Origin of the sequence: Sulfurirhabdus autotrophica, from assembly GCF_004346685.1 — a bacterium.
Lineage (GTDB): Bacteria > Pseudomonadota > Gammaproteobacteria > Burkholderiales > SMCO01 > Sulfurirhabdus > Sulfurirhabdus autotrophica.
Map to the genome: position 1 here is coordinate 634,387 of NZ_SMCO01000001.1, position 57,671 is coordinate 692,057.

Here is a 57,671-nt window from a genome sequence, read left to right on the forward strand (position 1 = left end):
TAGCCGCATGCCTTAGGCGAACGACCCACCTTGGCAGCAATCGGGATGTAGTGGTAGATATCCTGCATCGTGATCGCTGAACCAACAGGAATATGCGTGCCGTAACGGAAGCCACGCAACGCTGCCGCATCAGAACCTGCAGACCAGCGCATAGCGTCAGCTATCAGGTCGTGCGAGGAACCTTCCACCACGCCAGCCATGTCTTCGTCCATGAAGTTGGAACGATGCAGGGCCACGTTGGAGTAAGCGACAACCTCATCAATTGGACGCAGCAAAGTAGTGGTATTGCCACCCACGGTTACAGCCTGACCAGGCACAAAAGTGCCCATTACAAAAGGTGTCCGCACTTGCTTGACCTTGGCAGCCACAAAACGGTTTTCACGAATGGTGTCAATGATAATGTGAGGCGTCCATGTCCATGTGACCTTGCCGTCACCTGGCATGGTATGTCCGGCGCTCACCTGAAAATGCATTTCGCCTAGCATAGTACCGTCCTGACCTTCTTCCACAATGAGGGTGCCAGTGGGGGTTATGATCGGCTGAAGGGTTTTCTCATGCATATCCGAATTCAAGATCAAGTCAACACCAGGGTACGTCTCAGCCAGAGCAATATCACGGCCCATTTCAAGCTCCGAGATCAACACAACCAGATCGACCTGCTCAGCACTTCGCAACTGATTGATATAACATGGCAATTCAACCTTCCCATCATTAAATAAATAGCCGGCGGTGACCGTAGGTGAAATGGCCGCGATAGCCCGAGCTGTAGTGAAACCAATAACACCTACTTTGACGCCATTCACCGTTTTAACCATATAGGGCGGGAGAACTCGTTTGAGAGGAACACCTGACGCATTTTTTACACCGCAGACAGCAGTACTATCGGTCTGGTTAGTGTAATAGAGGTTTGCCGCCATAGCGTTCCAGTTTGCGAGCGGGGCTGTCGTACTGTTTCCCTTAAAGGTTGCTTCAAAGCGCGCTGGGCCGTATAGGAAATCCCAGTTACCAGGCGCATGCGCGTCAACGCCGAGCATGTTGACAACGTCGATCAAAGCTTGGCCTTTTGTGAACAATGCTTCGGCAGAACCCTGAACAGTATCACCGGTATTGAAGTAGAGAGTCTTTCCAAGATTCTCTTGGCGGATTTGTTGAATGACTGTGGCCATTCGAGCCAGCCCGCCTTCCATGTGCCCGGGAGTGGAATCACTGCGGACATTGGCGCGTGGAACAAGGTGACCATGAATGTCACCACTATGGATAAAAACGACTTCACCGCTTCCGGCATAAGTTTGCGAGCCAATGCTAAAGCTGGCCGAAATGGCACAAGCCATTGCAAGATATTTGAGCTTCATATTCTTTAATCCTCTTGATGGTAGGAAGTAACTGCATTTATTGAGTTAGATATTTGACCGCCGAGCCACGCCTATCAAGCCTATCAGGCCTGACCCTAGCAGCCATGCGGCCGCAGGAACAGGGACAGCGGAAACGCTGGGGCTGAAGGTGATGTGGGCAGTTGCATGCTGTGTCATGCCTAACGAGGGGTCCTGATCAATGCAGCAATCATCCACTACAGCAGTGATACTGTAGGCCTGTCCGGGGGTGAATCCACTGATGCTGTAACTCGCAATTACGGAATACATGCCAGAGTCTGTGGCCCAATCGTTCGAGTCGAAATTATTGGCCCATTGTGTTGCAGAGGAAGAAAACATTACCTTGGAAGCATCTACTATGCCCTGATAGCTTAGTATGGGAGCATTGTTACCGCTTACGCTAGCGCCACTGAAGCTGATGGAGAGATTTGGGCTGGTTGAGAGGGCATTCCAGAATCCGACCGCGCCTGGCCCACTAACGTCACCATTCCATTGCTCGCCGTAAGCGCTCATATATTCATCAATCTTGATCTGAAAATTGCCAAGACCATCGCTTGAATACAGCGAAACATCAAGCGGTTTGTTATCGAGCATAGTGCTGCTGATATTATTTGCCAGCACACTTTGGGAACCCAATGCAAGAAGCACCACTAGCATGCCCCCCGGGATTTTTATTAGTCTCATTATGACCTCCAATTTATATTTTAAGACTGGCTCCCGGGTTACAATCCGGAAGTCCAGCAATTTCGTTTCCGCAATTTGTGATCTGATGCAGTCATCCCGACTCATTGTCAAATAGATGACCTCACCAATACCATCTTTAGCAAAATATGTGCCCAGAAGTGTTTTGAAAAACACAATTGTATTAAATAAAAAAACGTCATAAATAGAATGGGTTGGCGTTATCGTTTTTTGTAAACAAACTGATAAAAATATTGCCCCGCTTATTTTGATCGAGGATCGGGTAGGAATGCTGGCGAAAAAAGGGATTCTTTGCCCGAAAAGTAATTTTTTAAAATAAAAAATTGTTGGAACGTCATAATTTGAGGTGGTTATATTGTCAAAAATGCGACAAGTAGATTGTTTCTATAATGTTTTTAAACTTCATCTGCAAGCCTGGAAGTTTTTTTGATTAGCTTTACCAATACGTGGCACAAAGATACCGTCAGGTGCTTTCCAGTTTTGTTTGCCGACGCAGAAGTTAATCAGCACGCAGTGTATAAGTTCGTCGGTAGATCAATGCAGCCATGATCCTGTGCATTGTGCGGGTTCAACACCTGAAGTGTGTAAGTCAATAAGGAAACCCATTGAATGAAATACCAGCCAAATACAGACACCATCCAGCCTTGTCCATAGGGCAATTCAATTACAGTTTGGAGCTTGCCAAATAAATTAAAGATTAAGATCACCTTGTCGCTAAATATATTAAGCACCATAAAATCCCAAAACTCTTATGAATTTCTAGTGACGCGTATGCTCAGGGGGCGACGATATGACTGCAACCATCCAAATTCCTATCGCTGGATACAAATCCATCTACAGCGTTGCTGATGTTGATCGTGCCATGGAAGACTCTTCTGCTTCTAAAAACGATTCACTCAAATCACTTTATGAAAAAATGATTCGCTCTGGTGGCATGCGCTACATCATCAAGCCCTCATCTACCGAAGGTATTGATTCGCTCTATGAAAGCTCACCGAACTTCACGGAAGTGATCGACAACTTCAAAAAACATATGTCCTTGGCGATTTCGGGTAACGAGCCCATGCAGATCACCCCTATTCTTCTGCTCGGTGAACCAGGCTTGGGTAAGACGTATTTTGCAAAATCCGTCGCAAAAATTCTTGGCACTGGCTTCGAATTTATCTCCATGAGTTCGCTTACAGCTGGCTGGGTATTGTCAGGCGCATCTTCACAATGGACCAATGCCAAACCGGGAAAAGTAGCCCAATCTTTAGTCAATGGTGAATATGCAAACCCACTGATAACGTTGGATGAAGTAGACAAAGCCGGGGGCGATTCCCGCTATGACCCGATGGGCGCTCTTTACAGTCTGTTAGAGCAAGACACAGCCAAACATTTTAAAGATGAATTCATTGAAGTTTCAGTTGATGCAAGCCACATTCTCTGGATTGCTACTGCAAACGATGAAAGCAGCATCCCCGAACCCATACTTAACCGGATGAATGTCTATACAATTGAGCGTCCGGATTATGAAGGCTCGCTAAAAATTGCCCTCGCTGTTTATCAAGACATACTGAACGACCACAATTGGGGGTTTCCTACTGAGCCTGCTCAGAACGTGTTGGAAAAATTGGCTTCAATAGCCCCCCGAGATATGCGCAAGCTGCTCATCGACGCGTTCGGCAATGCCAAGCTTGCAAATCGCGATAAGTTGCAACCTGAAGATTTACACACAGAAAAGCTGGGGAAAGGAAAAAACAGGATTGGGTTTTAAGATTTTTTAAACAGCTTAAAATCTATTATTGTGACCTTGTAACATTCTGAATAACGCATTACTCAATAAACACCACGCACTTTATGCCCTGATGTTAAAATGGTCTATTATCAATTTAACATGTCGTCAACATTCCTCTGCCAATCACTGCACACAAGACAATCAGTGTACCGCCTTGCTGCTTCACAAGTTTCACGACATGAGAAATTAAAAAAAAATTTCCACATATCAATGAGATTCCGTTCACTTTTTCCCTATTTCTGGTTATTAACCCTAGTCTGGCATTCGCTCGTTGCCGCAGCCCCCATTTCAGTGGCGTTGGAGAGTGACGCTGCAATTGGCTTATATACCAGTTTCTTAAAAGATCAGACCTCTCAACTCAAGTTGACAGATGCAGAAGCAATTTACAAGTCCGGGAAATTCTTGCAGAGTCAAAGTCCCTTCCTTAACTTTGGCATTGGTTCAAAACCCGTTTGGATCCACTTTTCCGTCGATAACCCAACCGGCGTACCTGTAACAAAAAGATTGTCGATTGAGACTGCATGGCTTGATAGTATTGATATCTATGTAAAGCACCAAGGTATCAATGTCGCTGAATATCACCTTGGTGATAGCAAACCGTTCGCACTGCGCCCCCTCAACAGCCGCTTTTTCACCCTTGATCAGCGATTCAATACGGGCGTAAGCGACGTCTTCCTGAGAATCGAAACGCCAGATCCCATGGTTGTTCCAATCTATCTGATGAACCCAAAAATGGCGCAACACCAGGAAATAGAGCAAGGTTATAGCTACGGCATCATCTATGGTTTCCTGTTTGCTTTAATTGCTTACAACATGACACTTTTCATTGGCTTAAGGAGCTCACGCTTCTTTTTTTACTCCCTCTATCTGACGATGTTCATGGCAATGAACATTGCCTACACTAGCCACGGTTATCAATGGATCTGGCCCCTGTCTGTAAAATGGCAGCTTTGGGCACCTCCCGTACTGATGTATTTTTATTCACTAAGTGGACTGCTGTTTGCCATTCGCTTTCTGGATACAAAAGACAATTCCCCCCGAATTTACAATGCAGTCTTGTGGTATAGCGCCGTATTCGGAGTCTGGCTTGCCGCCGCAATCATGATGGATAGTCAGCTCTATGCCCTGCTCAGTGCATTTACTTTTATGTCCCTGTTCACCATCATCATGCTGTTTCTGGGTGGCGTTTCAGTCTACTCGGGTCATAAACCAGCTCGCTATTTTCTATTAGCCGCCATTGCCGCCATGGTAGGCGCCGTACTGACAACGCTCTCCACCTGGGGCTTTATACCTCTCAACAACTGGACATTCCGTGCAGTTGAAATAGGCATGCTAATTGATGCGACACTCCTTGCACTGGCCCTGGCCTACCAATTTCGCGTTGGTCAGGAGGAAAAAATTCGTGCAGAGCAACTTGCACAGTTGGATCCACTTACGGGTTTGAACAATCGGCGTGCATTTTACGATAAAACCGCGCCACTCTGGAGTATGACGCTACGCAATGGACGTAGCCCCTCCGTCATTTTGCTCGATATCGACTTGTTCAAGGAAATCAATGACAATTATGGCCATCCACATGGGGACAAAGTTCTGGTCGTAATTTCCAATTTGCTTAAAAAATTAATCAGACAAGCTGACGTACTGGCCAGATGGGGTGGCGAGGAGTTTATTATCTACCTGCCTGAAACAAGCCCTCAAGAAGCAACAACGCTTGCAGAAAGATTGCGATCTGAAATTTCAAACATCCGTGTTCCACACTCAACAGGTGAAACAGCGGTAACAGCTAGTTTCGGCGTTGCCCCAAGAAACACTCAACATGCCACACTGGATTCCCTCATAGCCACCGCGGATGACTTCCTTTATCATTCCAAGCAACAAGGCCGGAATCGTGTGACCTGCAGTTCAGTTAGTCAATAATCAGAAAACACCATTTAAAAAGTCACTCAGCAGGACAACCCCAGCCACAGCGTTGCTTCCACCTCCAACCAATGACAGGAACAAAAGCATGATAAAACTGAAACTGCACTGGCAAATTCTCATTGCTCTTTTACTCGCTGTCATTGCAGGTTCATTAACAGGGACAACGACTGAACTGTTTGGTGTGCGGTTTTATGCAATGTTTGATTTCATCGGCACGCTTTTCCTGAATGCTTTGAAAATGCTGATTGTGCCACTAGTGGTGTCATCTATCATCGTTGGCATAGCCGGCATTGGGTCAGGTAGCGCATTCAGCAAGTTGGGCCTGAAAACCCTGCTGTATTACGTAACCACCAGCCTGTTTGCCATTCTTGTGGGACTTATCATTGTAAACATGGTGGCACCTGGCATTGTAGATGGTGAACCAGCAAAAAATCTGATCGGCTTATCGGAAAACACCAGTGACGTAGTAGCCAAAGTAGAAGGGAAAGGCACGGGTGATCTGGTTGGGGTTTTCCTGCGGATGGTACCAACCAACGTTGTCGCTGCTGCCGCAGATGGTCAGATGCTCGGTTTGATTTTCTTTAGCCTGCTGTTTGGTTTCTTCATGACCAAGATCGAAGAAGACAATGCGGAAAATATGTACACCTTTTGGCAAAGCATCTTTCAGGTAATGATGAAAATTACTGACTGGGTGATGCTATTTGCTCCTATTGGTGTTTTTGGATTGGTCGCCAAGGTGGTAGCCAGCACAGGATTTGCTGCTTTTGTCCCGTTGGCATGGTTCTTTTTGAGCGTGATGGCGGGGCTACTGGTACACTTTCTGGTGGTACTGCCACTGCTGCTCTATTTTGTCGGACGGGTAAATCCACTCAACCATTTTCGCGCCATGGCCCCTGCTTTACTCACCGCTTTTTCAACGAGTTCTTCTGCAGCCACCCTGCCGCTTACCATGGAATGCGTAGAAAAAAATGCAGGCGTTTCTAACCGGACCAGCAGCTTTGTATTGCCACTTGGTGCCACTGTTAATATGGATGGTACGGCTTTATACGAATGTGTAGCCGCCATGTTCATCGCCCAGGCTTATGGGGTTGAACTAGGGTTTGTGCAGCAATTTACCATTGTGCTGATGGCCTTGGTGACTTCTATTGGTGTGGCAGCCATTCCTTCCGCTAGCCTGGTAGCCATTGCCATCATTCTGGCCGCTGTCGGTTTACCGGTTGAAGCCATCGGCCTGATTCTCGCTGTCGACCGCATACTGGATATGTGCCGTACTTCGGTCAATGTATTCAGCGATTCCTGTGGTGCAGTAATCATTGCTCGCATAACTGGAGAAAAAGGCGTGCTTGGGGAGCCGCCCCTGAATCAAAATTAGTTTCACTATATCGAAAAAACCGTGCATTCATAAAAGGCCGTTAGATTTTCTGCCTTGTATGTATGCGATTATTACTAACTTAACTTGAAATGACCTACCGTATCCCTGACAGAAGAAACCACTCCATTCATTTCTTGTGCCTTTTCAGCAACATTATCCGCTATCGCAAGTGAAGATTCTGCTTTAGCGGAAAGACGCTCAATATGTTGCGCAATTTCGCTTGCAGCATGCTTCTGCTCACTTAATACGTTTGAAACATCTGCTACAACCAAACCAACCTCTGCGGCTTTCGCAGCAACAGAATCAATTGCTTCGCCTGCGTGCGATGCAGCTGCAGCACCCTCTTGTGCTTTAGAAACAGCCGAAGCAATTCCATCAAGAACGATAGACTTGCTGTCCTGTATTTCCTGCATGGTAGTACCTATTTCCTCAGTAGCTTTGTGCGTGTGCGTTCAGCCAGCTTTCTAACCTCATCCGCCACAACAGCAAAGCCCCTGCCCTGGCCGCCTCAATCGCCGCATTCAGAGCAAGCAAGTTAGTTTGTTCCGCAATTTCTCTAATAACCAAAGCAGCTTGCCCCGCGTTTTCAGCTTTGGACCCTAACAATTCCACCAGCTGAGCAGTGGATCCGATGACTTTGGATATGTCGTTAATCATAGAAACAGTTTTGCCAACCACATCCCTGGCAGACTGGGTAAGCTCGCAAGAACTTTGCGACAAGGTGTTCGCATCATTTGCGAGATCACTCATATGTGCAATGGAGAAAGTCAATTCCTCAATGGCAGCAGCCATCGAAGAGGCATTCTCATGTTGATCTCCTGCGCTTTGTCGGCACATTCCATTCAATACTTTAAAAAAACTTTTAAAACAATCTAAAATCAAGTGAATGACACTAAAGATAGAACTACGCACCGGAAAATCCCGGTAATATCGATTTGCACTATTCATAGATTGAAAAGTTGGGAACCCATACTCATTTACCAGCGATAAAGTAAAACAATGGTTGCCCTCTCAACGGCCTTACACAACATAAAAACTATAAATAAGTACTATTTATTACATTATTCATAAAATTTTAATTAAATTCATAAAATAACTATTTAATGATCGTATATTAAGGCCAAATATAGCTTATTTATTAAATTAAATTTCAAAAATACAAACTTCTTTAAGGTAATAATTTCTATCTCTTTTACTTGATTTTAAGAGAAATATTTTATTCTTTTATTTGTAATAGTTATTAAAATGTATTATATTTAACTAAATTCACAATAAAACATAAAAATGAACCTAAATTTTAATTCCTATGACACAGACACCTTCTACGATGAATTAATGCAAGCCCCCGGTGTACCAAGACCCGGCGCTAAAATATTAGTTGAACGTATAGAAGCCCTCCCGGATGGCGACATACTTAGCCGCCAGAAAGCTGCAGAAGCTGCCATGTATAACATGGGCATTACCTTCACTGTTTACGGTAGTGACGAAGGCACAGAGAAAATTTTCCCCTTTGATATTATTCCGCGCATCGTAGAAGCCGATGACTGGGCTTATATCGAACGTGGCTTGAAACAACGTATTCATGCCCTGAATCTATTTCTGGACGATATTTACCACGACCAGAAAATTCTGAAAGACAAAATCATTCCAGCAGAAATGATCCTCTCTGCCTCATCATTTCGACCGCAATGTGTTGGACTGGATGTTCCTCGTGGAATTTGGTGTCACATCACCGGTACTGATCTGGTGCGTGACAAAGACGGACAGCATTACGTGCTGGAAGACAACCTGCGTTGCCCATCAGGCGTTTCCTATGTGTTGGAAAACCGCCAGGTACTCAAGCGCACTTTCCCTAACGTTTTCGAAGCGTCAAAAGTAAGGGCTGTAGATGACTATCCTGCCCGCTTGCTGGAAACGCTTCAATTTCTGGCGCCTGAAAATATATCGTCTCCCAATGTAGTCGTACTTTCACCAGGCATGTACAACTCGGCATTTTTCGAGCACTCATTCCTGGCGCAACAAATGGGTGTGGAACTGGTAGAAGGTAGTGATCTGGTGGTAATGGATGGTTTTGTTCACATGCGAACGACACGTGGTTTTCAGCGGGTCGATGTGATATACCGAAGAATTGACGATGATTTCCTTGACCCTAAGGTGTTTCGTTCAGACTCTGCCCTGGGTGTGCCAGGCATCATGGACGTATACCGCAATGGCCGCGTAGCGCTCGCTAACGCGCCTGGCACCGGTATTGCAGACGACAAGGCGGTATATGCTTATCTACCTCAGATCGTAAAGTATTACCTGGATGAAGACATGATTCTTCCCAACGTGCCCACGCATATCTGCGCAGATGACAAAGAGCGAGAATACGTTCTGGCCAATCTGGATAAACTGGTCGTTAAAGCTACCAATGAATCCGGCGGTTACGGTATGCTGGTAGGACCACACTCCACACCAGAACAGCGTGCCGAATTTGCTGAGCTGATTCGCAAAAACCCTCGCAATTACATTGCACAACCGACCCTCGCCCTGTCACGCGCACCGGTTCTGGTAGAGGACCATTTTGAAGGTCGCCATATCGACCTTCGCCCTTACATTCTTTATGGTAAAGATATTTACGTCATGCCTGGTGGATTAACCCGGGTAGCACTAAAAAAAGGATCATTGGTAGTCAATTCATCTCAGGGCGGTGGCAGCAAAGATACTTGGGTGCTAAGCAAATGACCACACAAACAATAAATTCAAAAAGGAGCAAACAAAAGTGCTGAGTCGTGTCGCAAATTCAATTTACTGGATGAGCCGCTATCTGGAACGAGCGGAGAATGTCGCACGTTTCATTGAGGTTAATCTGAACCTTAGTCTGGACATGCCATCCGAATTCGGCGAGCAGTGGGCGCCATTAGTGAATATTACCGGTGACCATGCCGAGTTTTCCAAACGCTATAGTGAGCCCACTCGCGAAAACGTCATGCACTTCCTCACATTCGATCGCGAAAATCCAAATTCCATTTTTAGCTGCGTGCGTAATGCGCGTGAAAATGCGCGCTCGGTGAGAGAAATTATCTCGTCGGAAATGTGGGAACAGGCAAACCGGTTTTATTTACTGGTCAAAGATGCCGCCACCAATAAAGCTGTGACAAAAAATCCCCATGATTTTTACACTGCCGTAAAAATGGCAAGCCATTTGTTTGATGGTATTACCGAGGCCACAATGTCCCACGGCGAAGCCTGGCATTTTCTACAGGTGGGTGAACTGCTGGAACGCGCCGACAAAACCTCACGCATACTGGACGTTAAGTACTTCATTCTTTTGCCGGACGTAAGCTCGCTTGGCACGACTATCGACAATATTCAGTGGGCAGCCTTACTCAAGTCCGCAAGCGCACTAGAAATGTATCGCAAACATTTCAAACAGATCAATCCCTCTAAAGTAGCCGATTTTCTGATATTAAACCGTGAATTTCCGCGTTCAGTGCATTCTTGCCTGGATCGTACTGCTGATTCACTGCATGCTATTACTGGTTCGCCTCTGGACGCCTTTAGCAATAAAGCAGAGCAACGCCTGGGGCGTTTGCTTGGTGAATTAAACTACACACAAATTGACGAAATAATTACAGGGGGATTGCACGATTTTCTCGATGGATTGCAAACCCGATTGAATCAGATAGACGATGGAATTTTCGAGACCTTTTTTGCGTTAAGAACCGTCACTAATGGCAATCCACACTATCAAACCCAATCACAAATGCAATGATTTGATGAATTTTAAACAGAAAAAATAAAAAGCTGGATTACCCCCACCATCCTATCGCAAGTATCAATTCAGATTGAATGTCTTGGTTCTTGCAATATCTCCATTACGCCATTTTACCTTCAGTTTCTTTCTGATGCTTTATCTATACTAACAATCAGTTAACTGCGGGTTTGTAACTATTTTTTTAGATTAAAAGAACTCATGCAGTCTCCAGATTATTTCACGATGCACCAACACTTCATGCAAAATAAATATCTTGCATAATTATTTCCATCATCTATCTTAAAATGCGGTCTACAAAAAAACAAAAACTCTCAGCTTAGAAATTTTCATCAAATCAAGCTAACAGTTTTGGAATTCTATAAACAGACCATCCAATAATACAGGAAATAATCAATGGCAATACCTGACACAAAGGTAGAAATGGCATGGGGTGAGTACAAAATGCTCGCAGATAATATTCTAAAATTCGACAATCTGCTTTTCATGATCAAATCATGGTCAATCACTACTTTTGGAGCACTACTCGCGATTTTTTTCACCAAGATTGGAAACGAAGCCATTTTGTATCTTCAAATCGCTATGTCACTTTTATTTTGGGTGACTGACTACATCTACAAACGCTTCCAGAGTTTTCAAATAACAAGAAGCCGCTTGTTGGACGTATTCCTCAACAATAGCGACAATTATGAAGAATATAGAGTACCGGATGTGTTATTCAAAAACGCCTACAATTCAACCGCGGAACAAGAAATACTCAAAGGAAGAGGATTCCGGTTAGGGAAGCAATTTGTTTACTCTCAGCGGGCAATCAGGGCAAAACTGTTCTTTGGCCCTCAAACATCCCTTCTTTACATTTGCCAGATCATAGGCGCCATAATCATTTTGGTGTTTTATAGATAAAAGGAACAACCATGCTGAATGGACAGATAGCCCAACTTTGGGATTTTCACCTGCACAATCTGATTATAAAGGGGATCAGTAATCCAGAAATAAGTCCCTACTATGAAGACACGAAAAACATTTCAGCGCGCAGATTCCGGCGTTTTAATTTCTGGTTTGCAAATTATCGCTACGATACTATCCATAGATTTCCCTCAGAAACGCCTTATGCACTTCAGATGGGTCAATTATTTTACGAAGGAGAACCTCTCAAGGATTTACCTTTTAAAATACTGGAAACCCATGATGATTATTGGGGAAGCGAGACAAGTTGGTGGTTCAAAGATATTCCTGTTCTGGGTAAATACTATGACTTACGTCTTAACCCCATCAATGTATGCTCAAACCTCAAATACAAAACCGGGTTTAGTGGCGAGCTGAAAGGTTGTGTATTTTGCCAGCGCTGCTATGAAAGCCCTCGAAAATCCGAAAATAGAACCATTGTTCCCATTCATGAAATTTTTGCAGAAATATTCGCAGAACATGGCAAGGATGCATTGGAAAAAATAACGAAAATATTGTTGATCACCGGGGATGTGCAAACAGAGGCTGGTATGCTGCAGTTAGTGGAAGAAATACATCACAATCACCTTGCCCCGGCAAACTTCAAAGGTACATTTTCTGTTGTTACAACGACCATTCGGTCTCATGAAGGAATACAACGGTTATCGCAAATTGATAACACCTTGTTCGAGTTCCCGATTGAATGCTTCACTAATCGCAAAACCATACTGGGCGAAGCAAAAGGCATTCCGTTAGAGCAAGTTGCCGAGATACTCTCCATTGCCCGCAAATACTTTAAATATATCAGAGTCAATTATTTGTTCGGATTGGACGACATCGAATCCGCGCGCAAAGGATTCGATTTTTTTGCCAAGAACAACCTGTTGGATGATGTTGTTTCAAACATATTTGTACCCTATTCAGAACAGGCTATGCAATTTAGAACACCTCAAAGCAATGCAATGCACTACATATATGAAATGCGTGCACTTATTGAACAATATGGCTTTTCACCCAAAAAAACCGGCACCACAAAAGACGCGTTCTCACATTTTGCCAAGCCATTCAAAGCAGATGAGTTAGTATCGCTGAACCAACCGCGAGCACAAAAAATAGCGACTTGCAGTTCGAATACAGGCCACCCACCAGCGTTACCCACCACAAAAACTCCCTATAGAATTAACCAGCATTCCTAACTTCACGATTTAAATTGCAGCAGTGACAATCTCCAAAATAAAAAAATGTATTGATCTAAAAAAAAACGCCAATTGAACATTTTTTTCAATATATTTGCGACATATGTTTTGCACTTGTAAGTTATCAATCTTTGGCTATATTTAATCAATGTTATTTTGGGGGAGTGAGTTTCACCAGAATGCAGTTGCTCAGATTTTATTCTGAAAACAGGGTATTTTGGTTCAGCATTAAACGCTTTCGTTACTCATTCATGTGAAAAATTAGCGTCAGAACCATTTTATTTATTGGCAATTTTAGCTTCTCATTGGGTATGCGTTACAGGTTTTACAGTACTTTGTAACTTAGTAGATTTCAATCTGGCGATCGGTGCAAACATCGATCATCTGCATGATGTCAGCACCAGGAGTTTAGCCATGAGATTCTCACGAGTATCCATTTCGTCCAAGTCACTCGCTATCGCAACCCTACTTGTCTGCGCTAGCATATCCGCAATTGCTGCGCCCATCACTTATGGCAGCCTGAGCAACTTCGATGTAATCAACGATACAGGGCAAGCCTGCAATGGTTTCGAGATTGAACTTGAGGGCATTTCTCCCGGAGACATTGTCTATACTTTCGGTGACACAGGTGGGCCTAATCCTGTCCTGTATATCCGTTATGGCAAGCCGACAATTCATCCCAATGCCACAGGGACCGGATCAATTGTCCGCTACGCGAGCCACTATGATGCTGCCTCAAAGCAATTCACCGATGCAACGCCTGCGGCGGTCTCACCCTACCCGGTCACTATGGGCCACCAGTGTTGGGTATATGGCGATCCGACACACTACTCGGGGAGCGGATGTGAGCACTTCGGCGTCTCGCTGGTTAAAAATCCCACCAAGACCACCTACCGCTGGCTGATAGGCGACAACACAACTGGCACCCTGAAAGTGGCTGGTACCATCGGGAGTCCAAATATCCCTGCTCCGGTCAATGTACCCGCTCCAATATGGAATATCAGCCAAAATCCGCCACCTTCCCCAGGCTCACCCCCTATACCAGTAGTAATCGCTGTGGTGCTGGCGCCCCCAGCGCCACCACTCCCACCTAGTGGCGTCGGGCAATGGGGAGATGCTATCTGGATGAAAATATACAAAACCGAACTTCCCGGGCCAGTTGAGCTGGATGATCTCGTACTCGGTGGAAATGCCGCAAATCCGGTTCCTAACCCCGATGTCGATCCGCCCGAGATCGAGTGGCAGCTGCTGCAATCAGCACCCATTGGCAAAGTGGGTATCTTTGAAAAGAGCGAAAACGGCGGTGAAGTCGGGGCTGGAAATGAAGCAGTCAGTCGGCGCTATGAATTTTACAAGTACACGGGGCAGTACGACCAGGATCCAGATAATTTACACGAGGCATTCTGTGATAACCCAATAGAGTTAGCGCAGCAGACGCCCGCCCGTTGCGGCACCCCTGACGGTAATGGCGTTGCCGGCGTCGGCGATCTGATCGGCGCACAGAATGCGGCGCTGAACCTTGTACCACTTTGTGCTGCAGATGTCAGCGGATCTGTATCCATGAAACGTTCGGGCTATCTTTTTGACTTCAAAACCAAACTGTTTTCTCAAAAAGTCACGCTAACCAATACAGGCAACACCACAGTTTTTGGGCCATTATCCCTCGTACTGGACAACCTTAATCTCAGCGCTCCTGATGGTCTATATGACGTACCGTCAGGCACCACTAGCTGCACTGCGCCACAAAATAGTCCATACATCAACCTCATTAGTACGAGCGACATGGGGCTTCCCCCTGGAAACAGTATTTCTGTCGTGCTGAGATTCAGTGATGCAACCAAAAAGGCAATCACATACAGCACACGGGTGTTATCCACTTCCGGATCAAGATAGGAGTACGATATGACTACCAAATGTCTCACCTCTACATGGGCGTTTTTGATCCTTATGGCAGTATCTAGCCTTGCTGAAGCTAACCTCATTTATACGGTTACATTGAACACAACCGCCATAGCCGGTGGAAACTATGCCTTGGCATTTCAGCTGACTGATGGATCCGGGACGGGGGATGGCAACAATACTGCAACGCTTGGCAATTTTAATTTTGGTGGCGGAAGTGCAGCCGGATGTCCTGCAAACTGTACACTCTTCGGGGATGCTAGCGGTGACGCCACTTCTTCTGTGATCCTCAATGACAGTACTTTTTTCAATGTATTCACAGAGCGTTTTACCCCTGGCAATAGCCTCTCGTTCATTCTGAATCTGACAACTGTAGCTGAAACGCCAACACCCGATGCGTTCGCTTTTGGCATTCTGGATAGCGCGGGCAACCCGATTCTGACACTGGATCCACTCGCTTCCAGTTTTTTATCCATTGACATCGATTCAACCCAGCCTACCCCATTGTTGTGGGCAACTGACCCCGCCAGCCCTGTGGCGATCAATGCGCCCACACTAAGTACACCTCCCCCAGTAGTAGGCGTATCCGAGCCGGGCAGTCTGCTATTAATAGCCGCAGGTATGGCTGGTTTGATTTGGTCTGCTCGCAAAAACACACCTTGGCTTGAGACAAATGAGCCACTCTGACCTTATAGCAAACATTGCAAAACAGCCACCAAAGATTGACGTAATTTTGGGGAGGCAATACAGATAAAAGTTTTCATTAGCCTCAGTTTTAACCAAACGTGCGGCCACAAGCACAGCAGTTATTTTAAATGGCAGTCTGTGTCGCGCCAAACATTGACCTTGGATAGCCAATAGACCAAGGCTAATTTAAATAAGTTGATCTGACGTTCAGCTTAAGTAATGCCTATCACAATGATTTGAATGAAAGTGTTGCTTTATTCACCACCCTAACTGCTAGTTTTATATAAGATGCAGCAATGTCATGACAAGCGCCATCTGACAAAAAAAGCCAATAGCAAATGCCACCGTTCGCAGTAAAGGAATTGCAAAGGTGTAAAAGATGACGTGCGCAACCCTGACAACAAAATACACCATGCATGCATTGGCAGTAATTGCTGTACTCGTCCCCACTAGTTGAAGTGTCAGCACCAGCGGCGAAAACACAACAAGGTTTTCAACCGCATTGGCGTGCGCTCGCATCAGGCGCACCGCCCATTGAGCCTTTGGGTGGGTATCTGGTTGCGGATTCCATACGGCCGCCCACGCACCATGTTCATGCTCCTTCATTCGGTTCAAAATATAGGGAATCCATAAAAGGGCAGTTAGCGTTGCAGTCATTACTAGCCAAAATAGCTCCGTTGTCATTGTCGTATGCATTTTCTTTCCTTATTCCAAATTTAAAAGAAGTGAAGTGGTAATATCGTGCTATTGAAGAATAGATGTCACTGACGGTGTTAACAATGAGCAAAACCACTGAAAGCTTTGCTGAAACTACTGATATTTCATCATGGAACGATGTTTTAAGTGACACCCTGAGATCGATGAGGATAAGCGGAAGCTTGTTGCTTAGGGATCAATATGCACCCCCTTGGGCAGTTGCGATTCCTGACGCCAACAAATTAGGCGAATTGTTGAACATAAAAAAAGATGTACGCGTAGTGGCTTTTCATTTGGTTGAGCGCGGGCACTGCGAGATCACGCTTCAATGTGGGAATAAGGTAATCGTTGAAGCAGGCGAGATGGTGATTTGTTTTGGCGGTTCATCTCACCTTATTTCGCAAGGTTCCATTCAACAATCTGTGCCCGTCGAGGAGCTCATGGCCGGTGGTGACAATGTATTCAGACCAGACAAGAATAATCTTGCACGAAGTACATCAATTATGTGCGGCATTTTCATGTTGCATGATACTCATCTAAACCCACTTTTTGCAGGGCTGCCACCGTTGTTGCACGCGTCAGTATCTCGCGTTAGTAGAATTCACAACTTATCTGGCGTTGCCCATCTGATGTCTCAAGAAATTGAACGTCAATCATTCGGAGGGGGGTTTGTAGTCGAACGACTACTTGAGGTGCTATGCGCCGAGGTTGTTCGTTCGCATTTTGAAACAATTTCACCCAAGGATGCATCTTGGTTCAACGGAATAAAAGACCCAATCGTAGGTCGCGCTATAAAAATGATTCATATGCAACCTGGCGAAAAATGGACTGTAGAGCGGCTAGCCCGAGGGGTTGCAATATCTCCTTCGCGTTTTACAGCTCGTTTTACTGCTGCAATCGGTGATAGCCCTATGGCGTACGTTACGAAATGGCGAATGAATGTGGCAAGTCGGCTTTTAAATGGCACTCAGCAAGGGATCGGACAGGTAGCCACCCATGTTGGCTACGAAAACTTGGCAGCTTTCAATCGTGCTTTTAAAAAACATACTGGCATGCCACCGGCAGCTTGGCGACACGCAAAATCCCTCGCACATTAATGACTTATAGTCAAAATTGGCAGCAGAGTGTCAGTAGGGGTCATTGACCGAGCAAAAAGGATCGAGGGCTGAATGTCTGCTGCTGGCAGTAGCTGCCGTTCAGCGAATCCTGGTCATGGGACAGCACTTCGGCCAAAGGCGACAACGGCCTTTCGATCGACCGCGTCTGCTGTACTCGCAAAACCGGTCATTGGCTCGATCCTCATCCTGAACGTCCGCTTTACTCAGTTCAGACGGCGGAACCCGACCCCAAGGAGACAGTCGATTTTCTACGAAGGCATTGAATACTGAATCCCACCGGAACGCGCCCAACTCGAAAACCGAAAAACACAGAACACCTTGCGGGCGTGGGCCGTATGAGGTGCGGGGTTGGGTTAACTGTTGACGAGACTTGAAGGATAGTCTTGCACCGTTAATTTATTACATCTTCGCCGACGCACCGCGCTAATTGGAAATACCCCCAGCCCCAGTACAGTCAAAGCGAGGCTATTGGGTTCTGGGCAGCAATTTTCTTTAAACAACTGACCTGCGGTTACGCTTGCGCCGGTTATATTGAAAGCAACTGAGCCTACGAAGTTTCCAACAGCCGTTATATCAGCCGAAGACCAGCCCGCGCTATTAAGAAAGTTAACCTCGGAGCTTGGCAGTCCAGTTGCCAATATGTCAGAGAGCATGGCGTTTAGCTGTGGTTGTGTCAGAGTTAACGAGAAACCAAGGCTATCAAAGGCTTGACTCATCTGGTTGTGTGCCGCTCCCATCGCCGCCCGTGCAGAAACGTAATCAGATTCAGAGCCTCCGGATGCCATTGCCGCAGTCATAATATTCAGCTTATCAATATATAGATTTGTTGAATCTATCAATGCAGTCTCACCCGGGGTCGCACCAACTATAGACAAGTGTTGGTAATTTGCAGTGTTCATTGAGGCCAGCAAGGGCAGCTCGCCTGGCTCTGGTGATGATGCAAACGACGGTTGAGGGAGTGGAGGAGGACTGCCGAATAGAGTTTTGTATGTATCTGTAAGTAAGCAGCCAACTTGGCCGACCCCAGCTACTACTCCAATCACTTGGCCAACTCCTGTGGGAGTCGCCGCAGCACCTATGCCAACTAACGTAGAGCCAACACCACCCCACGAAATCCAACTAGCAGAAGTTGGAGATGATATCCCTAGGTTAAGCACTGCTATTAGAGCAATTAATACATAACTTTTGTTACGCGATGTTTTCATAATGCCTTACTCCTAAAGGGTCAAACGGGAAGGAATCTGAAACGAAGGAATTAAATAACAAAACTAACTATAGACCACATAACAAAAGTGGCAATACTTGATTTGGACTCCCGCTTGGGAGGTCGATTTTTAAGAACTTTTGAGCGACTGCTATTGTTAAGAGCTGTAAGACGCCTGCCCTCAGGCGTAGACCTGTCAGACTGCGCAGCACTTGGCGGGCAGGCGTCTGACAACCCTCAGGTACTGCCCGATTACCAATTTCTACCAGCGTCACGTATGTAGCAGTAAGCAGCCAACCGCCTTGCATATGTCATGAGGCGGCTATGGGTCGATATCAGCTATTAAGGCTACAGATCACCCCCTAATCCACAAATGCCCCAAACGTTTTAACACTGCTCTTTCCGCCGCCATGCACCCCCACCCTCACCTGCACGCCTATTCGCTCAACCATTGCGGGGACGTGAGATATCACCCCTACTTTACGGCCTAAGGATTGCAGCGCATCCAGGCTGGCAATGGCAATATCCAGGGTTGCTGGATCCAGACTACCAAAACCTTCATCAATAAACAGGGATTCAACTTGGGTACGATTTGAGGAAAGCGATGCCAACCCCAATGCTAATGCCAAAGAAATCAGGAAGCTTTCACCCCCTGACAGGCTATGAACACTGCGAACTTCATCACCCATTTCCCGGTCAATGACTTGCAGCTCAAGGTCGCTGCCAGGGACACGTTGCAGAAGGTAACGACGGGCCAATTCTTCCAGATGCCGATTGGCGTAGCCTAATAATGCATCAAGCGTAAGACTCTGGGCAAAAGTACGGAATTTACTGCCATCCTGAGAGCCGATTAATTCTTTAAGACCACCCCATATCTGCCATTTGTCCTGCTGCTTTTGCAGTTCTCCCCGTAGCGCGACGCCCTGGTTTTGTTTTTCATCATCTTGTTTCAGGCTGGCTCTGATTTCCGCAATGCTATCCTGTAATGACTGATACAAAGCTTCTGTTTCAACCAACTGTGCATTGGCATTTTCAAGGTTTGTAGTAGGTACATCAGCTTCCTCGTGGGCGACTCTTTGCTCTTGCAGCGCAGCCAGACGGGCTTTTGTTTCCAACAATTGTGTATGGATTTTGTTTAGTTCTACCTGTTCGACTCGCAACCATTCTTCGTCATGCGCAAGCCTTTCCTTCAATCTTTCCAGGCTTATCTCATGTTTGGCAAGAACCGCATTGACACTACTTTCTGCATAGGCATTTTTATCCTTCATTTTAGCCTTGCCTTCCTGCCAGTGCTGGACAGATTTGCGGCTTGAGGCCAGTTGTTCACTGGCTTTTGAAAGTTTACTTTGTGCAGCCTGAAAGGCAATATTGGCTGATGTAACTGCCGCTTTCAGTTCATTTTCCACTTGATCTGCTGCTCTGCCGCTTAACAGTTTTTTTCGTTGTGCCTCTATACCAGTCAACTTAGCTAGTACATCATTTAATGCAGTTTGTGCTTTTATACTACTTTCGTCCCTATGGGTAACTTCTATACGGGCAGCGGCCAGCTTTTCTTTGTTTATTGCCAATCCCTTTGCTGCCTCATCCCGTCGATTTATTTGCTCATGCCATTGCCCGATAATTTGTGCGCATGTTTTCCGTAGAGACTGCACATCTGTTTCAAGTTGCTGTTGCCAGCGATCTATCCCAGTTAAAACCGGCGAAAGTCTCTCGATAATTTGCTTACGCAGAAATTCTGCTTTCGCCAACTCGCTGGTTTGCTGCTCTTGGTCATGATTTAACTTTTGCAGCTGAAGCGTGAGTTTGGCAATACTTTCGGTTGCGCTACTCAATGCCAGGCTGAATTGATGTAATGCTTGCCGTTTTTCCTGCAACATTTTTTGAAATTGATACCCCTGACTTTCACTCTCAGCAATTTCTTTTAGTGCTATATCAACCTTTTCGGCACTGTCAGCCAATTGGCCACCTGTCTCAGCAGCAAGCACATCGGCACTTATGTTTTCCTCGCTGCACGCTTCATTCCACTGAATATCAAGGTTCGCCAAATCATCTAGGAGTGTAGATTTTTTAGTTTCAAATTCCCCAACCAGTTTATTGGCGGTAAGATATTCCGCTTCCATCCGACCATTTTCGCCTGTCAGGTTGGATACCACTTCTCGCAATGCTTGTATTCTGCCCATCATCTGATCCTGCATAAGATCAAGCTCTGGATGACTACTCACCCAAGGGTGCTCATGGGAGCCACAAACCGGGCAGGACTCACCTTCAATCAATTCACTGCGCAGCGATGTCACATCTGCCTTGCGCGCCGTTATAACCAGGCGCTGCGAACGCTCGGCTTCCTCCAGCGCTGACTGGCTTGCGATTAACTGCTCTTTTGCTTTTTGAATGGCAGTCCGTAGTCGCTCAGATTCATGCTTATTCCGCTCTTTTTCGCTAATTATTAAAGTAAGCTGTTTGTTACTTTCAACAGCTCGCTTATGCAGTTCCAACAACACACGCAAATTGTTTCTGCGATTATTCAACCGTTCTCGGTCCTGCTGCAATTGCGCCAAAGGCGATGCACTTACTTGCGCTTCCAAAGCTTCAATTTCTTTCTCAATATCAGTGACAGATACTTTCAATTTAGCTTGACGATCTACCTCTGTGGCGAGTTGCTGTTGAATTTTTGGCAGCGACTCTTCAGACGATGCAAGATCAAGAATAGTGGCCTGTCTGGATTGATCGACTTCAACCAGACTGGTGAACTCTTGATCCCATCTCTGCCACTGACTGGAAAGCTCTGAATAGCATGCATTATCCAGAAGCCATTTCTCTGATTCTGTCAGCGCCTTTTCAACGTATTGGCATTGCTCAAAAATTTCAGTTTGCTTTTTTGTTGCTTCATTTGCTTTTTCAATAGCCTCTAAAGCTGCCTGCTGGCAATCATCTTTCTCACTGATGACACTATTAAGTTGTGAATCAAGCTCCCTTGCCTTACGAAGTAAAGGCTCGTTTAACTCCCGTTCACTTTCGTGTTTCAGCAAAGTTGCTTTGTCCGCTTCAACTGCAATCTGTAATTCTTGCACGCTGTTTACTGATTGCTTTTCTTCAGCTAGTGCAGCTTCCAGGTTTATTTTTGCATTACTTAGTTCCTGAACACTTTGGTCCATACGCTCTACAAGTGCACGTGCTGGCTGTACAGCCTGAACCGACTCAAATTCTGTACGCCGAACAATAGCATTAACAGCAACCTGATCAGCTAATTCAACCTTGGTTATTGCTTCACCTTCCGCTGCTTTAAGTTGGTCTAGCCTTGCATACCAATCAATCACACGCTTTATAATTTGCCGGGATTGATCAAGTTGCAATTGTGTCGTCAGCGCATCTTTATATTGCACTTCCAATGCTGTCCGCTCTTCTGGCAACATAGGCAACAAATCTCCCAGACGTTGCTCAAGACGCTTCATTTCAGCTTCTTCAATTGCCGCTCGGGCATGAGCAGCTTTTGATAGCGCGCCATATATCTCCGTGCCGGTCATTCTCTCCAGCAATTCGGAACGCTGTTTAGCATCGGCTTTTAAAAATGAAGCAAAATCCCCTTGTGCCAGCAATACAGAGCGCCGGAATTGCTCAAACGAAAGGCCGAGCCGGTCCCGAATAGCCTCCTGAACATCGCTTTTTGTGCGACCTATCAATTGATTATTGGCAAGCGAAGTTAATGTCATGGTTTGCGCCTGCAGGCGACCACTCGCCATATTTCGTGCTCGCCGAACTTCCCAGCGTGCCAGATAACGCTGATTATCACTTCCGATAAATTCAACTTCTGCAAAACCTTCCGCTGCACCTCTACGCAGAATAGAGCGCACATCATTACTTCTGGTCCGAAACGCTACATCTTCATCTGCCCTGCCTACCGGCACACCTTGTCCACCGGGTAAACGCGGCATTTCATCAAATAGCGCCAGACACAATGCATCCAGAATAGTGCTTTTTCCTGCACCAGTCGGTCCTGTAATGGCAAACAATCCGGCACCTGCAAGCGGAGCCTGTTCAAATTCAACTGCAAAACCGCCTTCCAGACTGGCCAGATTTTTCCCGCGTATTGCTACTATTTTCATTGCCCAGATCCTTGCTGGACTTGCTCTAGCATTTCGTGAAAAGCATCCATCAGGGCCTTTGGTGGCAAATCATCGTGTAACTGCTGATAGCGGCGGCTGAAAACATCGTCTGGCGTAATTTCTTGCAGGTTTTTTTCAGGCATACTTTCTGACAACGATGCCCTTTCACCGGGATAATGCGTTGAAATCTTCAGTAAACGCACCCCTTTTCCTGCAAGCGCTTCGTCAATACTGCGGCGTAAGCCAGGCTCAGGGCGATCCAGCAAAACAGACACTTCAAGATACGGCCAGTTTTGTTCGGGCACACTTTCAGGCAAATCCAACCCTTCAAGCAACACTAAAATATCTGCCAGTGGCAAAGGTTCTTTAGGGGGCAGCCGTAATATTTCAACCACACGCGGTACCCGAATCGGCAACCATTTCACGCAAGCACCTGCCTCAATATCCACACTCACCACCTGATGAGGATAAACATTTTCAGACAGCGACAGGGGAATCGGAGATCCGCTGTAACGAACATTCTCACGCCCGCCTACGCTTTGCGCAAGATGCAAATGACCCAGTGCAGCATAAGCAATATCCGTCGGAAAAATATCTACAGGCAACGCATGTTGATTACCACCCAATATTTTGCGTTCACTCAACTCAGACAATGCCGCCCCAACCATGTAGCAATGACCGGTTGCCAATAATGCCTGCCCAGGCAACGCTTGTGTCCGAGCTTCGATAAGTGCTTCTCTGTATATGTCACGCACCCCTTGAATGAGCGGGTCTTCTCCCTCGTCTACAGGTAACAGATCACCAGGTCGCAAAAACGGTACAGCAACACACCAGGCAACAATATTGCCTTGTTTATCAGCCAGCGGAACAAGCAGTTGTTTACAATCTAAACTATTGTCTTGCCCCCGATTGATTCCTCCCACCACATGCACATTCAATTCTTTCAACAAAGGCTGTGGTGCATCAAGACGGGCAGCAGAGTCGTGGTTACCCCCAACCAGTACAACCTGAAGCGCAGGATACCGACGATTTACCTGTGCCAGAAAATGATACAACATGGACTGCGCCTTGGCAGGCGGATTGGCCGAATCAAATACATCACCAGCAATAATGAGGGCATCAGCAACTTGTTCACCCAGCGTATCCAGCAACCAATCCAGAAATTTCTTGTGCTCATATTCTCGAGACATGCCATGTAGAGTATGACCAAGGTGCCAATCTGCGGTATGAATAATGCGAAGCATTGCGTTAATTGCTCTCTGAAAAATTAATAATTCTGAAGATGACTAGTGATGAAAATGCAAAAACTGCCAGCGCTTGATATTAGCAGATCAAGTCTCCTTTGTGAGACACCCTGAACAATCCATATTTTACAAGACGTGCAACACTTACTTGCAATATAATTTGCTTATGAGTTCAATTCTCGCAGCATCACAAAACAAGACATCCCGGCCCCCTATAGACCGCCTGGTAGCCCAGTCCAGCCAAGTCATTCTGGGCAAAGAACAACAAATCAGACTGGCTGTAACCTGTCTCTTAGCCAAAGGGCACTTGCTTATAGAGGATATCCCTGGCGTGGGCAAAACCACCTTGGCGCATGTTCTGGCAAAATCTCTCGGCCTGGATTTTCAGCGCATCCAGTTTACGAGCGATCTGTTGCCAGCAGATATTCTGGGCGTGTCTGTGTACGAAAGGGATAGTGCTTCATTCAAATTTCATCCCGGCCCCATTTTCTCGCAATTCATCCTGACAGACGAAATAAACCGGGCAACCCCCAAGACCCAAAGCGCCCTGTTAGAGGCGATGGAAGAGCGACAAGTCACCATTGAAGGCGAATCGCTGCATCTGCCTGATCCCTTTTTTGTCATTGCTACTCAAAATCCTGCAAACCAGCTTGGCACCTTTCCGCTGCCAGAGTCTCAGCTTGACCGTTTTCTCATGAAAATTGAACTAGGTTATCCAAATCCTCAAGCCGAACGCGCAATACTCAAAGGGCAGGATCGGCACGACATGATTGATGCGCTTACTCCCTGCTTGACCATAGACGAATTGCTGGAAGCACAAACCCAGGTTCGTGAAATACATGTAGCGGATGCCTTGCTGGATTACCTCCAGGCAATTTTGGCCTTTACCCGAAATACCCCTGAATTTCGAGAAGGTCTCTCTCCCCGTGCCGGTTTGGCCATGCTGCATAGTGCTCAGGCCTGGGCCTATATGCATGGCCGGAATAAAGTTGTGCCAGAAGATATACAAGCCGTACTGGGTAGCGTTGCATGCCACCGCCTCCACTCTGTCACAAATGATGGTTCGAACATGAATGCTCAAACCATCACCACACTTTTAAAATCTGTGCCGATCCCCTAGTCTTTTCTCCACATCCGGGTTGAAATGCCAAGTGACGTTACGAACTGCCTACCACCAACTATTACAGAAATCTGCTTTCAGAAAACGCGGGCCAGAAACCGCCCCCGTTAACCTGAACAGTCACCGTGTGTTTATCCTGCCAACACGCCAGGGACTATTATTTTCAGTCGTTTTGCTCCTGATTCTTACCGGGTCTGTTAATTACGATCTCAACATGGGCTACGCCCTTACCTTCTTGCTAGCCGGATTGGGACTAATATCCATTTTGCAAACACATCGTAATTTGGCCAACCTCTGCATCAGCTGGGGAAAAACTCAACCCGTGTTTTCTGGTCAGCACGCTGAATTTCCGATTATTCTGGAAAACTTGGGTCGTTATGCCCGCTATTCAATTGGCGTTCAAATCATAGGGGGCGAAGCCGTTTTCCATGATGTAGCCACAAAAACCAGTACCACTGCAATAGTCAGTTCCATCGCTCAGCAACGTGGGCTGCTGACCTGCCCGCGCCTGCACATCTTTACCCGTTTTCCCTTGGGGTTATTTCGGGCCTGGTCCACCATTGAGCCAGATTTTAAATGCCTGATTTATCCGCTTCCGGAAACAAAGCTCACTCCCTACCATTCCATTTCAGGTGGCATGAATGGCTCAAGCAATCAAGGGGAAGGTAATGACGATTTCAGTACGCTGCGCAACTATCGCTATGGCGACCCTGCAACGCATGTTGCGTGGAAAGCGTTGGCACGAGAACAAGGGCTACTCACAAAACAGTTCACCGGCCAGGAAAGTGCGGAACTCTGGTTTGACTGGGACAGCATTCCAGGCATGGAAACAGAAGCGCGGCTTTCACGGCTTTGCAGATGGGTTATCAATGCCGATCAAACTGGCGCAACCTACGGCTTAAAATTGCCCGGATGGTCAATTCCCCCTTCAAACGGAATAAATCACCGCGCAATCTGCCTGAAATCTCTCGCGCTGTTCGGGATAAGACCGACGATAAAAACAGCGCCATGAAATCACCTATACAACCCATATCCGTCACACAAACAAGCGATCTGCAATGGATACTGGTTTCACTTTCCGTGGTTATCGCACCACACATGTTTCACCTGCCCATCTGGGTAAGCCTCATGTATGTTGCTGTGGTTTTATGGCGATATTTAATTATTGAGCAAAAAGCGAAAGCCCCCTCAAAATGGATACTTCAACTCATTACAGTATTTGCCGGCATCGGTATCTATTTTTCCCATGGCACACTGTTTGGAAGAGAAGCTGGCGTTTCTTTACTGATCATTATGGCTGCATTAAAACTAATGGAGTTACGAACCCGTGGCGATATTTGGCTGGTAGTATTTTTAAGCTATTTTCTCATCCTCACCAGCTTTCTATTTTCTGAATCCATCCTGTACGCAATTTACCTGTTGGTAACCGTTTTTTTAGTGACCGCCACACTCGTCGGTGTAAATCATCCGAACGGCACACTGCCTGTTGGCGGCAGAGCACGAATTGCTGCAGTTTTAATCGCACAAGCCATCCCTGCCATGATCATACTATTCGTACTTTTCCCAAGATTGCCCGGCCCTATCTGGAGCCTGCCCAGAGATGCGCATAGTGCACGATCAGGCTTAAGCAACAGCATGTCGCCTGGCAGCATCAGCAATCTCAGCTTATCCGACGCCATCGCATTTCGAGTCACATTTCAGGGTGCGCCCCCCAACCCAAGCCAATTATATTGGCGCGGACCGGTATTATGGGATTTTGATGGCAAAACCTGGTCTACAGGCACATCCACCATTGGCAACAAAATCACACTCCCTGCCAGTGGAAAAATGATCAAATATTCCATCACGCTCGAACCCCATAATAAACCATGGCTACTGGCGCTGGATCTACCCATCTCAGTTTCTACAACAGCAAAAATATCATCAGATTTTCAACTGATTACCAACAAAACGGTTAATGAACGTATACGTTATGATGCAACTTCTATTCTTGGCAGCAGTAGCGAGGGTGAGCTGGAAGCCAGCAGGCAAGAACGTGCATTGAAATTACCCAAAAACGAAAATAATCGAAGTATCGATTTAGCGAGAGAATGGCGAGCCAATTCCTCCAGCGATGAAGCAGTGGTTAATCGGGCGCTCTCGTACTTCCGCAACCAGCCTTTCGTGTATACACTCCGGCCAAAGCTATTAGGTGAAAATCCGGTTGATGACTTTATGTTCAACACGCAACGCGGATTTTGCGAGCATTATGCAGGCAGCTTTGTATTTCTTATGCGTGCTGCTGGCATTCCAGCGCGAGTAGTAACAGGTTACCAAGGAGGAGAGCTCAATCCTTTAGGCAACTACATGATTGTTCGACAGGCCCATGCTCACGCATGGGCAGAAGTCTGGTTACCCAAAAAAGGCTGGACAAGAGTTGACCCAACTGCCGCGGTCTCCCCCGACCGCATAGAAAAAGGCATCGCAAGCGCCTTACCCGCTGGTGATCCTAATCCGCTCTTGTTGCGAGCAGAAAGTCCATGGCTTTCAAACTTTATTTTTTCCTGGGACACTCTGAACAACGCGTGGAATCAATGGGTAATCAGTTACAATCAGGAGCGTCAATTAGCCCTGCTTTCGAGGTTATGGAACCAACCCGTTTCCTGGCGCGAAATTGGGCTTTCTATCGCGGGAGCAATGACTCTGCTTTTTCTTCTTCTGGGGAGTGTCATGCTATGGCAGATGCGGGCGCATCCGAAAGACAACATCAAACAACAATACGACAAATTCTGCGCCAAACTGGCAAAAATCGGCATTGCAAGACATGGTCATGAAGGGCCAATAGACTTTGCAAAGCGAGCGGTAAAATTACGGCCAGAACTAACTGAAAAAATACAAGACATTACAAATCTCTATGTCACGCTGCGTTATGGCAATAATGGACAGGCAACGGAATTGGAACATTTGAAGCAGTTAGTCAAAAAGTTTGCAGCACCTGCTCAGTCCCACTGACCAAACACGCTAATTTCATGACTGATCAAGCGCTAACTTTTTTCTGTGGTTCGCCAATATGTGCTGTACCTCGCTTCAATGCCAGTTCGACCTGCTTTTGACGCTCAGCTGCACGGGCACGCTTTTCATCCGATAACTTTCCAAAACAGTAGGAGCAGGAAATTCCTTCCTCATACTCAGGTAAAGCCATTTCTTCGGGAGTTACAGGATGCCGGCAAGCGTGACATTGACCATGCTGCCCAACTTCCAGGCCATGCCCCACCGCCACACGCTGATCAAAAACAAAGCATTCACCCTCCCACATGCTTTTTTCGGCAGGGATGTGTTCCAGATATTTAAGTATGCCACCCTTTAAGTGGTAAACCTCTTCAAATCCCTGTTCAAGCATATACGAAGTGGCTTTTTCACACCGAATACCGCCAGTGCAAAACATGGCAACCTTTTTATGTTTTGCCGGGTCCAGATTCTTGCTGACATAAGCAGGAAATTCTCGGAATGTGACGGTATGGGGATCGATTGCACCGCGAAAAGTACCAATATCGTATTCATAGCCATTACGGGTATCTACCAGCACCACATCAGGGTCAGATATCAGCGCATTCCAATCCTCAGGAGCAACATAGGTACCGACTTTTTCGTTTGGATCGACTCCAGGCACACCCAGGGTAACGATTTCTTTTTTCAGCCGAATTTTCATTCTGTAAAAAGGCATTTCGTTGGCATGAGACTCTTTATGTTCAATATTCGCAAATCGGGCATCTGATTGCAAATAAGCCATCAACCCATCGATTCCTTCGCGTGACCCGGCAACCGTCCCGTTAATCCCTTCCGCAGCTAACAGGATAGTTCCCTTAAGCCCATGGGCAACGCAAAAATCGAGCAAACCACCCTGCATTTCCTTATAATCTGGTAGTTTGGCAAATTTGTATAATGCAGCAACTATAATGTTTGACATAATTTATCTAATCCTTAATAACATAATGATATTCTAATCAGACAATGATGTGTACTTTCTGCTGCATTACAAAATACAAAACTTCAGGTTTTATTTGATCGCATACTTAAACTGCCCCTGCTTATTTGCGGTCACCTTGATTTTTGAAATGCTGGCACCCTCAGCCATTTTGGCCAAAACGGTCTCTGCAATCTCCGGCAATAAAGTACCGTTCAGAATATTATCGACATTTCTGGCCCCTGAATCCACTTCGGTGCAACGCGAAAGCACCGCGTCAACCAGTGCATCATCAAATGCAAAATCCGCCTTATGATTCGTTGCGATTCGCTTTTTAATTTTACCGAGTTTAAGCTCAATAATATTCGCAAGTACGTCATCCGCAATCGGGTAAAAAGGGATCACTTTCAATCGACCAAGAAAAGCCGGTTTAAAGGCTTTCATTAATTGTGGCCTGATCAATGCTTCCAGCTCTTCTGGAGCCGGAAGTTCACTGGCATCTTTATTCAGACAGGCCTGCATCATCTGGCTGGAAGCTACATTACTGGTCAAAATAATGATCGCGTTTTTGAAATCGATCTCACGCCCTTCAGCATCATCCAGCACCCCCTTATCAAATACCTGAAAAAACAACTCCAGTACATCAGGGTGAGCCTTTTCCACTTCATCCAATAACACTACGCTGTAAGGATTACGGCGCACGGCTTCCGTTAAAACACCGCCCTCTCCATAGCCAACATATCCGGGAGGAGAACCTTTCAGCCCTGAAACACTGTGCGCTTCCTGATATTCGCTCATGTTAATCGTGATCAGCTTGCGCTCGCCACCATACAGCACGTCAGCCAACGCCAAAGCCGTTTCTGTCTTGCCAATACCTGAAGAGCCAACAAACAAAAATACGCCCTTAGGCTTATTAGGATCATCAAGATTGGCGCGTGAAGTACGAACACGCTGCGCCACAGCTTCAATGGCATGAGATTGTCCAAGCACTCTTTCCTGCAACAAATCATTCAGATTCAATACAGTCTTGATTTCATCCTTAACCATCTTACCTAAAGGAATACCTGTCCAACTGGCTACAATCTCCGCAACAATATGGCCATCCACCTGCACAGGAACCATAGGCAACTCACCTTGAAGTGTTCCCAACTCTTCAAGCAAATTTTCTAGTTCCTGGCTGGGTTTAGCCGCTTTTACCGACTTCTTTTTTGTATTTTCAATCTTGACTGCTTCATTTATCACGCTATTCTTGCCTGCCAATGCTTCCAAAGCAGCACGTGCTGCCATAATTTTTTCAGTGAGCGCCTTTTCCATCTCCCAGCGCGCTAAATGTCCATTGAGCTCATTGGTCGATATCTCACGCAACGCCTGCAACTCTTTCAGCCTTGTCACATGGTGCCCACCTGCAGTTTTCTCACGCTCAAGGGATGCCATTTCAGCGCCCGTTCGTTCCAGAAGCTTGGTAATATTTTCGATAAGTGCAGGCGTAGCATTCTGACCCAAAGCGACTTTGGCACAAGCTGTATCCAATACACTAATTGCTTTATCCGGAAGCTGACGTCCACTAATGTAGCGATGCGACAAACGCACAGCTTCAGTGATTGCTTCGTCAAACACTCTGACATTAAAGTGTTTTTCCATCAAGGGTGCCATACCACGCAACATGGCGCAGGCAAGCTCTTCACTGGGTTCTTCAATTTTAACCACCTGAAAACGACGCGCCAGTGCAGCATCTTTTTCAAAGTACTTTTTGTATTCACTCCAGGTCGTGGCAGCTATCGTGCGTAATTCACCGCGCGCTAATGCCGGTTTGAGTAAATTCGCCGCATCATTCTGGCCAGCCTGACCGCCTGCGCCGATCATGGTATGGGCTTCGTCTATAAACAAAATTATTGCATGAGGACTTTTCTTTACCTCATCAATCACATTTTTAAGACGATTCTCAAATTCCCCTTTCACACTGGCACCAGCTTGCAGCAACCCCATGTCCAGCGTATGCACTTCCACACCTTGTAAAACTTCGGGTACATCTTTTTGCGCAATCCTTAACGCCAAACCTTCAACCACTGCCGTTTTACCTACGCCCGCTTCACCAGTCAGAATAGGATTGTTTTGCCGGCGTCGCATCAGAATATCAATTGCCTGCCTGATTTCCATATCACGTCCAATGACGGGATCAACCTTACCTTCACGCGCATGTTGCGTAAGATTGGTAGTGAACTGATCCAAAGCTGGCGTTTTGGAAATCACGCTTTTACCAGTCAATTCATCTTCCGCACCATTCTCAGCCTCACTTTGCGCTGCTCCCTGACGCTGCATTCTTCCTTCCTGCGAGCCTGCGGTTAATTTATCCAGATTATGTTTAAGCTCATCAAGCTTGATTTTGACAAACAACTTTGAACCACGATATGCAAGCTGCACCAAATCTGGCTCAGTTAACAGCGCCAACAATAGGTGGCTGCTTCGAATATTTCCTTCAGGATTAGCTTGTGTATCCAGCGATGCAATCAACCAGGCATGCTCGAACAATTTAGGTAGATGGGGTGAAAAAACCGGTGTACGCGAATTGCCAGTTTTAAAACGTCCGATTTCAGACAGTAAATCCGCTTCCAGGCTAACCAGACTGATCCCGCACTTATGCGCAATCATCACAAAGTCACTCTTGGGCTGCTCAAGCAAAGCCAGAAAAAGATGTTCTATATCAACTTCATATTGCCCACGGTCTACACAAATATTTGCAGCACGTTGTGCTGCCAGCCGTGTAGTTTCATTCAGCTTACTGAACAATGTTTTAAGATTAATACTCATTACTACATTTTCCTGTCTAAATTATCATTAAAGCGCATGAATTTCGTACCGAACATCAGCACGATCTTCCAACTCCGTTTTTGTCGCTAAAAACGTATCCCACCCTAACTGCCCGCCTATGCGATCTGAAGCCAAACTTGCACCATGTACATCTTCTGCACGCAGAATAAGTTGCACCTCATACTCCAGACACAAACTGGTGAACATCGTCAGCATCTTTTCCAGAGAAATAGCAGCTTTTCCACCAGGTAAAAACGAAATAAAATCATTCTTGCATAGTGGGCCGATAGTCATACGCAAACGTAAATCTCTTTGCCACACGCGCGCGCCAACCATTGCAGCAGAACCAAGGATGGCATTGTTCCCACCCAGCATTGTTTGCTGCTCATGAGGCACTGCATACCAGCAACCAATAAACTGTTTAATCACAACAGGCACAGCAAAATACTCCCCAAGAACGCGTTGAATGTAAGCGGCGGAAGGAGGACGACTCTGCAAGGCTGCGCTATAAAACCCGATCGTTTCGTCTAAAACGCCTTGCCCATTTTCATTCATTCTTTCCTGCAAGGAAGAATGACCCAGTCCAGCCAGTGATAGCAGCAACGGTAAAAACCGATCCTTCCCATCTAATTCATACTTGAATTCAAGCCGATATTTACGCCATGCTTCATAAAACAGGGCAACTGAACGATTTGAAAATGTATCCAGAAATGCTTTGGGGCTTTCGTCTTTTTCGTATAACAGGTGCCCTGCTATACGTTCCGTATAATGACTGGGAAGCGTACCATTACCACCTAAAAACCCCATAAACGCGGGAGTAAGATGGATATGTTTCAATTCGTCACTTTGAAGTGCTTCCAACAATGCCTGATCAGTTTCAAGCAACTCTTTCGCCTCAGCAGCCAACGACTCAATTTCGCTAGGTGGAAAATTCAAAGAAACTGAATTTTTGAAACGCAAATATTCGGCTACTGCACTTTCGTGAGATACGCCATTTCGCTTGAGCCACAATTCAAGCATCCTGACCGCCTGAAAAAACTGGAAGCGATAAGGTTCATCCAGCAAACGCTGGATTACACTAGGCTCAAATCTCCGCTTCGTGGCAAGCATCGTAACAACTCCTCCCCTGTACGTTTTGACGCAATCACCAATTGGGTAAAACTGTTGGCGTTCACATACAAGCCCAAAAACCGCTCCACAATTTGCGCGAAAGCATGGACGCCACTACCCACAAAACTTTCCTCATCTATCGTCATGCGCACTTCAATACCACGGACCATGCAGGCGAATGGATTACCCGGCAACCAGGTTGTTGCCGACTTATGTTCTATACCCACTACTCCACCAATCTGCCGCTGTGAAATCGCAGAACGGGGTAAATCATATAAGCGCAAAATTTCCAGAAATGCCTCCAACCCGCCTTTAGCAAGAGACAAATGGTTCAAGGAGAGATGAGAAATCAATCGCCAATGTGCACCGGGGCCACGTTCAAAGCGATATGGTTCAGAGGGTTTACGCAAAAAGCTGATCGCACGCACAATTGAGCCACCTTCCAGAAACAAATCGCCGCCTGGGAGTCCATAAGTCAGAGAAGCTGGTAAATCACGGTTACAACAAGTCAATTCAAGGCTAAGGGTGTCAGTTTCAACAGCAGCAGGATCAAAATCAATATCCACTATTGAAATTTCAGTTTCATATCCGGGACTTTTTTCTGCAACGAGTTCATCACGCCGCATAACCCAATAATGTCCTTTTCTTTCACGCGATTCGCCATGCCGCAAAGAATAAAATGGACGAAACTCAGTAACTGATTCGCCTTGTGGTGTTTGGCGAACCAATTTCACCGAATCAATACTATGCACCTCATAGGCAAAAGCACGACGTGAATCTGCAACGACAGGGTAATGCGCAGAAGTGTGCGTCAAGCGAATGGGATCACCTCGTTGTTTGAACAGATTAATTACTGGCGTACAGCCTAGCAATACGTTATTGGCAGACAAAGTCCCTAGCATCCGTGCGGTATTCGAATCAGCACGAAGTCCACTCAACACCAGATGCAACACAAACTCCTTGCAACCCTCAGGTAAAATATTAGAAATCGACTCCAGATCAATAGCAAAGAAATTAAATTTTTCAGGAAAAGCAAAATACTCGGTCAGCAAACGGTAAGCTGGATGTGACCGGGCAGAAAAAGGAATCAGTGATTCATCCTCATCGAACCCAACAGCACTAATCGGGGCTTTGTTCAGCGCTATCCATTTCCGGGACTGCGGAATCTCAACATACGCTTTGACCGTTCGCATAAAAAGCGTATCTCTTAAAGCAGCACAAAATGAAGGTTCGCCATCAATAAAAACGCGCAATGACTTCATACCAAGTTGCGCCAACCCTACTTGCTCAGTCGTTGTTACAATCGAGAGACTGATCTTGGAAGTTGCATTCTGTGGCAGCACAACCGACTCAGGCGGTTCGATAATCGGATCAAATTTAGCGTGGGACAAGCGCAATGGAGCGACAGTTACGTCATATGCCGTTTTAAATTTACAAGCTACACCTTTAACAGGACGAGTAGTCAGTTCCGTACCACGTTGAATTTGCGTTGCCACAGTCAGTTGAGAAGCGGCAGCGCTATAATCCATGCGCGCAATGGAACAGGATGGAAATGGTCTAAGATAGTGCGGATAAAGCACGTCAAGCAGTGCTTCAGTGAACTCTGGGTAATCATCGTCTAGTCGCTTGGACGTACGCGCATTGAGTAAAGCAAAAGATTGAATCATTCGCTCGATATGGGGGTCTTCACAAACCTCACCCACCATAAGCAAACCACCAGCTATTTTTGGGTAGCGCTCGGAAAACTCTCTTGAATACCGTCTTAAAAATCCAAGTTCACGTTCATAATAAGGAAGCAATTCGTCCAAAATCACTCTCCCTTACGTGCAGTACGGCGCGTTTTACTAATAGAATACTGCAGAGTGGATGGTTGAAGAACCGCATCAAAACTCACAGGTTCTTTTGCAGGATGAACAACCAGCATCGCAGAAATGGCAAAATTCAGCCGATTTATTGAGCCTTCCTGTAATTCAAGAGAGGCATTGACATTCCGCAAGCGAGGCTCGTGCTGTGATATCGCTTTTTCCAGACAACGACAGATATAAGCTCTGTCATCTGTGCTTGCAAGGCTCAACCCTGCAAAGTCATTTAATCCATAGGAAACAATTGATTTGCTGCATTCAGGATACGGCTTCAAGAGATCTTCGTGTATCACAGTACGTGTATTCAACAAGGCTTCCAGATCACGTGCAACGGTATCTTTAAGGTCTTCCATAGACAACCGTGAAACAGTACTGAATGTTGATGAGTAACCATTACCACCCATTAACCTATCAAACAGACCCGGAGCAAAACCCTTCATATATAACACCTGATTCAAACAAAAAAAGAACCGCGGAATTTAAACTCCGCGGTTTTTTTAACACAATTAAAACTTAAACAGTCTTATTAGTACTCAGATCCCAACCACCAGAAGTATTACCACCAGAACCACCACCAATCTTCTGTTGAGTATATTTCCATTTAACCTGAGAGTACTTCAAGCTCAGGCTTTCACGCAGAATTTCGCCTTCTGCAATGCTTGGCGCAACATCAGAAATCAGCACATTGACCAATTCAATTTCAAAGTACTTGATACGGTCACCTTTTCCATCAGCACGAAGAAACTCGATCTTGGCTTTAGGAATGGTTTTACCGGATGAGCAGTTCTGCAACAGCAAAGGTGTCGCCAAATCAGCCAACTTGTTGATCACGATTTCTTTATGCTCACAACGTTCTGCTGTATGGCCACCACCAGTTGATGAAGTAGCTGATTTTGGCTGAAGCACTTCCCAAGCAACAGACTTGCACTCAATCCAGTCTTTATGAGAACTATCGGTGGATTCGCCTTTAATGCCTTCAATTTGCAGATATACATCTATTGCCATTTTTCACATTCCTTTTGAAAATAAAATTAAGATTTGGTCGATTGTGGAAGCTCCGCGACCAGACGGAGTGATACAGAAAGTTCATCCAACTGAAAATGCGGACGTAAAAACGATACGGCTCTATAAACACCTGGCCGCCCCGGAACTTCAGAAACTTGAACAGAGGCTTCACGTAATGGAAACTGTGCTTTAGCTTCCTGGCTGGCGTTATCATCCAACAGCACATATTGCGAAAGCCACCTGTTAAGAAAATCCTCAACATTGGAAGCAGCCGCAAAACTGCCGATCTTGTCGCGCATCATCGCTTTCATATAATGAGCAATGCGTGAAACAGCAAATATATATTGAAGCTGGGCAGATAACACAGCATTCGCATTTGCAGAATCAGTATTGTATTTTTTTGACTTCTGAGCAGATTGCGCACCAAAAAATGCCGCGTAATCAGTATTTTTGCAATGCACCAATGAGATAAAACCCAGGTCGCTTAATTCTTTTTCACGACGGTCAGTGATAGCTATTTCAGTTGGACATTTAAGCGCTACCTCACCTTCGTCTGTCTTAAAGGTATGAGTCGGCAGATCCTCTACCAAACCGCCACCTTCCACACCACGAATTGCCGCACACCAGCCAAAATCTTCAAAAGCCTTGGTCAACTTGGTACCAAATGCATAGGCTGCGTTACACCACAAATATTTACTATGGTCACTACCATCCACATCTTCTACAAAATTGAAACCTTCAACGGTAGTACCATCCTTTGGATTGAATGGCAAACGGCCCAAAAAGCGCGGTAAAGTTAATCCTACATAACGGGAGTCTTCGGATTCACGAAAGGATTTCCATTTTGCGTATTCGACAGTATCAAATATTTTAGATAAATCTCTTGGCTTACCCAATTCACTATATGTTTCAAGGCCAAACAACTCAGGAGAAGCGGCAGAAATAAATGGCGCATGTGAGGCAGCTGCAATATGAGACATTTGCTCAATAAAATACATATCCTCTGGTTGGCGAGTAATCTCGAAATCGCCAATCAATGCACCGAATGGTGCGCCACCGAAAGTACCAAATTCTTCTTCATAGATTTTTTTGAACATCGCGCTCTGATCAAAGTCCAGTGCTGACTGGAAGTCCTTAACCAATTCTTTTTTTGTTGCGTTCAAAACCTTGATTTTTAGGTTTGGGCTTGTTGATGTGTTTTTCATCAAATAATGCAAACCAGTCCAACTACCTTCTAGTTTCTGAAATTCTGGGGCATGCATAACTGCACTGACTTGATCAGAAATCAAACGATCCAGCTCGGCTAAACGAGCATCAATTGTTGCTGAAAGGTTTTCAGAAACAACAACCGTGCCAGCCATTACCTGATTTACCAGCTCAGAAATAATGTCTTTTGCACGCTCATGTTCAACTGTAGATTTAGCTACTTTGCTTTGTTCAATAATTTGATCAAGTAATGAGGCATCTTGAGTTACAGATGTCGCAGAAGAAGTTGAATTAAGCTGTGCGGTCATCATCTTCTCCTTGATTTGCAGTTTGTTTACTCAGGTTTGCGAGCTTCTCTGTATTTGTAAGCACACTATTCAATATATCTTCCAGCTTTTCGTTTCCTGCCAACTTGTTACGCAAATCAGCTAATTTTGTGCGAGCTTCAAGCAGTTTTTGTAATGGCTCAACTTGCTGTACAACTGACTCAGGGCGAAAATCTTCCATAGACTTGAATTTCAGTTCAACTGCAAATTCGCCACCTTTATCACTTAAATGATTAGGCACGCGAAATACCGCTTTCGGTTCAACTGCCTTCAATACTTCATCAAAATTGTCATTATCAATATTAATGAACTTCCTATCTTTCAAACGCGCTTGAGCCACATCAGAATTGCCGCTGAAATCACCAACAACCCCCATTACAAAGGGAAGTTCTTTACTTTCGATTGCATCACCAATTTCAACGTCATAGGTCATCTGCACCCGGGGAGGGCGAATTTTTTGTAAACGCTTTTGAATACTTTCTTTTTTTGCCATATAGAACCTCATGCCATAAAAATTTTGACCAAGCTGCTAATAATTACAGCCAAGTCAATTATCAGAAAAAAAACCTATTTCAATGCACCAAAAGGATTTGAACTTCTGGAATCCTCTTTTGTATCATTTGCTTCAGGCTTACTTACTGGTGCTGATTTTGATGCTCTCCGAGTAGAGTGTGAAGCACTACGAACTTTAGCAACTGTCTTCATGACTGGCTTTTCTTGTGATGGGACCAATACGGTTTCTCCAAGACTTTCACGCAGCACTTTTGCCAAGTCCTGTGCTTCTGTTTTAAGAGAACCAGTCAAATCATTCTGGCTACGCAATACCGATAAACTTTTTGTAGAAAGCCTCAAGCTGCTCACTGCCACAATACTGTTAGCAATTTTGTCATTTGGATCACGTTGCAATGCCTCTAGCGCATTAACAATGGCATCCCCATAATTACCCGAATCAAATTTTATTTGTGCGATACGTACCCAAGGCGTTTTATCCGCTGGAAAAGAATTTGCGGTTGTTTTAAACATAACCAGAGCTTTATCTGCCTGACCTGCCTGGTAAGCTTCATTTGCCTCTGATATTGCAGTTTTCAGTGACGTCGCATTTTCTTGCGCCGTTTTATTAGGCTGAACAGCGCAGCCACTCAGCAACAAAGATAAAAACGCCATACATAATAAGCTTTTTCTACTATTTAACATTAATAAATTTCTCCATCACCACATCAATACAATAGCATATTCTACGGTATGTTTATAAAAATATCTAGTACAACGTACTTAAATCAAATTAAGCTTGACCTAATATATGTTGAAATAATAAAATCATCAAAAATTATTTTATGTCATATTTGTTTGACATGGTTATTTGCTTTTTTTGGAAAACATTACAACCCATTCATGTCAAATGAAAAATGCAGTCTACTGATTCGAGGATTGCTACTGATCTTTACGCTCTCTACCGGAGGTTGCGCTGCTGTAGGCGCCGCTTCAGCTGTTGGTCAAGTTGCAAATCTGGTTCTTGAAGCTTCCGGTATAAAAAAACCGGCAGGCCCTGAGCTGACTGACGCACAAAAACCGCCACGCAACATGTCAATCAAGATTCATGCTGGCGAGAATTTAAATTCCGATTCGGCTGGGCGTCCTCTTGCACTGGTAGTCAGAATTTACAAACTTAAGCAAGACAACGCTTTTCAGCAGGCAACATACAATACTTTTCTTAATCTCCAACAAGAAAAAGAAATTTTGGGGGCAGACTTGATTGAGGTAAAGGAAGTCACGCTTATCCCTGGGCAGCGCTATGAAGCTATGGAGAAAGTGACTCAAGAGGCTTACTTCATTGGTGTAGTAGCACTTTTTCGCGCTCCTGCCCCTCAACGCTGGAAGGTTGCATTTCCTGCACAAGACGCTGAAAAATCCGGCATAGCTATTGGTTTGCATGCTTGCGCAATATCTGTAGGAACTGGCATCACAACTGAAGGAAATGCTGGCGCAAATAAATTTCTTTCAGATGTGCGATGTCAGAATACATAAACTGCGAAATATGCACCTTAGAAATTACTCAGTGAGACTAGTAACGTGAATCTGACATCTAAAGTATTATGGGGCGAAGGACTTTTTTTACGCCCGCAACATTTTCAGCAACAAGACCAGTACCATGAAGGGAGACTTCATGAAACTGCCAATGCTTTGCATCCTTACTTATGGGGCATAAGCGCTGTTCAGCTGGATCTGGATGCGTTGGCAAACAATTCTCTGCGTTTAATCTCTCTTTCATTGATTTTTCAGGATGGGGAGATTTTCAAGGCCCCGGGTGAAGACGAATTGCCTGATGCAGTTGATTTAAGTGATATACCACTATCACAACAATCCATTACGTACTATGCGGCAATACCATCATTGAAGCATTTTGGCGGTAATTTTTCACCCACAGGCCACAGCAACAATTCTGTACGCTATACACAAGCTAACCTTGAAACACCTGATCTTTTTACTCAAGCAGCACAAGCAGAACTCACTTACTTAAAAAAATCTGTACGTTTAGTGTCTGAACTAGAACCTCGCGATTCATATGTCAGTTTGCCCTTGGTGAGACTGCGTCGCGTTTCAACCGGCGGTTTTGAAATAGACCAGAATTTTATGCCACCCTGCCTGTCAATCCGCAGTTCACCATTTTTATATATGCAACTGAGAAGACTACTGGATGCATTACAAGCGAAGGTCAACGCATTATACGGACACCATCGCGAACCAAGCAAAAACACCATTGAGTTTCGTTCAGGCGACATATCCTCCTTTTGGCTGCTACATACAGCAAGTTCGGCTTTTGCTTCGCTTTCACATTACTTTCATCACCCAATGCTCCATCCTGAAAGACTGTATGAACAGCTACTTGGATTGGCAGGCGCGCTATTGACGTTTTCCAAGCACTACTCACTCACTGATATACCGCCATATCAGCATCACGACCCAGAGCCCAGCTTTACCAAACTCTATTCAATTATCAGAGAACTGCTTGATACGGTCATCTCATCGAAATACTTTTCAATTTCTTTATCCGAAATCAAACCTTCTTATCATCATGGCATGCTGGATTCTGGCAAGATTGATGAAAAAACAACATTTTACCTGGCTGTAAATGCTTCCATGCCAGCTATTGAACTCGTAGATGTTGTACCACTGCGTTTTAAAGTAGGTGCGCCGGATGACGTTGATAAGTTTGTACTTTCTGCAATGCCTGGCGTGAAATTGGTTCATTCGCCACAAGTTCCTTCCGCTATCCCGGTTCGACCCGATACTTACTATTTTTCGATTGAACACAAAGGCCCTATTTACGAGCGCATGCTTCAGGCGCAATCCATCTCAATTTATGTCCCATCTGGCATAGCTGATCTTAAACTTGAACTTTTTGCGGTTACATCATGACAATTTCTTCCCCACCTTCCTTACTTGGTGACATCAGAGACCACCGTTCCATTTCAGATGTGTCTTTCACACCCCATTCATTAATGGATCTGTTGTACGACGGGTTTTACGCGCTATTTATGCTTAAAAACCGATGCACCCCTCAGGACGAAACGACATTTTCCAACAAAATGCAAAAATTCCTGAATGATTTTGAGCGTAATGCAAAAAAACTGGATGCATCTGCTGATGATATTCACAATGCAAAATATGCTTTTTGTGCTGCAGTAGATGAAATCATTTTGCACTCCAAGTTTGAAATTCGCGACAACTGGGAACGCCACCCGCTTCAGCTAGTCATGTTTGGCGACCAGCTTGCCGGTGAAAATTTCTTTAATCGACTGGAAACACTACGCGCCAAAGGCTCAGCACATCTTCAGGCACTGGAAGTATTCCACATGTGCCTGCTATTAGGCTTTCAGGGTAAATATATACTGGAAGGCCCCGAAAAGCTCAATTACCTGACTGCGCGCCTGGGGGATGAAATTGCTCATATGAAAAACAAACGGGCGCCATTTGCCCCCTTCTGGGAGCGCCCGGATACAATCGCAAACAAACTGCGAAATGAAGTACCACTATGGGTGATCTGCTCTGTATTTGCCCTGATAGCTTTGACCGGTTTTATAGGTTTGAACTGGATGTTGGCCAGTTCAACAGAAGCGAGCATTAACGGCTACAGCAATCTCATCAGGCTAGCACCGCCTGCAGCTAACCTCACGATTACTTTACCCTGAGTTATGCCACTATCTGGTTCTATTTTCACTTTTGAAAAAAATGTCGATAATGGCATTTGTTTCAAGCGCGCTTCAACGTTTCGGATTCATGTCACATGATTACTCAGTCCACCCTGCAATCGGCCATTGCCACCATATTTGGTACAGGCTTATCGCAACATGCCCGACTTATAACGCTTGAGACTGCCCAAACATCGGACCTACCTGAAACTTTGGTAGTAGAGCGTTTTTCCGGGCGCGAAGCAGTTAACGAATTATTTTGCTTTAATATTGAAGCCCTGAGCGTTTCTACCCAACTAGATCTGAAACAATTCATCGGGGAGGAAATAACGCTATGGTTGTTACAAGCCGATGGCAGTCGTCGTGCATGGCATGGTTACTGTACAGAAGCAGCCTGGCTAGGTGCCGATGGTGGCGTAGCACGTTACAGCTTAAAACTTGAGCCCTTCCTGGCTTTTCTGAAATTGCGACGTGACAGTTTCATTTTTCAGGATAAAAATGTACAAGACATCGTAACTGAGCTGCTTGCTGATTATTCTCAGGCCAACTTTAAATTCGAAGTGACACAATTTCAAACCATACGGCCTATCTGCACCCAATACCGAGAAGACGATCTCGCATTTTTTACCCGCCTGTTAGCATCTGAAGGTTTGAACTGGCGATTTGAACATGAACAGGATAGTGACACCTCATCCACTGGAAACGCTGGCAAGGCAATAGCACATGCCAAACACCAACTAATTATATTTGATGCCAAGGCCGCTAAACCTGCCATGCCAGGCGGGGCTGACATTCGCTTTCATGGCGTGCGAGCTACTGAAGCCGAAGATGGTATAAACCAGTTTGGTTCACAGCGCCAAATTCAGTCTAACGCAGTATCCGTGGCAAGCTGGGACTACACTCAAGTCAGCGCCCCCGCCGCCGAACATGCATCCAGTTTGAACGCTGGCGAATTACCCATGCTTTCTGTCTACAACGGCTCTGGTGAACGGTACTTTACCAATACTTCCGATGCAGATCAGCATAGTGATCTCACCCTGCAGGCGCTGGAATCATTCAATAAAACATTTTCAGGGGCGGGCGCAGTACGTCAATTAACCGCTGGCCATGCTTTTCATCTAACCCAGCACGAGCATTATCCCCTGGGGACAAACGAATTTACGGTTTTATGGGTTGAACATGATGCCGCCAATAATCTGGATGCCAGCGTTGCTACTCTTTCTACTTTAAACAATCTGGAACGGGGCACCTATCGCAACCGCTTTAGCAGTGTGCGTGAATCTGTACCACTTGTGCCAAGCGCCATGGTGAACCGTCGTGCCCCTACTGCTACAGGGGCTCAAGTAGCTCTGGTTGTCGGTATGGAGAATGCTCCGTTGACGACAGAACGCGACCATCGCATCAAGATTCAATTTGCATGGCAACGTGGCAACAAACCCAATACAGGCGGCCTGACTGAAACAGGTGCCGCTGGCAAGCAGGATGACCACGGCAACGCCCCCAACAATGAAACTTCCGGCACTTGGGTACGGGTAGCAGAAACCTTAGCAGGGCCTAACTGGGGAACGGTGTTTACCCCGCGCATCGGCAGCGAGGTGCTGGTGGACTTCATCGAAGGCGATATGGACCGCCCGGTGATTGTGGCGCAGTTGTTTAACGGTTCGGATTTACCTCCCTACTCTGCCGGTGTCGATTCCGGAGTCAACCATGCAGGTGTATTGTCCGGGTTGCATAGTCACAATCTGGATGGCGCCGGTGAGGGGTATAACCAGTGGGTGGTAGATGACTCCCAAAATCAGTTGCGCATGCGTCTGGCGACCAGTACCGCGGCTTCTCAGTTGAATCTGGGCTATCTGGTATCCCAATCACCAGATTCTGCCCACCGCGGCAGCTATCGAGGGAATGGATTTGAGTTGCGTACCGATGCCTGGGGCGTGGTACGAGCTGGTGCCGGTTTGCTGGTTTCCACGTCTGCACGCAATGCTCAGGGGACGAGTGTGGCTTCAACCCAACTGGATGCGTCTGAAGCGATAGCGCAATTGAAGGGAGCGGCGGAGCTTTCCAAAGTATTGTGTGAGGCAGCGACGCATCAGTCGGCGTTGAGCAGTAAAGCCGCTAACAAGGGCCATGCTGATTTGATTACTTCGATTGATCCTGCGCAAAAAGGTCATTATGCCGGTTCGGTGAATGGGCAAACAGCACAAAAGTCAGTTTCAGGTACTAAAAGCCTGGATGCTGCTCAACCCGTTGAGCAGTTTGCGACTCCTGTGGTGTTGCTGGATAGCCCGACCAGTATCAATTTTGCTACCCCTGCTTCTACGGTGATGTTTGCCGGGGAGCAAATACAGTGGACCAGCCAGTCTGATATGCATCTGGCGGCAGCTCATACGGTTGCGGGAGTATCGGGTAATGCGACTTCTCTGTTTACCCATGCAGGCGGTATTCAGGCTTTTGCGGCTAATGGGCCGGTTTCGCTTCAAGCTCATACTGACCAACTGGAGATTCTGGCAGATAAGGCGGTCACGTTGATTTCGGTAAATGACAAGATCGAGATCATGGCCAATACCAAGATTACGTTGCAGGCTGGGCAGTCGTCTATTACGCTGGATGGAGGAAATATTACTTTTGCTTGTCCGGGGACGTTCTCGGTTAAGGGGGCGAATCATCCGTTTGGGGGTGGAGGGAGTAAGGCAGCTGAGTTAGGTATTTTGCCCAATTTGTTAGTCAACGCTGGATTGGCTGGAAACTTAGACTCTGGTGAAAATTTGTTTGATGAAGCATTTGTCGTACTCGATCCCAATGGCAACCCGATGGGCGCCCTGCCGTACAGCATAAAAAGTGCTGGCGGCAAGTATTTTGCGGAAACAGATACCGAGGGCAATTCGCTTCGTACGGGCACGGTTGCAAGCGAGCCCGTCACATTTGCGTTGCAGTGGCACGAAGTAAGCCTATAAGCATAATGTTCTTGCCTGCTGGCAAGATACTTAATAATATCATTCAGGATGTGAGACATGGCTGATCCAACGACCATTACCGCAATGACGAACACCACGGCTAATTCCTGCGTAGGTGTTCAGTGTGATTGCAACACTGCGTGGTCCATCGCGCAACAATGGAGTACCTTGCGTCTCTGTACCCCGACAGGTAAGTTTCAGGATAAACTGGTTAGTAATTATGCGGTACGTGCACGCCGCATTGCCGCTACCTATGCCCGCTTTTATTTGGAACTGGAAGACGGTTGCGATGTCACTAAAAAAGGCCGTTTTTACTGGATGGCGTTGGGGGCTTTTGCGAGCAAGACGGTGGCGTGTTCACTTGAAGACTTTCGTGTAACTTCAATCAAAAATGTTAAAGAAGGTTTGGGCAAAGGTAATTTGTGGTTATTCTGTGACATCAGTGGCTGGCATTGGTATTACACCAAACACCCTTCCCACTTTGACCAATGCCTCAGTAGCCGCAGTGCGGCCAATTATGTTCCGGCTGTGCAAAAACAAATGAACCAGCTTCCCTGGAAATCGGAGGCATTGCCCAAGATCAATAATATGCAGGTGTCGGGGTATATCAAGGATGGGTTTGCGTTTGTGAAGCAGATTGAGGAAGATACCGTGCTCAGTAAACGGCAAGACCACCAGCTCAAACATCTCCTCAAAATCGCCGACCACGAACAAGGTGTCATTCTACAACCGCTGATTTATGATGCCCCTGATTTTGCGAAATGGGTGGGAAGGCAACGTAGTCCCTGGGTGAATTGGGCAAGCCCCAAGCTGGAGCTGGTGTTTACCCATGCGTGCATTACAGATAATGCTGAACTCAAGTCTGTTGCGCCGGAGGATATCAAACTGGAAGAATTAAAAAGCCGCATGAATTGGATAGGAAAAGCAGCGGAACGTTTCCATTTTCTAATGAAAAAATATCCAGCCTTTATGGAAAATGAACTCCGCACCATCGCAATCTGGATGGACATGTCCGATAAATAATCAAGCAAAGGCGCAACCATATGTATCGCTTGCTATCCCTAATCTGTATCAGCCTGTTTATATTCACAGGCTGTCAACCAAACGCTAATAAGGAATCAAAACCCATGTCAAAGATCAGTATTAAAATCGGCGAGCAGGGAACTGCATTTGCCCAACGTTATCCTGCTTTGGTTAAAATCCAACATCAACCTGCTGGCGTGAATTTTTATGACGTAGATTGGAAACAGGCCACACCGGGATCTGTCACTATTGAGCATGGAAAATATTCGTTTGTAATTGAAAATGTAATGAGTGTTATGGCAGGGCAAGACTTAGGAGATGAGGCAAACGAAGGATTGACTGAATTTAGCATTAACGCGGGCATTACGGCCCCAGATCGCATCCCCCACGACGAAGCCCGATTGAAGATGTACGCCATTTTGCAGCAGATTGTACAGGCTGGGTGGCAAATGAATATCACCCGCAGCATGCCTCGCTTACGTGGCAAGGATGCTTTAGATTACCAACTTGTTGATGACTACACATCGCTGGACGCAAGTTATGTACCTACATTCGAAGAATGGATGAAAATAGATAGCCGCACTGACTGGCGCTTCTATGCAGACCATATTTTCCTAACAGTCAATTTCACCAGAGAGTCCTCGCTCACCGACCCTACCAAACCTGGTGCATATTTAATCAGCTTCAACCTCAAATCAGAAAACGAGTTCTATCGCGGCTATGTGGGTGGTGAACATCGTAAAGAATGGAAGGCTCGACTACCCGCCGAACTTGCCAAATTAGCCCCTCTGCGTGCCGCAGCAGAAGCCAAACTGCGTGCACAAGGGGTCAAGATAGACGAAACCTATCAGGATCCGCCATTGCCTGATTTAAGAAGTAATTAAACAACACCAAGCTTATTGTATGTGGCGGATTCAAGGATGAGCAGGATAATATCGACAAAAACAACCCCATTAACTCCATTGGAAATTCCTTAGTGTTCACACAAACGTTTTACAATGAAAACCGCCCATTTTCAAGAAAGGTAAAACGAGTACCTTTCTCGAATATAATCAAGGTCTTGATTAAAGATTAAACAATCAATCAGAACACCCCTTAATCTTACATAATCGGGCCAAACTGAGGCACTGAGTTACCACCATAAACTGCCAGTGTCGATTCCAAATTAAGAATACAAAATGTTTACACTTTTAAAAACGAGCTTTTTTTTACTTATATTATTGGCCGTTCAAATTGCCAGTGCAGCTTACATCGTCGTGGATACCGGGCATACACCACAGCATCCAGGTGCAATGGGTGCTAATGGTCGTGTTGAGTATTTATATAACTTGGATATGAGCAATGCTGTTGCCGAAGACTTAACTGCTGGTGGCGATCGCGTGTTACGGGTTTCTGCTGATGGCAAAGATATCAAGTTAACTGAGCGCGTTACTCTGGCGCCCGATGCTGATCTATTTGTGTCAATACATCATGACTCCATACTGCAAGAGTGGATTGATGCCGGTCGTCGGCGGGAGTTTTCAGGATTCGCCCTATTCGTTTCAGAGAAAAATGCGCATTTCGAGCAAAGTTTGAGTTGTGCCAAAATAATTGGGGCGCAACTGCTTGCCATTGGTGAAAAACCTTCGCTTTATCATGCCACGCCAATATCGGGTGAAAATCGACCGCTGATTGATAGTCATTTTGGCATTCACCGCTATGATGACCTCGTTGTGCTTAAAACAGCATCTATTCCAGCTGTTTTAATTGAAATCGGTGTCATCGCGAATCCTGATGAGGCACTTCGCCTGAATAAATCGAATGTACAACAGCAAATTGCCCATGCCATTTCAAAAGGCATTCATGATTGCCAAGTTCATAAATCAAACGATATTTAACAACACTTCATAACCCAAGGATAAATTGTAATGAGAAAAATTGGTCTTGCTTTAACTTTAACACTTCTGTCTGCAGGCGCCCATGCTGCGGGCTGTGCAACTCCGAAAACCGCTTTTGATCAGGTGTATTGTGCGGGCAATCTCTTCTCACAAGTTGATCACGATTTAAATGTTGCTTATGGCAAACTGAAGACACATCTTAACCCTGCTACTAAAGACACACTCAAGCGTGGACAACTGTCATGGATTAAAGAGCGTAACGATCAATGCAGTAAAGAAGATAGTACAGGTTTCTTTGTGAACCTTGATTGTGCAAATACCATGACCACGGATCGACTGTCCTTTTTAAAAGAAAGGGAACGTGAGTGCACCAGTACAGGATGTGTTGAATCCAAGATTGGGGGTCGTTGAAACATGAGGTTAGGAATTAAACGAAGTGTCGCCACTATAGTGGCTTCACGACAAGCCATTTAATCCTGACATCTACATTGATACGGACAATTGAATTGTCCGTATATTTTCTAAACGCTTTTTTTAATCAACCGTATGTAAATTCTACAACCCACAATAAAAAATGGGTAAGTAAGGTTACACTTCAGGGTTTTACCGCATTTGCCACTTGCACAGTCCATCTCACAATCTCATCCAGTGATGCGGAAGGTGCTCCCAGATGATCAGAATTGGCTTCGTAAAATTTCGTCAGTTTATTGGGGGGTAGCTTTTCAAACAAAGGAATATTGACCCGTCTTAGTGCTGGGTAATCATTTTTTGCCACGATCCATAAAATCGGGATATTCGAATTTGCTTCCTTTACAGAGCGTTTCAAGCTCATGGGGCCTTCAGGGTCAAACCAGTTCAGGTAATTGACTGGTGTTGTATTGATCGCATACTTACCTTTTTTACCTTCATAATCATAAAATCCGGTTTTCTCGTTTCCCTTCCCATCAGCTATTAATTTCCGGGCCTGGGCTACGTGTTCCCCAAGGTTTTCCTGAAACGTATTATTCCCAACGTCACCACCTGGTGCAATGGCTATCAATCCATCTACAATATGTTGCCTGGCAAGGTAAATAGTAAATACACCACCTTGACTATGCCCCGCAACAAAAACTGCCTTTGCACCCTTACTGCGTAAATCAGTCAAAGCTGATTCAACTTCCGCCTCTGCATGGCTGACATCTACATCATAATCCCGGCTACCAGACCAGGGCATTTCAATATTGGCAACGAGATAGCCCTTCCCTTTAAGATCATTTGCCAGATCTACCACGTGTTTGGTGGGGGCTCCGCCCTTGCCATGCATGATAACAATGCCCATTGCCGGGGTATCAGCAATTGCACTTAAGGAAATAAAACCAATCAACAGCAAACCTGCAATGATACATATTTTCATTTTTGCTTCCCCTGAGTAATTTTTTACGACCCATATTCAAAATCTGTTTTTATCTTTCTCTATAAGATGCTAATGGTGCAAAACAGATACAGCGTCCATTAACTCATTCCTGACCGCTTTGACCTGGTCCATTTTATCTATAAAGATATGTACCAGATTCGGGTCAAAGCTCTTTCCTGCCTCTTCCTGGAGGTATTCCACGGCATGCTCAACAGACCATGGCTCTTTGTAAGGACGACGTGTGGTGAGAGCGTCAAAAACATCGCTTATGGAAGCGATACGACCTTCTATGGGGATCGACTCCCCTTTGATCTGGCGTGGGTAACCCGTGCCGTTCCATTTTTCATGATGATGCAGTGCAATGCTGGCGGCCATCTGCAGCAACAATGAATCTGATGCGTATTCACCCAGCAATTCAAGGCCTTTGGTGGTATGGGAATCCATGATTTTCCGTTCAGATTCTATCAAACGCCCTTGTTTGAGCAAGATACCATCAGGAATGCCAATCTTGCCTACATCATGTAAAGGGGCGGCTCTTTCAATCATGAAACAGAGTTCAGGGGGAAGGCCAGCTCCTTCTGCTAGAATACGGCTATACTTTCCCACTCTTGCAACGTGCTTACCGGTTTCTCCATCACGCATTTCACCAGCTAATGCCAAAATATGAATCAGCATGTCATTTGCTTTGCTTAGCTCTTCGGTACGATGTTGCACCTGCAGCTCCAATTCCTTAGCATAGCGAGTCTGAATTTTCAGTGCATTATTCACGTTTAGCAGGTTACGAATTCTGAGAGCTACTTCAACTGGATCAAAAGGTTTGACCAGAAAATCGTTTGCACCTTCCTGCAAGGCGCGGTGGCGCATTTCTTTTTCCTGATGACCTGTGATGATGAGAATAGGAAAAGTATGATCTGGTATTTCCTGAGCAATAGCCTTTAGAACATCAAATCCGCTCATATAGGGCATTTCCAGGTCCAGTATCAGCAAATCAATGTCTCCACCTCGCTCATGAATGAATGGAAGTACCTTGCGTGGATCTGAAAACCCCTGAATATGCTTGACGCCTTCAACTTCGGCCAGCTTTGTCAGAATCATTACATTGGTAATATCATCATCGCAAAGTACGACTTGTGAATCAGTAAAATCGTTGATATCCATTTAATTGACATCGCCTCGTGATTTTATTAACTGATCTAAGTCTAGAGTAATCCGGCTAAAAGAAAACCAGTATTTGCATATGGTTTTCTATGAATTTTCAGGGAATATAAAGAACATGAAAAACAAATAAATACAGATTGTTACCATCATAATTCAGCATTAAGCATTCAGCAGACAAAAACTCAACTTCTTGCAGGTTCTATACTGGCATCCAGATTCAGATCGTCGCAATAAGCCATAAACCCCTCTCTTAGCCGGGCAATTGAATCACCCGCAGGTACACCCACAGTGATATGGACTGCAAACATGGGACTTCCAGTGTGAGGTGCCGGATAAGCTTCTGTTTCAAGTTCTTCAATATTAATACCATTGATCGAAAAAAACTGGGCAAGTTTATGTACGATACCGGGATGATCCAGTGCTACTACTTCTACGTTATAAGGGATAAATGCATCTCTTGCTGCTTTTTTATGCGTCCATTTATGAATCAGAGACAGTCCTAATGATTCTCCTGCAGAAGGTAACTGCTTTTCCAGCGCTGACAACGCTTCCTGCCCACCAGTTATCAGCATGATCAGGGCAAACTGCCCACCCAGCACACTCATACGGCTTTGTTCAATATTGCATCCGGCAGCGGTCACCTGTTGAGTCAGCTTTTCAACCAATCCAACGCGATCTTCTCCTGAAGCATTTATAACAAGACATTCTTTTTTTATTTGATTCATTGTCTACTCCAATTTAAAGTAAGTGCAGCAATTATCCAGTTACATTTCCAGCTTGAGGTTCAACCAGGCACTTCTGCCAGGTGGTTCATTATCAAAACGAAATTCAAAATAGTTGGCATCAGACAGGTTTTGCACTACCAAAGCCAATTCACCTTTGGTTTGCCCTACTCTGAACTGGTATCCCACACGCCCATCCCAGCGGCGATGGGTAGGAATAAAATACAGATCGCTGCCTTGCGGGCCACCACCGGTTTTTCGGAAATGTACCTCTCCTACCTGATAACCCATCAGGCTGGCTGACCAATGTGCGCTAAATTGATGAGTTAACATCATGCTCTGGGTATTGGTTGGTATAGAGTTAGTATAGGGAACTTTGTCTGTATCAGCGCTTTTCACAATTGCATGCGACCAGTTATAAATCAAACGGGTATGGTCAGTTACATTCCATTTTAATTGAGTCTCAAAACCACGTACTAGCGCCTTACCAGAGTTCAGATTACCACTTGCTACAGGCTGCTTCTCTTGCACAATCAAATCAGAATAATCATCCCTAAATAAGCGAAAATCCACATCAAGCGAGGAAAACTTCCCTAAATACCCAATATCCAGAGAACTAACGTGCTCTTGGGTCACGTCGGCCAACAATGGGTTTTTAGTTAAACGTTGACCTTCCATATAGGCTTTGTCTGAAACCGTAGGTGTGCGAGTTGCTCTGGATTTACTCAAACGAAGCGTATGATTTGGGTAAAAATGCCAATTAACCGTATATCTTGGGGTAATATCAGTCCCGGTAAAATTATTGTTTTCCAGCATTGCGCCCACATTAAACAACAAATCAGGCCTGGCGCGCCATTCTACATTACCAAACAATCTGGAAAGCTGATAAAGCCAGGTTCGGGTAGTATCAAGGTTATTTGCTTCACCCAACTCATACGGAGCATAAGTCGTATCTCGACGAACACTCCCCCCCCATACTATCCGAGTTGTCTTGCTGGGGATTAATGTATGTTGCACTTCAAGATCATAACGTTGTGCAACTACATCTCCATTCTTTGGGGCTGGCGAATTATCAGGGTTTGTATCCACTAATTTGGCATAGCTGCTTTCAACCAAATGATATAGTTGCACCGACAATTCACCACCATCTTCCATTGCTCTGCGCCAATGGAGTTGTTCGAAATGATTATCAGCCCTTTTATCCAGTGACATGACATCATGCACCTCGCCCTGTTCTCGGTATCCTCCGTTATAACCTAGCTGGAACTCCACTTCATCTATCGGACTGGCACGATAATCCGCACGAAAAGACAGCGTTTTAATTTTTTTGTCATCAAATTTATTCTTCGTCCAGATATATTCTGTTGTAGTAGGTCGTACCAGATTTTCATCTTCACCACTATCATTACGCAAACTTGCTGTTAGCCGGTAGGAAAGATCTCCGTCACTCCCACCATAGCGAGCAACCATTTCATCTCGGCTCCGACCTGTAGTTAAGGATAAAAATTTCCCTTTCGTCTCTGAAGAATGACGAGTGATGATATTAATTACCCCCAGAAAAGAATTGGCACCGTGAGTGACTGAATTTGCCCCTCTCGTAATTTCCACACGTTCAATATCATCCAGAACCAATGGCAAATCGCTCCAGATTACCCCCCCAAACAAAGGAGAATAAACCGTGCGTCCATCCACCAGTATCTGCATTCGGTTTGACATGGTTTCAACCAAAAGCCCGTGATAGGCAACAGTGCTATCTGTCGCATATGCACGAGTTGAATGGTAGCTGACAAACATACCTGGAACCAAACGGAACAATTCAGACAAATCCCACACACCTGACTGCTTGATCATTTCTCGATCTATGATGGTCATGGCTACCGGCGCTTCAGTAATTGGCTGAGATAGACGTGATGCTGTCAAAACTATAGGCACATCAGCTAAATACATGTCTTCTGATGGTAAAGCCGCTGTTGCAGCCATCGATGTTGTAACGTGATTTAACCCGATGCAAATCAATAGCAGACACGGCTTTGTAGATAGCCAGTTTTTCTTTTTTACCATTTAATATTTCTTTAAGAGACAGTGATTAAAACAACCTGTTGATATTATTATTTAATTTTTTTCACAGGCCAATCCGGCATTATAAGTTGAAATTTCATGCAAACTCAACCAACTGAATTTAAATGGCTTTTTTATTGCATTTACTCTCGAACACTACTACCTCAACGCTTTAATACTTAAATCCTGAACTGCCTACCCTGTCTGATTGCATCTGACAGGGTATCCAAAAAACAAAACCCCATCGATTTAGCGATGGGGTTTTAGTGTTTCTACGGCTACTTTATACAAAGCACCGTTTAGTTAAGGTTTTCTCCCAATTAATCATCATAGTCGTGACCATGCTTGTGCTTATGCTTGTAATGGCCTCTATGGCGACCATTGTCATGACGATCATAGTCGTCATCATTGACATAAACGACATCTCTTCTTGTTCTTTCATTTCTTTGGCCAGAAGTTGCCACTGCAGCACCCGTGGCACCACCAAGTCCACCACCGATAATTGCACCGTTACGACCACCAACTGCTGAGCCTATTGCCGCTCCTGCCGCACCTCCGAGTGCGCCACCGATGACAGCATCACCATTTATTCCACCAGCAACGGCAGGAACTGAAAGCGCTGAAGCCAGCAACAATCCAACCAGTCCTAATTTATTCATTTGAGTTCCTCAAAATACAGTGCGAAGTGATATTTGTGTAATATAACTTAATTAGCCATTCAAATTAATGAATATTTTGTCATTTTCCAAATGATCAGCCTGCTTTATTCCGCATAAAATCAGCAGTTTTCCAGAATGCCTGAACCAACTCTTTCTGCATTTGCTCATCCACGCCTTCATCTTTCATTGCCTGAGCCATACACGCCATCCATTGATCACGTTCAGACTCCCCTATTTCAAAAGGCATATGCCGGCGCCGTAACATGGGATGACCAAATTTTTCGACAAATAACTGCGGGCCACCCATCCAGCCGGATAAAAACATAAACAGCTTTTCCCGTGCTTCTGCAAGATCCTTTTGGTGAAGCTTACGTATCCCATAATAGTCAGGATCTTCATCCATCAAATCATAAAACCGGTTCACTACTCGGCGAACCACATCTTCCCCACCCAACCGACTGTAATGCGTTTCCATCTTGCCTTTCCACTTTCTAAATGACTGACTAAAATCAGATTATTGACTACTTGATTGGCTTTACCAAACTAGCAGCCAACTTGGCACGCTCACGCGCTTCTTCGGTATCTTTTCCATTTGCCAGTGCCACACCCATTCGGCGACGTTCAAATGCAACGGGCTTGCCAAACAATCTGATATCGCTTTGCGGTACACGTAATGCCTTATCCACACCTTCAAAAGTAATACCTTCTGCCTCCATGCCACCATAAATAACGGCACTGGCACCTGGCGCACGCATGGAAACATCCACCGGCAGCCCTAAAATTGCCCGGGCATGCAAATCAAATTCACTTTGAACCTGGCTTGCCATTGTTACCATACCAGTATCGTGAGGGCGTGGGCTGACCTCTGAGAACCACACTTGATCACCTTTAATAAACAATTCCACGCCAAAAATGCCACGTCCGCCCAAGTTATCGGTAACGGCTTTGGCTATTTCACGGGATTTGTGCAATGCGACTTCATTCATCACTTGCGGTTGCCAGCTTTCCACATAATCCCCTTTCACCTGCAAGTGGCCTATAGGTTCGCAGAAATATGTCTCCACCTGATTCTTTTCACCTATAGCGCGAACTGTGAGCTGAGTGATTTCATAATCAAAATCGATAAATCCTTCTACTATCACTTTTCCAAGCTCTACCCTACCTCCGCTGGCTGCATAATCCCAAGCTGCTTTCACATCATCGGGTCCATCAATTTTAGATTGGCCTTTTCCTGAGGATGACATGACTGGTTTGATCACACAGGGATAGCCGATACCACGATCAATAGCCGATTGCAGCGCTTCCAGACTTTCAGCAAAGGCATAGGGTGAAGTAGGCAACTGCAAAGTTTCAGCTGCAAGACGACGAATACCTTCCCGGTTCATGGTTAGCTGTGCAGCTCGTGCAGTGGGAATCACCTCTGCCAGACCAGCTCGCTCGATTTCCACCAGCATTTCCGTAGCAATGGCTTCAATTTCTGGCACCACTAAATGCGGTTTTTCTTGTTCAATCAGGGCTCTAAGTGCCTTACCATCAGCCATGTTAATGACGTGCGACCGATGCGCCACCTGATGACCGGGTGCGTTGGCGTAACGGTCAACCGCAATGACTTCCACACCCAACCGTTGCAGGGCAATGATGACTTCCTTACCCAATTCACCACTACCCAGGAGCATGACACGCGTTGCCGAGGGGCTAAGAGGGGTACCGATTTTCATTACGCTCTCCAACACCAAAAGCTGAAAATCTTATCATATCGTCAAAATTAAGCAGAATTTTTCATTAGATTCCAGCCTCGCCACGCAGGTCAATTTGAATTTAGCAAATTGATTATGTTGAAAACTTAGAATTTAAAGCGGTTTAAATTGACGAGTTTGAGATGTGCTAGCTAACCCGCTTCTATTTTGGAAGCACTGCACCCGGTGAACCAACTGTTCCGAACCAAAAAGCCTCATCCTTCTCAAGAAATTCCTCCGCAGTCATATAGTGAGAGCCATCACAGGAAAATGTTAGCCCCACCATGCCATTGATCACATTCAACGACCCTGAGCGCAGATATATATTTTCATCTGCATCTCTTAACAGTTTGAAACGCTCAAAAACAGGCCTCACCAATTCTGGCAAAACAATTGCCTGCGGGGAGTATCCCCGGTTTGGATATGCCAGACAAACGGCAGGGTCGATAATCTCATCCAGCACATGCAGTCGATAACGATAAGGATCATCAGTCAGCCAGAGTGTTGCGCGAGAACTGGAGAAATGCAGCTTGCCATGAAATACGCCACGCTCACAGATGAGTTCGTCCATGATTGCTATCACATCGTCCATCTGATCGTCCATAGCGCTCTTAGCACGTTCTTGCATAAACAGAGTGCCACGAATTGCCGGATCACCTTTCATCTGACGCCAACTACTTTGCTTGGCAGCCGGCTCTTCCAGCAACGGTAAATCCCGCAAATAAAAATCCGCAGCTACAAACCCCAGCATAGTGCCATTTTTCGAGACTGGTTGAACCGCAGTGATACATGCGCCACCACCAAGCTGACTGATATAAACCTCAGAAAGCAGCACCCCTGTTCGGGGAACAGCATTGGCAAAAAAAGGGCGCAAGGAGAGATCTTGACCGCGTTTTTCAGAATCAATAGATAGCGTTGAAATGTTAGAGCTTACTTGTATACCCTCTGTATTAAGCGCATAGAGCACTTGGCAAAGAGGAATTTGCGACAAACTCTGATTCAACACCCGATCCAGCGCATCCATATCACTCCATACGACTGAAGCGTTATGCGCCACCTCATTCAAAGGCCGCTGCAGAAATTGGGATAACCCTTGCCTTTGGTGCTCCACTGTTTTTTTAAGCCAAGTCATAACCCTAGTACCAAGCAAGATTCATGCTTATTCATTCAATAAAAAGAAGAAATTAATAATTTATTAATATTCATACGCTTAAAAGTTCCTGCAGATAATATCAACTTTAAAGCACAACCATTTTAGGCACTTGAACAGTGCATTCAACCATTAATAGCACTACGAATGGTCAAAAGTGGAGGTTGATTCAAGGTTTTCCTTATTCCGAGCCATCCAGCAAATGCGATACCCACCCCGCCAAGCACGATACCTGCAACCCAAATCCATGGATTAAAGTGAAATGGTAAATTTAATATGCGGGTGCTCAACACGTAACTTGCTCCACTCGCACCCAACGCAGCAACAAATCCGGACAGCACCCCAATAGAAACAAACTCTGTTAATTGTGCTGCCAATAATTGACGTCGGCTTGCACCCAATGTTCTCATCACTGCATTCTCAAAAATTCGTTCATCCTGCGTGGCTGAAATTGCCGCATACAGTACCATCAACCCAGCTAACAACGTAAATAAGAATACAAATTCTACTGCACTCGCCACGCGCTCCATAATGCTGCGTACTTGCGTCATCACTGCCGCCACATCAATCACCGTAAAGTTAGGAAACCTTTTAACCATCTGGTTAAGTAGAATGCCATCGCTTTCAGGCCAGTAAAAGCTCGTAATATAGCTTGCTGGTGAATCATTCAACAAACCTGAAGGCGCCACGACAAAAAAATTCACATTGAACGAATCCCAATTCACTTTACGTAAATTACTCACTTTGGCCGTTATCCGGCTTCCTGCCACATCGTATGTCAATTCGTCACCAAGTTGTATACCCAGTGTCTTGGCAATACCCTCTTCTACCGAGAGCAAAGCTTTGCCTTTATCACTTGCCTGCCACCAACGCCCTGCAACAACTTTATTGTCAGTTTGAAGTTGATCAGACCAGGATAGATTAAACTCCCTTTCAACCAGTCTTCGCGCTCGATCATCCGGGAATGCGGCAACCGATATTTTCTTGCCGTTAATCGACACTAGTCGTCCACGCACCATCGGTAATATTTGGGGGACACTAACCCGTGCAGACTTAAAAAACTGCTGCATAGGGATAATTTGATCTGGCTGTATATTGATTACAAACCGGTTAGGCGCTTCAGGAGGCAAGGTGGTTTGCCAACTGGTCATCAAATCACTGCGTACTAAAGTAAGCAATAACAAAGCTGTCATACCTAGTCCAAATGCCACCACTTGAGCCACGCTTCCTATTCCGCGTCTACTGACATTTGCAAGACCATAAAACCAGGAGGAACCGGCATACTTGCGCAATTTTGTAATACCCAGAATCAGTCCCCAGGTTAGTAGGGCAGCCAGTATCATGGCCATAGCCAATCCTGCAAAAGCATACACACCCAAAGTGACAT

Annotated in this window: 47 protein-coding genes (2 of these 47 only partly in view); 21 read left to right on the forward strand and 26 right to left on the reverse strand. The window is 45.5% G+C overall.

The window, feature by feature from the left end:
- Nucleotides 1-1,352, reverse strand: the 5' portion of a protein-coding gene (locus tag EDC63_RS03080; RefSeq protein ID WP_124947442.1) for a bifunctional metallophosphatase/5'-nucleotidase. Its footprint begins 637 nt before the window's first position; only the first 1,352 of its 1,989 coding nucleotides appear in the window; its start codon is at nucleotides 1,350-1,352; its stop codon lies beyond the left edge, outside the window.
- A gap of 45 nt (nucleotides 1,353-1,397) precedes the next feature.
- Nucleotides 1,398-2,054: a VPLPA-CTERM sorting domain-containing protein gene (locus EDC63_RS18705; RefSeq protein ID WP_223248394.1), complete on the reverse strand. Its 657-nt coding sequence runs from the start codon at nucleotides 2,052-2,054 to the stop codon at nucleotides 1,398-1,400.
- 808 nt (nucleotides 2,055-2,862) lie between these two features.
- Here EDC63_RS18705 and EDC63_RS03090 point away from each other — a divergent pair.
- The 3 genes from EDC63_RS03090 (at nucleotide 2,863) to EDC63_RS03100 (ending at nucleotide 7,141) form a co-directional block, all read left to right on the forward strand.
- Entirely contained in the window at nucleotides 2,863-3,828 is a 966-nt protein-coding gene (locus EDC63_RS03090) for an AAA family ATPase (protein WP_124947441.1), read from the forward strand.
- Nucleotides 3,829-4,059: 231 nt separating this feature from the next.
- Nucleotides 4,060-5,766: a sensor domain-containing diguanylate cyclase gene (locus EDC63_RS03095; RefSeq protein ID WP_124947440.1), complete on the forward strand. Its 1,707-nt coding sequence runs from the start codon at nucleotides 4,060-4,062 to the stop codon at nucleotides 5,764-5,766.
- 88 nt (nucleotides 5,767-5,854) lie between these two features.
- The gene (locus EDC63_RS03100) at nucleotides 5,855-7,141 is read left to right on the forward strand and encodes a dicarboxylate/amino acid:cation symporter (protein ID WP_189836539.1); all 1,287 of its coding nucleotides are present in this window, start codon (nucleotides 5,855-5,857) and stop codon (nucleotides 7,139-7,141) included.
- Between the two features lie 74 nt (nucleotides 7,142-7,215).
- Here the strand turns inward: EDC63_RS03100 and EDC63_RS18660 are convergent, their stop codons facing one another.
- Together EDC63_RS18660 and EDC63_RS19070 are read right to left on the reverse strand one after the other, a co-directional pair.
- Complete coding sequence (locus EDC63_RS18660; protein ID WP_124947439.1) at nucleotides 7,216-7,554, reverse strand: methyl-accepting chemotaxis protein; 339 nt, start codon at nucleotides 7,552-7,554, stop codon at nucleotides 7,216-7,218.
- Nucleotides 7,555-7,570: 16 nt separating this feature from the next.
- A complete protein-coding gene (locus EDC63_RS19070) occupies nucleotides 7,571-7,978 on the reverse strand; it encodes a methyl-accepting chemotaxis protein (protein WP_399166133.1) in 408 nt (135 codons plus the stop codon).
- Nucleotides 7,979-8,425: 447 nt separating this feature from the next.
- Between EDC63_RS19070 and EDC63_RS03115 the strand changes: the two genes are divergently transcribed.
- The 6 genes from EDC63_RS03115 to EDC63_RS03140 all read left to right on the forward strand — a co-directional run bounded on the left by EDC63_RS03115 (nucleotide 8,426) and on the right by EDC63_RS03140 (nucleotide 15,622).
- Nucleotides 8,426-9,865 carry a circularly permuted type 2 ATP-grasp protein gene (locus EDC63_RS03115; RefSeq protein ID WP_132920881.1) on the forward strand — a complete coding sequence of 480 codons (1,440 nt, stop codon included), beginning with the start codon at nucleotides 8,426-8,428 and terminating at the stop codon, nucleotides 9,863-9,865.
- Between the two features lie 37 nt (nucleotides 9,866-9,902).
- The gene (locus tag EDC63_RS03120) at nucleotides 9,903-10,895 is read left to right on the forward strand and encodes an alpha-E domain-containing protein (RefSeq protein WP_124947438.1); all 993 of its coding nucleotides are present in this window, start codon (nucleotides 9,903-9,905) and stop codon (nucleotides 10,893-10,895) included.
- A 396-nt stretch (nucleotides 10,896-11,291) separates the two neighbouring features.
- Nucleotides 11,292-11,798: a hypothetical protein gene (locus tag EDC63_RS03125; protein WP_124947437.1), complete on the forward strand. Its 507-nt coding sequence runs from the start codon at nucleotides 11,292-11,294 to the stop codon at nucleotides 11,796-11,798.
- A gap of 11 nt (nucleotides 11,799-11,809) precedes the next feature.
- Nucleotides 11,810-13,036, forward strand: coding sequence for a hypothetical protein (locus tag EDC63_RS03130; protein WP_124947436.1), 1,227 nt, complete (start codon nucleotides 11,810-11,812; stop codon nucleotides 13,034-13,036).
- Nucleotides 13,037-13,450: 414 nt separating this feature from the next.
- Nucleotides 13,451-14,929, forward strand: coding sequence for a hypothetical protein (locus EDC63_RS03135; protein ID WP_124947435.1), 1,479 nt, complete (start codon nucleotides 13,451-13,453; stop codon nucleotides 14,927-14,929).
- A gap of 9 nt (nucleotides 14,930-14,938) precedes the next feature.
- Nucleotides 14,939-15,622 (forward strand): NF038129 family PEP-CTERM protein, encoded by a 684-nt coding sequence (locus EDC63_RS03140; RefSeq protein ID WP_124947434.1) that lies wholly within the window; start codon nucleotides 14,939-14,941, stop codon nucleotides 15,620-15,622.
- 279 nt (nucleotides 15,623-15,901) lie between these two features.
- On the opposite strand, the gene EDC63_RS03145 is transcribed toward EDC63_RS03140, so the two are convergent.
- Nucleotides 15,902-16,318 carry an MAPEG family protein gene (locus EDC63_RS03145; protein WP_223248391.1) on the reverse strand — a complete coding sequence of 139 codons (417 nt, stop codon included), beginning with the start codon at nucleotides 16,316-16,318 and terminating at the stop codon, nucleotides 15,902-15,904.
- A gap of 83 nt (nucleotides 16,319-16,401) precedes the next feature.
- Between EDC63_RS03145 and EDC63_RS03150 the strand changes: the two genes are divergently transcribed.
- Nucleotides 16,402-17,415, forward strand: coding sequence for an AraC family transcriptional regulator (locus EDC63_RS03150; protein ID WP_223248390.1), 1,014 nt, complete (start codon nucleotides 16,402-16,404; stop codon nucleotides 17,413-17,415).
- 374 nt (nucleotides 17,416-17,789) lie between these two features.
- Here EDC63_RS03150 and EDC63_RS03155 read toward each other — a convergent pair whose 3' ends face one another.
- The 3 genes from EDC63_RS03155 to EDC63_RS03165 form a co-directional block, all read right to left on the reverse strand.
- Nucleotides 17,790-18,641, reverse strand: coding sequence for a hypothetical protein (locus tag EDC63_RS03155; protein ID WP_124947433.1), 852 nt, complete (start codon nucleotides 18,639-18,641; stop codon nucleotides 17,790-17,792).
- Nucleotides 18,642-19,002: 361 nt separating this feature from the next.
- Entirely contained in the window at nucleotides 19,003-22,740 is a 3,738-nt protein-coding gene (locus EDC63_RS03160; RefSeq protein ID WP_124947432.1) for an AAA family ATPase, read from the reverse strand.
- On the reverse strand, nucleotides 22,737-23,984 hold the full coding sequence (locus tag EDC63_RS03165) for an exonuclease SbcCD subunit D C-terminal domain-containing protein (protein WP_124947431.1): 1,248 nt from the start codon (nucleotides 23,982-23,984) through the stop codon (nucleotides 22,737-22,739). The genes EDC63_RS03160 and EDC63_RS03165 overlap by 4 nt, the downstream gene beginning before the upstream one ends.
- Nucleotides 23,985-24,150: 166 nt before the next feature.
- Between EDC63_RS03165 and EDC63_RS03170 the strand changes: the two genes are divergently transcribed.
- Genes EDC63_RS03170 through EDC63_RS03180 form a run of 3 tightly spaced genes read left to right on the forward strand, consistent with a single transcriptional unit; the run spans nucleotide 24,151 to nucleotide 28,095 of the window.
- On the forward strand, nucleotides 24,151-25,104 hold the full coding sequence (locus tag EDC63_RS03170) for an AAA family ATPase (protein ID WP_124947430.1): 954 nt from the start codon (nucleotides 24,151-24,153) through the stop codon (nucleotides 25,102-25,104).
- A 31-nt stretch (nucleotides 25,105-25,135) separates the two neighbouring features.
- Nucleotides 25,136-26,116 carry a DUF58 domain-containing protein gene (locus EDC63_RS03175; RefSeq protein WP_124947429.1) on the forward strand — a complete coding sequence of 327 codons (981 nt, stop codon included), beginning with the start codon at nucleotides 25,136-25,138 and terminating at the stop codon, nucleotides 26,114-26,116.
- Nucleotides 26,113-28,095 (forward strand): transglutaminase TgpA family protein, encoded by a 1,983-nt coding sequence (locus EDC63_RS03180; RefSeq protein ID WP_165922894.1) that lies wholly within the window; start codon nucleotides 26,113-26,115, stop codon nucleotides 28,093-28,095. Before EDC63_RS03175 ends, EDC63_RS03180 begins: the two co-directional genes overlap by 4 nt.
- A 25-nt stretch (nucleotides 28,096-28,120) precedes the next feature.
- Here EDC63_RS03180 and trhO read toward each other — a convergent pair whose 3' ends face one another.
- The 9 genes from trhO to EDC63_RS03225 form a co-directional block, all read right to left on the reverse strand.
- The gene (gene trhO, locus EDC63_RS03185) at nucleotides 28,121-29,050 is read right to left on the reverse strand and encodes an oxygen-dependent tRNA uridine(34) hydroxylase TrhO (protein ID WP_124947427.1); all 930 of its coding nucleotides are present in this window, start codon (nucleotides 29,048-29,050) and stop codon (nucleotides 28,121-28,123) included.
- 90 nt (nucleotides 29,051-29,140) lie between these two features.
- A complete protein-coding gene (tssH, locus tag EDC63_RS03190; RefSeq protein ID WP_124947426.1) occupies nucleotides 29,141-31,855 on the reverse strand; it encodes a type VI secretion system ATPase TssH in 2,715 nt (904 codons plus the stop codon).
- 27 nt (nucleotides 31,856-31,882) lie between these two features.
- Nucleotides 31,883-32,965, reverse strand: a complete 1,083-nt coding sequence (gene tssG, locus EDC63_RS03195; protein ID WP_124947425.1) for a type VI secretion system baseplate subunit TssG — start codon at nucleotides 32,963-32,965, stop codon at nucleotides 31,883-31,885.
- Entirely contained in the window at nucleotides 32,929-34,773 is a 1,845-nt protein-coding gene (gene tssF, locus EDC63_RS03200; protein ID WP_124947424.1) for a type VI secretion system baseplate subunit TssF, read from the reverse strand. Before tssF ends, tssG begins: the two co-directional genes overlap by 37 nt.
- 2 nt (nucleotides 34,774-34,775) lie before the next feature.
- Nucleotides 34,776-35,267 (reverse strand): type VI secretion system baseplate subunit TssE, encoded by a 492-nt coding sequence (tssE, locus tag EDC63_RS03205; protein ID WP_124947423.1) that lies wholly within the window; start codon nucleotides 35,265-35,267, stop codon nucleotides 34,776-34,778.
- A gap of 73 nt (nucleotides 35,268-35,340) precedes the next feature.
- The gene (locus EDC63_RS03210) at nucleotides 35,341-35,832 is read right to left on the reverse strand and encodes an Hcp family type VI secretion system effector (protein WP_124947422.1); all 492 of its coding nucleotides are present in this window, start codon (nucleotides 35,830-35,832) and stop codon (nucleotides 35,341-35,343) included.
- Nucleotides 35,833-35,858: 26 nt separating this feature from the next.
- Entirely contained in the window at nucleotides 35,859-37,346 is a 1,488-nt protein-coding gene (tssC, locus tag EDC63_RS03215; protein ID WP_124947421.1) for a type VI secretion system contractile sheath large subunit, read from the reverse strand.
- Complete coding sequence (tssB, locus tag EDC63_RS03220; RefSeq protein ID WP_124947420.1) at nucleotides 37,330-37,857, reverse strand: type VI secretion system contractile sheath small subunit; 528 nt, start codon at nucleotides 37,855-37,857, stop codon at nucleotides 37,330-37,332. The genes tssC and tssB overlap by 17 nt, the downstream gene beginning before the upstream one ends.
- Nucleotides 37,858-37,931: 74 nt before the next feature.
- A complete protein-coding gene (locus tag EDC63_RS03225) occupies nucleotides 37,932-38,528 on the reverse strand; it encodes a tetratricopeptide repeat protein (protein WP_223248389.1) in 597 nt (198 codons plus the stop codon).
- A gap of 78 nt (nucleotides 38,529-38,606) precedes the next feature.
- On the opposite strand from EDC63_RS03225, the gene tssJ reads away from it, so the two are divergent.
- The 8 genes from tssJ (at nucleotide 38,607) to EDC63_RS03265 (ending at nucleotide 47,819) form a co-directional block, all read left to right on the forward strand.
- Nucleotides 38,607-39,389, forward strand: a complete 783-nt coding sequence (tssJ, locus tag EDC63_RS03230) for a type VI secretion system lipoprotein TssJ (protein ID WP_223248388.1) — start codon at nucleotides 38,607-38,609, stop codon at nucleotides 39,387-39,389.
- Nucleotides 39,390-39,434: 45 nt separating this feature from the next.
- The gene (gene tssK, locus EDC63_RS03235) at nucleotides 39,435-40,781 is read left to right on the forward strand and encodes a type VI secretion system baseplate subunit TssK (RefSeq protein ID WP_124947418.1); all 1,347 of its coding nucleotides are present in this window, start codon (nucleotides 39,435-39,437) and stop codon (nucleotides 40,779-40,781) included.
- The gene (gene icmH / locus EDC63_RS03240) at nucleotides 40,778-41,554 is read left to right on the forward strand and encodes a type IVB secretion system protein IcmH/DotU (RefSeq protein WP_124947417.1); all 777 of its coding nucleotides are present in this window, start codon (nucleotides 40,778-40,780) and stop codon (nucleotides 41,552-41,554) included. Before tssK ends, icmH begins: the two co-directional genes overlap by 4 nt.
- Nucleotides 41,555-41,649: 95 nt before the next feature.
- Nucleotides 41,650-44,508 (forward strand): type VI secretion system Vgr family protein, encoded by a 2,859-nt coding sequence (locus EDC63_RS03245; protein WP_124947416.1) that lies wholly within the window; start codon nucleotides 41,650-41,652, stop codon nucleotides 44,506-44,508.
- 57 nt (nucleotides 44,509-44,565) lie between these two features.
- Nucleotides 44,566-45,531 (forward strand): DUF2515 family protein, encoded by a 966-nt coding sequence (locus EDC63_RS03250; protein WP_124947415.1) that lies wholly within the window; start codon nucleotides 44,566-44,568, stop codon nucleotides 45,529-45,531.
- Between the two features lie 104 nt (nucleotides 45,532-45,635).
- Nucleotides 45,636-46,415: a hypothetical protein gene (locus EDC63_RS03255; protein ID WP_124947414.1), complete on the forward strand. Its 780-nt coding sequence runs from the start codon at nucleotides 45,636-45,638 to the stop codon at nucleotides 46,413-46,415.
- Nucleotides 46,416-46,709: 294 nt separating this feature from the next.
- On the forward strand, nucleotides 46,710-47,408 hold the full coding sequence (locus EDC63_RS03260) for an N-acetylmuramoyl-L-alanine amidase family protein (RefSeq protein ID WP_124947413.1): 699 nt from the start codon (nucleotides 46,710-46,712) through the stop codon (nucleotides 47,406-47,408).
- 30 nt (nucleotides 47,409-47,438) lie between these two features.
- On the forward strand, nucleotides 47,439-47,819 hold the full coding sequence (locus EDC63_RS03265) for a lysozyme inhibitor LprI family protein (protein WP_124947412.1): 381 nt from the start codon (nucleotides 47,439-47,441) through the stop codon (nucleotides 47,817-47,819).
- Between the two features lie 184 nt (nucleotides 47,820-48,003).
- Here EDC63_RS03265 and EDC63_RS03270 read toward each other — a convergent pair whose 3' ends face one another.
- The 9 genes from EDC63_RS03270 to EDC63_RS03310 all read right to left on the reverse strand — a co-directional run.
- Entirely contained in the window at nucleotides 48,004-48,801 is a 798-nt protein-coding gene (locus EDC63_RS03270) for an alpha/beta hydrolase (protein WP_124947411.1), read from the reverse strand.
- A gap of 69 nt (nucleotides 48,802-48,870) precedes the next feature.
- Complete coding sequence (locus tag EDC63_RS03275) at nucleotides 48,871-49,959, reverse strand: HD domain-containing phosphohydrolase (RefSeq protein WP_223248387.1); 1,089 nt, start codon at nucleotides 49,957-49,959, stop codon at nucleotides 48,871-48,873.
- A gap of 182 nt (nucleotides 49,960-50,141) precedes the next feature.
- Nucleotides 50,142-50,684 carry a glycine cleavage system protein R gene (locus tag EDC63_RS03280; RefSeq protein ID WP_124947410.1) on the reverse strand — a complete coding sequence of 181 codons (543 nt, stop codon included), beginning with the start codon at nucleotides 50,682-50,684 and terminating at the stop codon, nucleotides 50,142-50,144.
- 39 nt (nucleotides 50,685-50,723) lie between these two features.
- A complete protein-coding gene (locus EDC63_RS03285; RefSeq protein ID WP_223248386.1) occupies nucleotides 50,724-52,742 on the reverse strand; it encodes a TonB-dependent receptor plug domain-containing protein in 2,019 nt (672 codons plus the stop codon).
- Between the two features lie 317 nt (nucleotides 52,743-53,059).
- Nucleotides 53,060-53,398, reverse strand: a complete 339-nt coding sequence (locus EDC63_RS03290; protein WP_124947409.1) for a glycine zipper domain-containing protein — start codon at nucleotides 53,396-53,398, stop codon at nucleotides 53,060-53,062.
- 94 nt (nucleotides 53,399-53,492) lie between these two features.
- Complete coding sequence (locus tag EDC63_RS03295; protein ID WP_124947408.1) at nucleotides 53,493-53,873, reverse strand: group II truncated hemoglobin; 381 nt, start codon at nucleotides 53,871-53,873, stop codon at nucleotides 53,493-53,495.
- Nucleotides 53,874-53,919: 46 nt separating this feature from the next.
- Nucleotides 53,920-55,116 (reverse strand): formate-dependent phosphoribosylglycinamide formyltransferase, encoded by a 1,197-nt coding sequence (gene purT, locus EDC63_RS03300; RefSeq protein ID WP_124947407.1) that lies wholly within the window; start codon nucleotides 55,114-55,116, stop codon nucleotides 53,920-53,922.
- A 181-nt stretch (nucleotides 55,117-55,297) separates the two neighbouring features.
- Entirely contained in the window at nucleotides 55,298-56,266 is a 969-nt protein-coding gene (locus tag EDC63_RS03305; RefSeq protein ID WP_124947406.1) for a PDC sensor domain-containing protein, read from the reverse strand.
- A gap of 143 nt (nucleotides 56,267-56,409) precedes the next feature.
- Nucleotides 56,410-57,671 carry the 3' portion of an ABC transporter permease gene (locus EDC63_RS03310; protein WP_124947405.1) on the reverse strand. Its footprint extends 1,237 nt past the window's final position, so 1,262 of the gene's 2,499 nt are visible here — the last part of the coding sequence; its start codon lies off the right edge, out of view; it ends in the stop codon at nucleotides 56,410-56,412.

What these genes read in the sequence shown, in the direction of transcription:
- EDC63_RS03155 (WP_124947433.1), bottom strand. Translation starts at nt 18,641, where the DNA reads ATGAAAACATCGCGTAACAAAAGTTATGTATTAATTGCTCTAATAGCA.
- trhO (WP_124947427.1), bottom strand. Translation starts at nt 29,050, where the DNA reads ATGTCAAACATTATAGTTGCTGCATTATACAAATTTGCCAAACTACCA.
- purT (WP_124947407.1), bottom strand. Translation starts at nt 55,116, where the DNA reads ATGAAAATCGGTACCCCTCTTAGCCCCTCGGCAACGCGTGTCATGCTC.
- EDC63_RS03160 (WP_124947432.1), bottom strand. Translation starts at nt 22,740, where the DNA reads ATGAAAATAGTAGCAATACGCGGGAAAAATCTGGCCAGTCTGGAAGGC.
- EDC63_RS03180 (WP_165922894.1), top strand. Translation starts at nt 26,113, where the DNA reads ATGAAATCACCTATACAACCCATATCCGTCACACAAACAAGCGATCTG.
- EDC63_RS03115 (WP_132920881.1), top strand. Translation starts at nt 8,426, where the DNA reads ATGAACCTAAATTTTAATTCCTATGACACAGACACCTTCTACGATGAA.
- EDC63_RS03295 (WP_124947408.1), bottom strand. Translation starts at nt 53,873, where the DNA reads ATGGAAACGCATTACAGTCGGTTGGGTGGGGAAGATGTGGTTCGCCGA.
- EDC63_RS03135 (WP_124947435.1), top strand. Translation starts at nt 13,451, where the DNA reads ATGAGATTCTCACGAGTATCCATTTCGTCCAAGTCACTCGCTATCGCA.
- EDC63_RS03170 (WP_124947430.1), top strand. Translation starts at nt 24,151, where the DNA reads ATGAGTTCAATTCTCGCAGCATCACAAAACAAGACATCCCGGCCCCCT.
- EDC63_RS19070 (WP_399166133.1), bottom strand. Translation starts at nt 7,978, where the DNA reads ATGTGCCGACAAAGCGCAGGAGATCAACATGAGAATGCCTCTTCGATG.
- EDC63_RS03285 (WP_223248386.1), bottom strand. Translation starts at nt 52,742, where the DNA reads ATGGTAAAAAAGAAAAACTGGCTATCTACAAAGCCGTGTCTGCTATTG.
- EDC63_RS03305 (WP_124947406.1), bottom strand. Translation starts at nt 56,266, where the DNA reads ATGACTTGGCTTAAAAAAACAGTGGAGCACCAAAGGCAAGGGTTATCC.
- EDC63_RS03210 (WP_124947422.1), bottom strand. Translation starts at nt 35,832, where the DNA reads ATGGCAATAGATGTATATCTGCAAATTGAAGGCATTAAAGGCGAATCC.
- tssJ (WP_223248388.1), top strand. Translation starts at nt 38,607, where the DNA reads ATGTTTATAAAAATATCTAGTACAACGTACTTAAATCAAATTAAGCTT.
- EDC63_RS03290 (WP_124947409.1), bottom strand. Translation starts at nt 53,398, where the DNA reads ATGAATAAATTAGGACTGGTTGGATTGTTGCTGGCTTCAGCGCTTTCA.
- EDC63_RS03270 (WP_124947411.1), bottom strand. Translation starts at nt 48,801, where the DNA reads ATGAAAATATGTATCATTGCAGGTTTGCTGTTGATTGGTTTTATTTCC.
- tssB (WP_124947420.1), bottom strand. Translation starts at nt 37,857, where the DNA reads ATGGCAAAAAAAGAAAGTATTCAAAAGCGTTTACAAAAAATTCGCCCT.
- EDC63_RS03280 (WP_124947410.1), bottom strand. Translation starts at nt 50,684, where the DNA reads ATGAATCAAATAAAAAAAGAATGTCTTGTTATAAATGCTTCAGGAGAA.
- EDC63_RS03125 (WP_124947437.1), top strand. Translation starts at nt 11,292, where the DNA reads ATGGCAATACCTGACACAAAGGTAGAAATGGCATGGGGTGAGTACAAA.
- tssG (WP_124947425.1), bottom strand. Translation starts at nt 32,965, where the DNA reads ATGCTTGCCACGAAGCGGAGATTTGAGCCTAGTGTAATCCAGCGTTTG.
- EDC63_RS03095 (WP_124947440.1), top strand. Translation starts at nt 4,060, where the DNA reads ATGAGATTCCGTTCACTTTTTCCCTATTTCTGGTTATTAACCCTAGTC.
- EDC63_RS03265 (WP_124947412.1), top strand. Translation starts at nt 47,439, where the DNA reads ATGAGAAAAATTGGTCTTGCTTTAACTTTAACACTTCTGTCTGCAGGC.
- EDC63_RS03100 (WP_189836539.1), top strand. Translation starts at nt 5,855, where the DNA reads ATGATAAAACTGAAACTGCACTGGCAAATTCTCATTGCTCTTTTACTC.
- tssE (WP_124947423.1), bottom strand. Translation starts at nt 35,267, where the DNA reads ATGAAGGGTTTTGCTCCGGGTCTGTTTGATAGGTTAATGGGTGGTAAT.
- EDC63_RS03225 (WP_223248389.1), bottom strand. Translation starts at nt 38,528, where the DNA reads ATGGCGTTTTTATCTTTGTTGCTGAGTGGCTGCGCTGTTCAGCCTAAT.
- EDC63_RS03260 (WP_124947413.1), top strand. Translation starts at nt 46,710, where the DNA reads ATGTTTACACTTTTAAAAACGAGCTTTTTTTTACTTATATTATTGGCC.
- icmH (WP_124947417.1), top strand. Translation starts at nt 40,778, where the DNA reads ATGACAATTTCTTCCCCACCTTCCTTACTTGGTGACATCAGAGACCAC.
- EDC63_RS03145 (WP_223248391.1), bottom strand. Translation starts at nt 16,318, where the DNA reads ATGCATACGACAATGACAACGGAGCTATTTTGGCTAGTAATGACTGCA.
- EDC63_RS03275 (WP_223248387.1), bottom strand. Translation starts at nt 49,959, where the DNA reads ATGGATATCAACGATTTTACTGATTCACAAGTCGTACTTTGCGATGAT.
- EDC63_RS03090 (WP_124947441.1), top strand. Translation starts at nt 2,863, where the DNA reads ATGACTGCAACCATCCAAATTCCTATCGCTGGATACAAATCCATCTAC.
- EDC63_RS03255 (WP_124947414.1), top strand. Translation starts at nt 45,636, where the DNA reads ATGTCAAAGATCAGTATTAAAATCGGCGAGCAGGGAACTGCATTTGCC.
- tssC (WP_124947421.1), bottom strand. Translation starts at nt 37,346, where the DNA reads ATGACCGCACAGCTTAATTCAACTTCTTCTGCGACATCTGTAACTCAA.
- tssH (WP_124947426.1), bottom strand. Translation starts at nt 31,855, where the DNA reads ATGAGTATTAATCTTAAAACATTGTTCAGTAAGCTGAATGAAACTACA.
- EDC63_RS03130 (WP_124947436.1), top strand. Translation starts at nt 11,810, where the DNA reads ATGCTGAATGGACAGATAGCCCAACTTTGGGATTTTCACCTGCACAAT.
- EDC63_RS03165 (WP_124947431.1), bottom strand. Translation starts at nt 23,984, where the DNA reads ATGCTTCGCATTATTCATACCGCAGATTGGCACCTTGGTCATACTCTA.
- EDC63_RS18705 (WP_223248394.1), bottom strand. Translation starts at nt 2,054, where the DNA reads ATGAGACTAATAAAAATCCCGGGGGGCATGCTAGTGGTGCTTCTTGCA.
- EDC63_RS03150 (WP_223248390.1), top strand. Translation starts at nt 16,402, where the DNA reads ATGAGCAAAACCACTGAAAGCTTTGCTGAAACTACTGATATTTCATCA.
- EDC63_RS03250 (WP_124947415.1), top strand. Translation starts at nt 44,566, where the DNA reads ATGGCTGATCCAACGACCATTACCGCAATGACGAACACCACGGCTAAT.
- EDC63_RS18660 (WP_124947439.1), bottom strand. Translation starts at nt 7,554, where the DNA reads ATGCAGGAAATACAGGACAGCAAGTCTATCGTTCTTGATGGAATTGCT.
- EDC63_RS03140 (WP_124947434.1), top strand. Translation starts at nt 14,939, where the DNA reads ATGACTACCAAATGTCTCACCTCTACATGGGCGTTTTTGATCCTTATG.
- EDC63_RS03245 (WP_124947416.1), top strand. Translation starts at nt 41,650, where the DNA reads ATGATTACTCAGTCCACCCTGCAATCGGCCATTGCCACCATATTTGGT.